The 54,939-nt window shown below is 69.3% G+C and carries 54 protein-coding genes and 6 tRNA genes (2 of these 60 running past the window's edge); 44 read left to right on the forward strand and 16 right to left on the reverse strand.

Annotated elements, in window-relative coordinates:
- The 4 genes from pepN to ACX12L_RS01055 form a co-directional block, all read right to left on the reverse strand.
- Positions 1-332, reverse strand: partial view of an aminopeptidase N gene (pepN, locus tag ACX12L_RS01040; RefSeq protein ID WP_459260903.1) — the start only. It extends 2,377 nt beyond the left edge of the window; the window shows 332 of its 2,709 coding nt (coding positions 1-332); the start codon lies at positions 330-332; its stop codon lies off the left edge, out of view.
- 9 nt (positions 333-341) lie between these two features.
- A protein-coding gene (gene prfB, locus ACX12L_RS01045; protein WP_459260904.1) for a peptide chain release factor 2 occupies positions 342-1,446 on the reverse strand; the annotation gives its coding sequence in 2 pieces (ribosomal slippage) (positions 342-1,364 and positions 1,366-1,446; 1,104 coding nt in all).
- A 77-nt stretch (positions 1,447-1,523) separates the two neighbouring features.
- Positions 1,524-2,528: a diaminopimelate dehydrogenase gene (locus tag ACX12L_RS01050; protein ID WP_459260905.1), complete on the reverse strand. Its 1,005-nt coding sequence runs from the start codon at positions 2,526-2,528 to the stop codon at positions 1,524-1,526.
- A gap of 122 nt (positions 2,529-2,650) precedes the next feature.
- The gene (locus ACX12L_RS01055; RefSeq protein ID WP_459260906.1) at positions 2,651-3,583 is read right to left on the reverse strand and encodes an alpha/beta fold hydrolase; all 933 of its coding nucleotides are present in this window, start codon (positions 3,581-3,583) and stop codon (positions 2,651-2,653) included.
- Between the two features lie 119 nt (positions 3,584-3,702).
- Between ACX12L_RS01055 and ACX12L_RS01060 the strand changes: the two genes are divergently transcribed.
- The 6 genes from ACX12L_RS01060 to plsY all read left to right on the forward strand — a co-directional run bounded on the left by ACX12L_RS01060 (position 3,703) and on the right by plsY (position 10,266).
- Positions 3,703-5,031: an ABC transporter substrate-binding protein gene (locus ACX12L_RS01060; RefSeq protein ID WP_459260907.1), complete on the forward strand. Its 1,329-nt coding sequence runs from the start codon at positions 3,703-3,705 to the stop codon at positions 5,029-5,031.
- A gap of 62 nt (positions 5,032-5,093) precedes the next feature.
- On the forward strand, positions 5,094-6,824 hold the full coding sequence (locus ACX12L_RS01065) for an ABC transporter permease (RefSeq protein WP_459260909.1): 1,731 nt from the start codon (positions 5,094-5,096) through the stop codon (positions 6,822-6,824).
- Between the two features lie 3 nt (positions 6,825-6,827).
- Entirely contained in the window at positions 6,828-7,907 is a 1,080-nt protein-coding gene (locus tag ACX12L_RS01070; RefSeq protein WP_459260910.1) for an ABC transporter ATP-binding protein, read from the forward strand.
- Positions 7,908-7,975: 68 nt separating this feature from the next.
- Entirely contained in the window at positions 7,976-9,037 is a 1,062-nt protein-coding gene (locus tag ACX12L_RS01075) for an aldo/keto reductase (protein WP_459260911.1), read from the forward strand.
- Between the two features lie 64 nt (positions 9,038-9,101).
- Positions 9,102-9,602, forward strand: coding sequence for a Cys-tRNA(Pro) deacylase (ybaK, locus tag ACX12L_RS01080; RefSeq protein ID WP_459260912.1), 501 nt, complete (start codon positions 9,102-9,104; stop codon positions 9,600-9,602).
- Positions 9,603-9,633: 31 nt separating this feature from the next.
- Positions 9,634-10,266 carry a glycerol-3-phosphate 1-O-acyltransferase PlsY gene (plsY, locus tag ACX12L_RS01085; protein ID WP_459260913.1) on the forward strand — a complete coding sequence of 211 codons (633 nt, stop codon included), beginning with the start codon at positions 9,634-9,636 and terminating at the stop codon, positions 10,264-10,266.
- Between the two features lie 2 nt (positions 10,267-10,268).
- Here plsY and ACX12L_RS01090 read toward each other — a convergent pair whose 3' ends face one another.
- From ACX12L_RS01090 to ACX12L_RS01100, 3 genes are read right to left on the reverse strand one after another with little or no spacing between them, the layout of a single operon-like run.
- Complete coding sequence (locus ACX12L_RS01090) at positions 10,269-11,264, reverse strand: HD-GYP domain-containing protein (protein WP_459260914.1); 996 nt, start codon at positions 11,262-11,264, stop codon at positions 10,269-10,271.
- 20 nt (positions 11,265-11,284) lie between these two features.
- A complete protein-coding gene (locus ACX12L_RS01095) occupies positions 11,285-11,932 on the reverse strand; it encodes a retropepsin-like aspartic protease family protein (protein ID WP_459260915.1) in 648 nt (215 codons plus the stop codon).
- Between the two features lie 10 nt (positions 11,933-11,942).
- Positions 11,943-12,428 carry a YajQ family cyclic di-GMP-binding protein gene (locus ACX12L_RS01100; protein WP_459260916.1) on the reverse strand — a complete coding sequence of 162 codons (486 nt, stop codon included), beginning with the start codon at positions 12,426-12,428 and terminating at the stop codon, positions 11,943-11,945.
- Between the two features lie 66 nt (positions 12,429-12,494).
- Here ACX12L_RS01100 and murB point away from each other — a divergent pair, with 66 nt between their 5' ends.
- The 10 genes from murB (at position 12,495) to ACX12L_RS01150 (ending at position 22,958) form a co-directional block, all read left to right on the forward strand.
- Positions 12,495-13,583, forward strand: coding sequence for a UDP-N-acetylmuramate dehydrogenase (gene murB / locus ACX12L_RS01105; RefSeq protein WP_103044683.1), 1,089 nt, complete (start codon positions 12,495-12,497; stop codon positions 13,581-13,583).
- Positions 13,584-14,037: 454 nt separating this feature from the next.
- The gene (locus tag ACX12L_RS01110; protein WP_459260917.1) at positions 14,038-15,045 is read left to right on the forward strand and encodes a thiamine pyrophosphate-dependent dehydrogenase E1 component subunit alpha; all 1,008 of its coding nucleotides are present in this window, start codon (positions 14,038-14,040) and stop codon (positions 15,043-15,045) included.
- Between the two features lie 25 nt (positions 15,046-15,070).
- Positions 15,071-16,108 carry an alpha-ketoacid dehydrogenase subunit beta gene (locus ACX12L_RS01115; RefSeq protein WP_459260918.1) on the forward strand — a complete coding sequence of 346 codons (1,038 nt, stop codon included), beginning with the start codon at positions 15,071-15,073 and terminating at the stop codon, positions 16,106-16,108.
- Positions 16,105-16,350 (forward strand): biotin/lipoyl-containing protein, encoded by a 246-nt coding sequence (locus ACX12L_RS01120; RefSeq protein WP_013519166.1) that lies wholly within the window; start codon positions 16,105-16,107, stop codon positions 16,348-16,350. Before ACX12L_RS01115 ends, ACX12L_RS01120 begins: the two co-directional genes overlap by 4 nt.
- The gene (locus ACX12L_RS01125; RefSeq protein ID WP_459260919.1) at positions 16,347-17,060 is read left to right on the forward strand and encodes a 2-oxo acid dehydrogenase subunit E2; all 714 of its coding nucleotides are present in this window, start codon (positions 16,347-16,349) and stop codon (positions 17,058-17,060) included. The genes ACX12L_RS01120 and ACX12L_RS01125 overlap by 4 nt, the downstream gene beginning before the upstream one ends.
- Positions 17,057-17,770: a lipoyl protein ligase domain-containing protein gene (locus ACX12L_RS01130; protein WP_103044678.1), complete on the forward strand. Its 714-nt coding sequence runs from the start codon at positions 17,057-17,059 to the stop codon at positions 17,768-17,770. The genes ACX12L_RS01125 and ACX12L_RS01130 overlap by 4 nt, the downstream gene beginning before the upstream one ends.
- 56 nt (positions 17,771-17,826) lie before the next feature.
- The gene (locus ACX12L_RS01135) at positions 17,827-18,408 is read left to right on the forward strand and encodes a gluconate 2-dehydrogenase subunit 3 family protein (protein ID WP_459260920.1); all 582 of its coding nucleotides are present in this window, start codon (positions 17,827-17,829) and stop codon (positions 18,406-18,408) included.
- Between the two features lie 31 nt (positions 18,409-18,439).
- Complete coding sequence (locus ACX12L_RS01140; RefSeq protein ID WP_459260921.1) at positions 18,440-20,020, forward strand: GMC family oxidoreductase; 1,581 nt, start codon at positions 18,440-18,442, stop codon at positions 20,018-20,020.
- Positions 20,021-20,033: 13 nt separating this feature from the next.
- On the forward strand, positions 20,034-20,909 hold the full coding sequence (locus ACX12L_RS01145) for an alpha/beta fold hydrolase (protein WP_459260922.1): 876 nt from the start codon (positions 20,034-20,036) through the stop codon (positions 20,907-20,909).
- 111 nt (positions 20,910-21,020) lie between these two features.
- The gene (locus ACX12L_RS01150; RefSeq protein ID WP_459260923.1) at positions 21,021-22,958 is read left to right on the forward strand and encodes a sigma-54-dependent Fis family transcriptional regulator; all 1,938 of its coding nucleotides are present in this window, start codon (positions 21,021-21,023) and stop codon (positions 22,956-22,958) included.
- A 199-nt stretch (positions 22,959-23,157) separates the two neighbouring features.
- On the opposite strand, the gene ACX12L_RS01155 is transcribed toward ACX12L_RS01150, so the two are convergent.
- From ACX12L_RS01155 to ACX12L_RS01165, 3 genes are all read right to left on the reverse strand, one after another.
- On the reverse strand, positions 23,158-23,523 hold the full coding sequence (locus tag ACX12L_RS01155; RefSeq protein WP_103044673.1) for an SPW repeat domain-containing protein: 366 nt from the start codon (positions 23,521-23,523) through the stop codon (positions 23,158-23,160).
- Between the two features lie 80 nt (positions 23,524-23,603).
- Positions 23,604-24,425 (reverse strand): IclR family transcriptional regulator domain-containing protein, encoded by an 822-nt coding sequence (locus ACX12L_RS01160; RefSeq protein ID WP_103044672.1) that lies wholly within the window; start codon positions 24,423-24,425, stop codon positions 23,604-23,606.
- Positions 24,426-24,514: 89 nt separating this feature from the next.
- Positions 24,515-26,629 carry an acetate--CoA ligase family protein gene (locus ACX12L_RS01165; RefSeq protein WP_459260924.1) on the reverse strand — a complete coding sequence of 705 codons (2,115 nt, stop codon included), beginning with the start codon at positions 26,627-26,629 and terminating at the stop codon, positions 24,515-24,517.
- Positions 26,630-26,775: 146 nt separating this feature from the next.
- On the opposite strand from ACX12L_RS01165, the gene ACX12L_RS01170 reads away from it, so the two are divergent.
- The 16 genes from ACX12L_RS01170 (at position 26,776) to queC (ending at position 42,447) form a co-directional block, all read left to right on the forward strand.
- Entirely contained in the window at positions 26,776-27,924 is a 1,149-nt protein-coding gene (locus ACX12L_RS01170; RefSeq protein ID WP_103044670.1) for an acyl-CoA dehydrogenase family protein, read from the forward strand.
- Positions 27,925-27,930: 6 nt separating this feature from the next.
- Positions 27,931-29,082, forward strand: a complete 1,152-nt coding sequence (locus ACX12L_RS01175) for a thiolase C-terminal domain-containing protein (protein WP_103044669.1) — start codon at positions 27,931-27,933, stop codon at positions 29,080-29,082.
- Between the two features lies 1 nt (position 29,083).
- The gene (locus ACX12L_RS01180) at positions 29,084-29,503 is read left to right on the forward strand and encodes a Zn-ribbon domain-containing OB-fold protein (protein WP_459260925.1); all 420 of its coding nucleotides are present in this window, start codon (positions 29,084-29,086) and stop codon (positions 29,501-29,503) included.
- Positions 29,500-29,907 (forward strand): hypothetical protein, encoded by a 408-nt coding sequence (locus tag ACX12L_RS01185; protein ID WP_103044667.1) that lies wholly within the window; start codon positions 29,500-29,502, stop codon positions 29,905-29,907. The genes ACX12L_RS01180 and ACX12L_RS01185 overlap by 4 nt, the downstream gene beginning before the upstream one ends.
- Positions 29,908-29,923: 16 nt before the next feature.
- The gene (locus ACX12L_RS01190; protein WP_103044666.1) at positions 29,924-30,331 is read left to right on the forward strand and encodes a MaoC/PaaZ C-terminal domain-containing protein; all 408 of its coding nucleotides are present in this window, start codon (positions 29,924-29,926) and stop codon (positions 30,329-30,331) included.
- Positions 30,332-30,392: 61 nt separating this feature from the next.
- Positions 30,393-31,382: a thiamine pyrophosphate-dependent dehydrogenase E1 component subunit alpha gene (locus ACX12L_RS01195; protein ID WP_459260926.1), complete on the forward strand. Its 990-nt coding sequence runs from the start codon at positions 30,393-30,395 to the stop codon at positions 31,380-31,382.
- Entirely contained in the window at positions 31,379-32,359 is a 981-nt protein-coding gene (locus ACX12L_RS01200; RefSeq protein WP_103044664.1) for a pyruvate dehydrogenase complex E1 component subunit beta, read from the forward strand. Before ACX12L_RS01195 ends, ACX12L_RS01200 begins: the two co-directional genes overlap by 4 nt.
- Positions 32,360-32,384: 25 nt before the next feature.
- Positions 32,385-33,176: an enoyl-CoA hydratase/isomerase family protein gene (locus ACX12L_RS01205; RefSeq protein WP_459260927.1), complete on the forward strand. Its 792-nt coding sequence runs from the start codon at positions 32,385-32,387 to the stop codon at positions 33,174-33,176.
- A 3-nt stretch (positions 33,177-33,179) separates the two neighbouring features.
- Positions 33,180-34,352, forward strand: coding sequence for a dihydrolipoamide acetyltransferase family protein (locus ACX12L_RS01210; protein WP_459260928.1), 1,173 nt, complete (start codon positions 33,180-33,182; stop codon positions 34,350-34,352).
- Positions 34,352-35,755 carry a dihydrolipoyl dehydrogenase gene (gene lpdA / locus ACX12L_RS01215; RefSeq protein ID WP_103044661.1) on the forward strand — a complete coding sequence of 468 codons (1,404 nt, stop codon included), beginning with the start codon at positions 34,352-34,354 and terminating at the stop codon, positions 35,753-35,755. The genes ACX12L_RS01210 and lpdA overlap by 1 nt, the downstream gene beginning before the upstream one ends.
- A gap of 93 nt (positions 35,756-35,848) precedes the next feature.
- A complete protein-coding gene (locus ACX12L_RS01220) occupies positions 35,849-36,826 on the forward strand; it encodes a tripartite tricarboxylate transporter substrate-binding protein (protein ID WP_103044660.1) in 978 nt (325 codons plus the stop codon).
- Positions 36,827-36,889: 63 nt separating this feature from the next.
- Positions 36,890-38,062, forward strand: coding sequence for an acyl-CoA dehydrogenase family protein (locus ACX12L_RS01225; RefSeq protein ID WP_103044659.1), 1,173 nt, complete (start codon positions 36,890-36,892; stop codon positions 38,060-38,062).
- Between the two features lie 185 nt (positions 38,063-38,247).
- Positions 38,248-39,816, forward strand: coding sequence for an AMP-binding protein (locus ACX12L_RS01230; RefSeq protein WP_459260929.1), 1,569 nt, complete (start codon positions 38,248-38,250; stop codon positions 39,814-39,816).
- A gap of 2 nt (positions 39,817-39,818) precedes the next feature.
- Positions 39,819-40,805, forward strand: coding sequence for a tripartite tricarboxylate transporter substrate-binding protein (locus ACX12L_RS01235; RefSeq protein WP_103044657.1), 987 nt, complete (start codon positions 39,819-39,821; stop codon positions 40,803-40,805).
- A gap of 272 nt (positions 40,806-41,077) precedes the next feature.
- Positions 41,078-41,743: a 7-cyano-7-deazaguanine/7-aminomethyl-7-deazaguanine transporter gene (locus ACX12L_RS01240; protein WP_103044656.1), complete on the forward strand. Its 666-nt coding sequence runs from the start codon at positions 41,078-41,080 to the stop codon at positions 41,741-41,743.
- Positions 41,740-42,447: a 7-cyano-7-deazaguanine synthase QueC gene (gene queC, locus ACX12L_RS01245; protein ID WP_459260930.1), complete on the forward strand. Its 708-nt coding sequence runs from the start codon at positions 41,740-41,742 to the stop codon at positions 42,445-42,447. The genes ACX12L_RS01240 and queC overlap by 4 nt, the downstream gene beginning before the upstream one ends.
- A gap of 63 nt (positions 42,448-42,510) precedes the next feature.
- Here the strand turns inward: queC and argG are convergent, their stop codons facing one another.
- The 4 genes from argG to ACX12L_RS01265 form a co-directional block, all read right to left on the reverse strand.
- On the reverse strand, positions 42,511-43,854 hold the full coding sequence (argG, locus tag ACX12L_RS01250) for an argininosuccinate synthase (RefSeq protein WP_459260931.1): 1,344 nt from the start codon (positions 43,852-43,854) through the stop codon (positions 42,511-42,513).
- Between the two features lie 27 nt (positions 43,855-43,881).
- Entirely contained in the window at positions 43,882-44,199 is a 318-nt protein-coding gene (gene ppnP / locus ACX12L_RS01255) for a pyrimidine/purine nucleoside phosphorylase (protein ID WP_059401047.1), read from the reverse strand.
- A gap of 60 nt (positions 44,200-44,259) precedes the next feature.
- Entirely contained in the window at positions 44,260-44,931 is a 672-nt protein-coding gene (locus tag ACX12L_RS01260; RefSeq protein ID WP_459260932.1) for a glycine zipper 2TM domain-containing protein, read from the reverse strand.
- 123 nt (positions 44,932-45,054) lie between these two features.
- Positions 45,055-45,441 (reverse strand): ArsC family reductase, encoded by a 387-nt coding sequence (locus tag ACX12L_RS01265; protein ID WP_459260933.1) that lies wholly within the window; start codon positions 45,439-45,441, stop codon positions 45,055-45,057.
- Positions 45,442-45,489: 48 nt separating this feature from the next.
- On the opposite strand from ACX12L_RS01265, the gene folC reads away from it, so the two are divergent.
- The 12 genes from folC (at position 45,490) to ACX12L_RS01325 (ending at position 53,136) form a co-directional block, all read left to right on the forward strand.
- Positions 45,490-46,812 (forward strand): bifunctional tetrahydrofolate synthase/dihydrofolate synthase, encoded by a 1,323-nt coding sequence (folC, locus tag ACX12L_RS01270; protein WP_459260934.1) that lies wholly within the window; start codon positions 45,490-45,492, stop codon positions 46,810-46,812.
- Positions 46,813-46,821: 9 nt separating this feature from the next.
- Positions 46,822-47,652, forward strand: a complete 831-nt coding sequence (locus ACX12L_RS01275) for an SPOR domain-containing protein (protein ID WP_459260935.1) — start codon at positions 46,822-46,824, stop codon at positions 47,650-47,652.
- A gap of 13 nt (positions 47,653-47,665) precedes the next feature.
- Complete coding sequence (locus tag ACX12L_RS01280; RefSeq protein WP_459260937.1) at positions 47,666-48,154, forward strand: CvpA family protein; 489 nt, start codon at positions 47,666-47,668, stop codon at positions 48,152-48,154.
- Between the two features lie 63 nt (positions 48,155-48,217).
- A complete protein-coding gene (gene purF / locus ACX12L_RS01285) occupies positions 48,218-49,726 on the forward strand; it encodes an amidophosphoribosyltransferase (protein WP_459260938.1) in 1,509 nt (502 codons plus the stop codon).
- A gap of 128 nt (positions 49,727-49,854) precedes the next feature.
- Entirely contained in the window at positions 49,855-51,069 is a 1,215-nt protein-coding gene (locus tag ACX12L_RS01290) for an O-succinylhomoserine sulfhydrylase (RefSeq protein WP_459260939.1), read from the forward strand.
- Positions 51,066-52,469, forward strand: coding sequence for a glutamate--tRNA ligase (gltX, locus tag ACX12L_RS01295; RefSeq protein WP_459260940.1), 1,404 nt, complete (start codon positions 51,066-51,068; stop codon positions 52,467-52,469). Before ACX12L_RS01290 ends, gltX begins: the two co-directional genes overlap by 4 nt.
- Positions 52,470-52,535: 66 nt before the next feature.
- Positions 52,536-52,611: transfer RNA gene (locus ACX12L_RS01300), tRNA-Ala, on the forward strand.
- A 20-nt stretch (positions 52,612-52,631) separates the two neighbouring features.
- Positions 52,632-52,707, forward strand: a tRNA-Glu gene (locus tag ACX12L_RS01305).
- Between the two features lie 47 nt (positions 52,708-52,754).
- Positions 52,755-52,831: transfer RNA gene (locus ACX12L_RS01310), tRNA-Asp, on the forward strand.
- Between the two features lie 6 nt (positions 52,832-52,837).
- Positions 52,838-52,913, forward strand: a tRNA-Ala gene (locus ACX12L_RS01315).
- Between the two features lie 23 nt (positions 52,914-52,936).
- Positions 52,937-53,012 (forward strand) — tRNA-Glu (locus ACX12L_RS01320).
- Between the two features lie 47 nt (positions 53,013-53,059).
- A tRNA-Asp gene (locus ACX12L_RS01325) sits at positions 53,060-53,136 on the forward strand.
- A 113-nt stretch (positions 53,137-53,249) separates the two neighbouring features.
- Here the strand turns inward: ACX12L_RS01325 and msrA are convergent.
- Together msrA and ACX12L_RS01335 are read right to left on the reverse strand one after the other, a co-directional pair.
- Complete coding sequence (gene msrA, locus ACX12L_RS01330; RefSeq protein WP_459260941.1) at positions 53,250-53,984, reverse strand: peptide-methionine (S)-S-oxide reductase MsrA; 735 nt, start codon at positions 53,982-53,984, stop codon at positions 53,250-53,252.
- Positions 53,985-54,013: 29 nt separating this feature from the next.
- Positions 54,014-54,939, reverse strand: the 3' portion of a protein-coding gene (locus tag ACX12L_RS01335; RefSeq protein WP_459260942.1) for a cytochrome c biogenesis protein DipZ. Its footprint extends 892 nt past the window's final position; only the last 926 of its 1,818 coding nucleotides appear in the window; the start codon falls outside the window, past its right edge — the gene reads right to left on this strand; the stop codon is at positions 54,014-54,016.

Here is a 54,939-nt window from a genome sequence, read left to right on the forward strand (position 1 = left end):
GACAGCTGGGTGTTCTTGGCGGGGGCGCAGGTGGTGAAGATCTCGAGCTCGAAGGGGTCGCTGCCCTCGGGCAGGTTCTCCAGCACCAGCTTGTCGCCCTCGATCTTGAAGGAGCTGCCGGCGCCGTTGACCATGACGCGCGCCAGGTTCAGCTCCTCGCCATCCAGGCGCAGCGGCTGGGGCGCCACGTCGGGGTTGCGGCGCAGGCGCATCCTGTTCAAGACGCGGGTCTTGGCCGGATCGAGGTCGAACGTCAGCTCGACGCTGTCGATCCAGTACGCAGGCGGCGCGTAGTCCAGGCGCTGGATGGCCATGGCTTGTCCTTCTTTCATCACGTATCCTTATATGCCCTGCTTGAGCGAGGCTTCGATAAACACGTCCAGGTCACCGTCCAGCACCTTCTGCGTGGCCGAGACTTCGACATTGGTGCGAAGGTCCTTGATGCGGCTGTTGTCCAGCACGTAGGAGCGGATCTGGTGGCCCCAGCCCACGTCGGTCTTGGTGTCCTCGAGCTTCTGCTGCTCCACCATGCGCTTTTGCATCTCGTGCTCGTAGAGCTTGGAGCGCAGGCGCTGCCAGGCGACGTCGCGGTTGCTGTGCTGGCTGCGGCCGTCCTGGCACTGCACCACGATGCCCGTGGGCATGTGCGTCAGGCGCACGGCCGAGTCGGTCTTGTTGATGTGCTGGCCGCCCGCGCCGCTGGCGCGGTAGGTGTCGGTGCGCACGTCGGCGGGGTTGATGTCGATCTCGATCGAGTCGTCCACCTCGGGGTAGACGAACAGGCTGGCGAACGAGGTGTGGCGCCCGCCCGAGCTGTCGAACGGGCTCTTGCGCACCAGGCGGTGCACGCCGGTCTCGGTGCGCAGCAGGCCGTAGGCGTACTCGCCCTCGATGTGGATGGTGGCGCTCTTGATGCCGGCCACGTCGCCCGGCGTCTCCTCGTCGACCGTGGCCTTGAAGCCCTTCCTCTCGGCGTACTTGAGGTACTGGCGCAGCAGCATGCCGGCCCAGTCGCAGGCCTCGGTGCCGCCCGCGCCGGCCTGGATGTCGACGTAGCAGTTCAGCGGGTCGGCCTCCTTGCTGAACATGCGGCGGAATTCGAGCTCCTCGATCAGCGGCAGCAGCTTGGCGGTCTCTTTCTCGATCGTGAGCAGGCCGGCCTCGTCGCCTTCCTCGCGGCTCATCTCGTAGAGCTCGGCGTTGTCGGCCAGCTCGGCGGTCAGCTTCTGCAGCGTGAGCACCACGCCGTCGAGCATCTTCTTTTCCTTGCCGAGTTCCTGGGCCTTCTTGGGGTCGTTCCAGCAGGCCGGATCTTCCAGCGATGCGTTTACCGTGCGCAGGCGCTCGTACTTGGCATCGTAGTCAAAGATACCTCCGTAGCTCTTGCGTCCGGTTGGCCAGGTCTTCGAGGGTGGTGCCGATCTGGTTGATGTGTTCTGCTTCCATGGTGCGGGTCGTCCTGTTTCTTACGGAATAACCCACGATTTTCTCATGGTGCGCGCATCGGGGCGCGGCAGCCGCGATTACAGCAGCTGCGCGCGCAGCTCGGCCGCGCTCCTGGGCGACAGCAGGCCCGGCGCCACGTCGAAAACGGTCTTGCAGCCCCATTGCCCCGTCTGCTGCATGCGGTGCACGGCGCGCGCGTAGGCCACGAGCACGCTGGAGGTGAACTCGGGGTTGCTGTCGAGCTGCAGGCGGTATTCGATGACCTGCCTGCTGGCCTGCGAGGTGTTGCCGCTGCGGATCACGAAGCCGCCGTGCGGCATGGCGCCGTGCTCGCGCGCCAGCTCCTCGGCGCCGATGAAGTGCACCGTGGTGTCGTACTCGTCGAAGTAGTGCGGCATGGTCACGATGGCCTGGCGCACGGCCTGGGCGTCGGCGCCGGCCTCCAGCACCACGAAGCACTCGCGCCGGTGCTTCTCGCGCGTGCTGAGCGCCGGGCGCACGCCGCTGCGCACCTGGGCCACGGCCTCGTCCACGGGGATGGTGTACTGCACGCCGCCGGCCACGCCGGGAACGCGGCGCACGGCATCGGAATGCCCCTGGCTCAGGCCCTTGCCCCAGAAGGTGTAGGTGGCGCCGTCGGGCAGCAGGGCCTCGCCCATCACGCGGTTGATGGAGAACATGCCCGGGTCCCAGCCCGCCGAGATCAGCGCCGTGGTCCTGCCGGCCTGCGCGGCGGCATCCACGCTGGCGAAATGCTCGGGGATGCGCGCATGGGTGTCGAAGCTGTCCACCAGGCTGAAGTGCGCGGCCAGCTCGGGGCTCTGGCGCGGCAGGTCGTCCTTGGAGCCGCCGCACAGGACCAGCACGTCGATGCCGCCCTTGTGGCCGGGCAGGCTGTCCATGCCGTGCACCGGCACGCCCGCGCCCATGGGCGCGATCTGCGCCGGGTCGCGGCGCGTGTAGATGCCGGCGACCACCATGTCGGGGTTCCTGGCGACCGCCGCCTCCACGCCGCGCCCCAGGTTGCCGTAGCCCACGATGCCGATGCGGATGGGGGTGCGGGCGTTGTTGTCGAGACTCATGTGTTGCTTGCCTTTCTGATTCAAAACTTATAGCTCCCTGCGCTTGCTGCATAAGCGTCAGGGCATGATTTGGCTGATGAAACGGTGGTGCGCCGGGGCGCGGGCCGGGCGGTGGGCAATTGTCAGCCAGCGGGCGTGGGCGCGGCCACGAAGTCCTCGATCAGCCGCGCCACCTGCGCGGGCTGGTCGTGGTGCAGCATGTGGCCGGCGTCGTGCACCACGGCCGTGCGCTGGTCGCGCACATGGGCCAGGCGCCGGTGGTAGTCCTGCAGGGTGTAGCGCTCCCCCCAGCGGCCCAGGCTGCCGCCGCTGGCATGCACCGAGAGCACGGGGGCGGTGATGGCTTCGTACAGGGCCAGGGCCTCGTCCACGCGGTAGAGCTGCGGGTTCACGATCTTGTGCGCGGCGTCGCCCATGATGTGCCAGCGCCCGTGCGCATCCTCGTGGGCCCAGTGGCGGGCCAGCCAGGCGGCCTTGCCGGCGTCCAGGCGCGGGTTGGTCTTCATCAGGCGCCGGGCCACGCCGTCGGCGCTGTCGTAGGCGTTGAGCGCCATCTCGCCGCGCCCGAACTGCCGGATCTCGTCCATCCACTGCGCATAGCGGCCGGGCGCCTGCGCGGGCTGCGTGGCCGGCATGCCGAAGCCCTCCAGGTTCACCAGGCGGCGGATGCGCGCGGGCCGCGCGCCCGCATACATCATGGCCACGTTGCCGCCCATGCTGTGGCCCACCAGGTCCACCGGTGCGCCGCCGGCGTAGTGGTCCAGCAGCTGGTCCAGGTCGGCCAGGTAGTCCGCGAACGGGTAGCCGTCGCAGGGCCCGGGCAGGCGCGAATGGCCGAAGCCGCGCCAGTCGGGGGCGATGATCAGGCGCCCCGCGGCAAAGGCCGCGCCGAAGGCATCGACCACGAACTGGTAGGAGGCGCCCACGTCCATCCAGCCGTGCAGCAGCACCAGGGGCGGCTGGCCGGGCAGGGCATCGCCCCACAGGCGCACGTGGTAGCGCAGCGTGCGGATGGGGACGGACTCGGTACGGGCATGGCGCAGGGCTTGGTACATGGGCCGATTATTTCCGTTTCGGCCGCATGCCGCCGGCGCCAGCGCAAACCATGATTGGCAGCCGCGCCGCGAGGGCCTTACAGTGCCGGGCATACCAATGACACACAGAGGAGACAGCAATGCAGCGCAGCATTCTTGCCATGGCCCTGGCCGCCGCAGGCCTGTGGGGCGCGGCCCAGACCGCGGCGGCCGGCACCGTCACGGTGATCACGTCCTTCCCGAAAGAGCTGACCACCGCCTACCAGAAGGCCTTCGAGGCCGCCAACCCCGGCATCAAGATCGAGATACTGAACAAGAACACCACGGCCTCGGTGGCCTACATCCGCGAGCTGCCCGAGGGCCAGCGCCCCGACGTCATGTGGGCCAGCGCGCCCGATGCGTTCGAGGTGCTGGCCAGCTACAAGCTGCTGCAGGGCGCGCCCGAGGTCGTGAACAAGAGCGCGCCGGCGAAGATCGGCAACTACCCGCTCAACGACCCCAAGGGCATGTACTACGGCCAGGCGCTGGCTGGCTACGGCATTTCGTGGAACACGCGCTACCTGAAGGCGCACAAGCTGCCCGTGCCCAGGGAATGGAGCGACCTGGTGCGGCCCGAGTACTTCGGCCACATCGCGATCTCGTCGCCCTCGCGCTCGGGCACGACGCAGCTCACGGTGGAGACCATCCTGCAGGGCGAGGGCTGGGACAAGGGCTGGACGCAGCTGCTGCAGATCATGGGCAACGCCGCCGCCGTGACCGACCGCAGCTTCGCCGTGCCGGATGGCGTGAACAACGGCCAGTACGGCATAGGCATCGTGATCGACTTCCTGGCGCTGGCGGGCAAGTACTCGGGCTATCCGGTGGACTTCACCTACCCGAGCATGACGGCCGTGGTGCCGGCCAACATCGCCCTGATCGCCGGCGCCAAGAACGCCGACGAGGCCAAGAAGTTCATGGCCTACACCATGTCGGTGCCCGGCCAGCAGCTGCTGTTCGACCCCAAGATCGGGCGCCTGCCCATCCTGCCCTATTCGATGCTCAAGCCCCCGGCCGGCTACCCCGTGCCGCAGGACATCGCCAAGCGCGCCAAGGTGCAGTTCAACACCGAGCTGTCGGGCCAGCGCTACCCCGTGGTGATCAGCCTGTTCGACCAGATGGTGACCTTCCGCCTCAAGGAGCTGCAGGCCGCCACCAAGGCCATCCATGAGGCCACTGCAGCCCTCAAGGCCCGGCCCAACGCGCGCGGCAGCGAGCTGCTGGCGCAGGCGCGCAGCCTGGCCTACACCTCGCTCGTGGGCGCGGACAACGTGAAGAACCCCGAGTTCCTGGAGCTGTTCCGCAAGAGCCGGCGCGACGTGGCCGTGTCCAAGCAGCTCACGGGCATGGAGCAGATGTGGTCCGAGAAGGCGCGCGCCAACTACGAGCGCGCGCGCCAGCTGGCCGACGAGGCGCGCGGCCTGGCCAAGTAGACCCACCCTGTCCAGACCACCACGCCCGCCCCGCATGGGCGGCGGGCGCGACCGGAGCCTGCATGCCCGCAACCACCCTCCAGCCCGTCGCCCGCGCGCGATCGCCCCGCGCCCTGGCCGGCCCTGGGCCCTGGATCGCCTTCGGCCTGATCCTGGCCTTCCTGCTGTGCTTCCTGGTGCTGCCCGTGGGCACGGTGATCTACACCGCCTTCGTCACCGAGACCGGCGCGCCCACCCTCGGCCACTTCGGCAACTTCTTCGGCCAGCTGGTCTTTCGCGAGTCCTTCTTCAACAGCCTGTGGGTGGCGCTGGCCAGCACGTTCTTCGCCAGCGTGATCGCCGTGCCGCTCGCGTACCTGACGGTGCGCTTCGAGTTCCGCGGCGCGCTGCTGATCCAGACCCTGGGCGTTCTGCCGCTCATCATGCCGCCCTTCGTGGGCGCGGTGGCGCTGCAGCTCATCTTCGGGCGCAGCGGCTCGGTGAACCTGCTGCTGGACGACTGGCTGGGCTTCACCGTGCCGCTCATGGACGGCCTCGTGGGCGTGACCTTCGTCGAGAGCATCCACTACTTCCCGTTCATCCTGCTCAACCTCGTCGCGGCCATGCGCAACATCGACGGGGCCATGGAGGAGTCGGCCCTGAACCTGGGCGCGCGGGGCCTGCGGCTGTTTCGCCGCGTGATCTTTCCGCTGGCCATGCCGGGCTACCTGGCGGGCGCCGCGCTGGTGTTCGTGAAGGTGTTCGACGACCTGGGCACGCCGCTGGTCATGGGCGTGACCAACATGCTCGCGCCCCAGGCCTATCTGCGCATCACCTCGGTGGGCGTGGACGACCCGCTGGGCTACGTGATCAGCGTGATCATGATCGGCTTCTCCATCCTGGCGCTGTGGCTCGCCGCGCGCGTGATGAAGGGGCGCGACTACGCCACGCTGCAAAAGGGCGGCAACGCGCTGCAAAAGCGCCGCCTGGGCCGGTGGGAATCGCTGCTGGCCTACGGCTGGATCCTGCTGGTGCTGGCCGTGGTGCTGGCGCCGCACGCGGGCATCCTGCTGATGTCGTTCGCCAAGGTGTGGAGCTTCTCGGTGCTGCCCGACGCCTACACGCTGGAGCACTACGCCACCGTGTTCAGCGACGCGGGCGGCATGATCGGCAACACGCTGCTGTACTGCGTGCTGGCCGCGGGGCTGGACGTGGTGATAGGCACGGCCATCGCCTACCTGATCCTGCGGACGCAGCTGCCCGCGCGCCAGTGGCTGGACTGGCTGGCGTCGGCCGCGCTGGCGATTCCAGGGCTGGTGCTGGCCATCGGCTACCTGCGCCTGTTCAAGGGCGTCACGCTGCCGGGCAGCGACCGGCTGGTGGTGCAGACCTGGGTGCTGATCATGCTGGCCTACGCCGTGCGGCGCCTGCCGTACGCGCTGCGCTCGTGCATGGCGGCGCTGCAGCAGGTGCACGTGTCGCTCGAAGAGGCGGCGCAGAGCCTGGGCGCCTCGCGCCTGTCCACCATACGGCGCGTGATGGTGCCGCTGATGGCCGGCGGCATCCTGGCGGGCTTCGTCACCAGCTTCATCACCGCGGCCGTGGAGCTGTCGGCCACGCTGGTGCTGGTGTCCACCGAAAGCCAGGCGCCCATGAGCCTGGGCATCTACCTGTACATGCAGAGCATCGCCGGGCGCGGGCCGGGCGCGGCCCTGGGCGTGCTGGCCGTGGCCGTCGTCGGCCTGGGCACGTATTTCTCGCACCGCTTCGTGGAGCGCTCGCGCGCCGCGGTGCAACCATCATCCAGGGCATAGCGCATGAACCAAGCCTCCCTCGAATGCCGCCACATCAGCCTGAGCTATGGCGCCACGCCCGTGCTGCGTGACATCGACCTGAGGATCGAGCCGGGCGAGTTCTTCGCGCTGCTCGGCCCCTCGGGTTCGGGCAAGTCCACGCTGCTGCGCCTGATCGCGGGCTTCAACCAGCACCAGAGCGGCGAGCTGCTCGTGGATAGCCAGGACATCAGCGCAGTGCCGCCGCACCTGCGCAACATCGGCATGGTGTTCCAGAACTACGCGCTGTGGCCGCACATGACGGTGTGGGACAACGTGGCCTTCGGCCTGGTGGAGCGGCGCGAAAGCCGCGACGCCATGCGCCGCAAGGTGGGCGCGGTGCTCGACCTCGTCGGGCTGGCGCAGTACGCCCGGCGCCGCCCGGCGCAGCTGTCGGGCGGCCAGCAGCAGCGCGTGGCGCTGGCGCGCACCATCGTCATCGAACCCAAGCTGCTGCTGCTCGACGAGCCGCTGTCCAACCTGGACAGGCAGCTGCGCGTGCAGATGCGCGAGGAGCTCAAGAACCTGCAGCGCACGCTGGGCCTGACCACCGTCTTCGTCACCCACGACCAGGAAGAGGCCATGACCACGGCGGACCGCATGGCGGTGCTGGATAAGGGCATCCTGCAGCAGGTGGGCACGGCCGCGGGGCTGTACGACTATCCGCAGAACCGCTTCGTGGCCGGCTTCGTGGGCACGGCCAACCTGCTGGAGGGCGAGGTCACGGCGGTCTCGGCCGATACGCTGACCTTCCACGCCCGGGGCCTGGGGCCGCTCGCGCTGGCGCGGCCCGCAGAGCCGCCGGCCATCGGCCCGGCGGCGCTGGCCTTCCGCCCGCACCAGGTCAGCATCCGCCCGCGTGCAGAGCAGGGCGACGGCGCGCGCGTGTGGCTCGACGGCCAAGTGGAGAGCGCCGAGTTCCTGGGCGAGTTCTCGCGCTACCGCGTGCGCGTGGGCGAGGTGGCGCTGACCAGCGACCAGCCGCACTACGCGGGCCGCGGCATGTTCGCGCCCGGCGCGCAGGTGCGCCTGGGGCTGGACCCCGCGCAGCTGCGCTACCTCTAAACGGGCTCCTGCACGGATGGGTGCGAATCCGTACACTGCGGCGCTGGTTTCCGAAGAAGAGAAAGCGCATGAACACCCTTCCCCTCGGCCGCAGCGACCTGCGCGTCACCCCCATCTGCCTGGGCACCATGACCTTCGGCGAGCAGGTGGACGAGCCCCACGCACACGCCATCCTCGACCGCGCCGTGGAGCGCGGCGTGAACTTCATCGACACGGCCGAGATGTACGCCGTGCCCGCGCGCGAGGCGACCTGCGGCGCCACCGAAGCCATCATCGGCCGCTGGCTTGGCAAACGCCCCGGCATGCGCGGGCGCGTCGTGCTGGCCACCAAGGTGGCCGGGCCCTCGCGCGGCATGCCGTGGATCCGCGCAGGCTTGGGGATGACGGCGGCCGACATCGTGGCCTCGTGCGAGGGCAGCCTGCGGCGCCTGCAGACCGACGTGATCGACCTCTACCAGATCCACTGGCCCGAGCGGCACGTGCCCGCGTTCGGCAACCTGTACTACGACCCGGCCAAGGAGGTGAGCGCCACGCCGATCCAGGAGCAGCTGGAGGCGCTCGCGGGCCTGGTGCATGCGGGCAAGGTGCGCCACGTCGGCCTCTCGAACGAGACGCCCTACGGCGTGCACGAGTTCGTGCGCCTGGCCGAGCAGCACGGCCTGCCGCGCGTGGCGTCGGTGCAGAACCCGTACTGCCTGCTCAACCGCAGCTGGGAGAACGCGATGGACGAGAGCTGCCATCGCCTGGGCGTGTCGCTGCTCGCCTATTCGCCGCTGGGCTTCGGGCTGCTCACGGGCAAGTTCGACCGGCACGCGCCCACCGACCCCGGCGCGCCGCAGGATGCGCGCATCGCGCGCTACGAATCGGTGCGCAGGCAGCGCTGGGGCCGCCCCGAGGCGCTGGCCGGCGCGCGGCGCTACAACCAGCTCGCGCGCGAGCACGGCCTCACGCCCACGCAGCTGGCGCTGGCGTTCTGCTACCGCTCCTGGCGCGTGGCCAGCACCATCATCGGCGTGACCTCGCTCGCGCAGCTCGACGAAGACCTGGACGCCTGGGGCACGCAGCTCTCGCCCGAGCTGCTCGCCGCGATCGACGCGATCCGCTGGGAGCTGCGCGACCCCGCGCAGTGATTTGAAAGAAAAACGGCTCCAGCGCTTGCCAGCCAAGCGCTGGAAGCTATATTTTTGAAAGCATATGGCGAAGAAGGACAAGACCGCGCACGTGAGCGAGACGCCCGCCACGCAGCTGCTGCGCGCGCACAAGGTGGCGTTCACCGAGCACCCCTACGACTACGTGGAGCATGGCGGCTCCGCGGAGTCGGCGCGCCAGCTGGGGCTTCATGAACACATGGTGGTCAAGACCCTGGTGATGCAGGACCAGGACGCCAGGCCGCTCATCGTGCTCATGCACGGCGACCGCAAGGTATCGACCAAGAACCTCGCGCGCCAGATCGGCGCCAAGAGCGTGGAGCCGTGCAGGCCCGAGGTGGCCAACCGCCACAGCGGCTACCTCGTGGGCGGCACCTCGCCGTTCGGCACGCGGCGCGAGATGCCGGTGTTCATCGAGGAAAGCATCCTGCAGCTGCCGCGCATCGCCATCAACGGCGGGCGGCGCGGCTTCCTGGTGCAGCTCGACCCGCAGGTGTGCGTGCAGCTGCTGGGCGCGCGGCCCGTGCGGTGCGCGCTGGCAGAATAGCCGTCCCTGCCACCTCGCACTTCGATCCGCCGTGAGCTCCGTCCTTCTGTCCCTCGCCGCCACCGTGGCCGCCTACCTGCTCGGTTCCCTGTCGTTCGCCGTCATCGTGAGCCGCGTCATGGGGCTCTCGGACCCGCGCACCTACGGCAGCAAGAACCCCGGCGCCACCAACGTGCTGCGTTCCGGGTCGAAGGCGGCCGCGGCCGTCACGCTGCTGTTCGACGCGGCCAAGGGCTGGCTGCCCGTGGCGCTGGTGCGCTGGTTCGGCGCGCCCTACGGGCTGGAGGAGGGCACGATGGCCCTGGTGGGCCTGGCGGCCTTCCTGGGCCACCTGTGGCCGGTGTTCTTCCGCTTCCAGGGCGGCAAGGGCGTGGCCACGGCGCTGGGCGTGCTGCTGGGCATCAGCGGCTGGCTGGGCCTGGCCACGCTGCTGACCTGGGTCATCATCGCGTTCTTCTTCCGCTACTCGTCGCTGGCATCGCTGGTGGCGGCGGTGTTCGCGCCGTTCTTCTACGTGCTGGGCGGCGGCATGGCCTGGTACATGGATGCGCGCGTGGGCGTGGCCATCGCCGTCATGGCGGGCCTGCTGGCCTGGCGCCACAAGGCCAACATCCAGCGCCTGATCCAGGGCAAGGAGTCGCGCCTGGGTTCCAAGAAAGCCTGAAATCAGCCCGTGATGGTGTTGGTGCGGTGTGCCGCGTACAGGCCCAGGCGCACCATCACGCGGTGGGGCAGCTGCACCGTGACGGCCGAGCGGGCCAGCGCCGACTGTATGCGCGGCTGCCCGCGCACCGTGTGGTAGAGCGTGGGCGAGGACTGCGGCTCGCCCCTGGCGTCGGCCACGCCGGCCACGAGCGGGAAGTTGGCGCGCTCGCTGCGGCGCAGCACGATGGCCGTCTCGGCGTTGTCCAGGCGCACGAAGGTGCCCGGCGGGCACAGGCCCACGGTGCGCACCAGGGTCAGGCCGACCTCGTCGCGCAGCTCGCGGTCATGGCCCACGATGGCGCGCACCGAATCGGTGGCGCTGCGGCCCGCGCGCGATTTGCGCGGGCTGATCATGGCGGCGTAGCGGTCTATGGTGCCCAGGATGCGGGCGAGCCGCTCGGGAGCATCCAGGTCCGCGAGCTGCGAGGCCTCGGGCTGGGGCGCGTGGTGCTGCGCCACCACCTCCAGCCACAGGTCGTCGGCGATGCGCAGGTCCTCCAGCAGCTCCACGCCGGCCTGCGGATGGCGGGCCACGGCCTGCTGCTGCGCGGGGGTGAGCTCCTCGCGCTGCAGGGCCAGCGTGTCCTGCAGGGCCGTCATGCCGATGTTCATGGTGAAGGCCGCGCGCACCAGGCTGTTGCGCTGATGCGCGGGCAGCCTGAATTCGGGCGCCAGGATGTGGCACAGCGTGGCGCACACCAGCGCGTGCGACGCGCTGTAGCCCACCGTGGAGGTGGCGGCGAGCTGGAACATCAGGTACAGCGCCGCGTCGATGTCGTGCGCCACCAGGTCCTGCAGCCAGAGGTCGCACTGGCGCAGCTTGGAGGGAAAGTCCTGCACGCTGTGCGGCCGCGCCAGCAGCACGGACAGCGCGGATTCGAGGTCGGACCACTGGCCCAGCAGGTCCTCGTACTCGCTGTCCGCGGCTTCGGGGGGGCTGGCTTGTGAGGGGGCCATGGGCGGGAGCGGATTTCGTGTCAGCGGCGCTTGTGCAGCACCATCTCGTCGCCGTTGCGGCTCATCTGGAACTCGCGCAGGAAGCTGTTGCCCAGCAGCACGTAGGGCATGGGCTGGGGGGTGACGATGGCGTCCACGCCGCGCAGCTCCACGTCGCCCACGCGCACCGAGTCGAGCCGCAGGCGCCAGCCCTGGGCCACGCCGTTGGCGGTGTTCATCATCACGCTCTGGCCCTCCTGCTCGAACTTCAGGCCCATGCGCTGCGCGTCCGGGCGGCCTATGGCCACCGTGGAGGCGCCCGTGTCCACCATGTACTGCATCACGCGGCCGTTGATCATGCCGCTGCTCACGAAATGCCCGCGCGCATCGGCCTTGAGCACGACGCGCTGGCCCGTGCCGCTGCCGCCCACGCTCACCGGCGCCTCGCCCAGCCGCACGGTGCGCCGGCCGCCGGCGCTGTCCAGCACGGCCTCGTCACGGCCCACGGAGACCACGCGCACGCCCCTGTGGGACTCGCCCGGCGCCACGCCGCGCGGCGCGCTGCCGTCCACCACCAGCAGGGCCTTGCCGCCCAGGATGCCGGCCAGCGCCACGTTCTGCGCATGCACGGGCATGGAGGCGGCCAGCGCCAGCGCGGCGCTCAGGCAGGGCAGCAGGGCGCGCTTCATCCGCGCCTGCTCAGTCGCGGAAGTTGTCGAAGGTCAGCGGCAGGTCGGCCATGTCCTTGCGGATCAGCGCCATGGCGGCCTGCAGGTCGTCGCGCTTGGCGCCGGTGACGCGCACCTTCTCCTCCTGGATGGCAGCCTGCAGCTTGAGCTTGCTGTCCTTGACGAGCCGCTGGATCTTCTTGGCCTGCTCGCTGTCGATGCCGCTCCTGACCTTCACCACCTGTTTGAGCTTGTCGCCGCCGATCTTCTGGGGCTTTTGCACGTCCAGGAAGCGCACGTCCACGCTGCGCTTGGTGAGCTTGCCGCGCAGGATGTCCTCGACCTGCTGCAGCTGGAACTCGGCGTCGCCGAACAGCGTGATCTCCTTGTCCTTGAGCTCGATGGCGGCGGACGTGCCCTTGAAATCGAAGCGCGTGCCGATCTCCTTGGCGGTGTTCTCCACGGCGTTTTTCACTTCGACGAAGTTGGCTTCACAGACGGTATCAAAAGAAGGCATGGCATCACTCTCGGCTGGCCGGTACACACACGCGCCCGCCCGGAGGCGGGTGCGACAATCCGGGCAATGTTAGTCGAGAAAAACGTCCCCCTGCAGAGTTGCAACACCTTCGGCATCGTGGCGCGCGCGCACACGCTGGTGCGCGTGCGCACGCCGCAGGACGTGCATGACCTGCTGGCCGACCATCGCCTGGCGCGCCAGCCGCTGTTCGTGCTCGGGGGGGGCAGCAACATCGTGTTCACGGGGGATGCGAGGTCCGTCGTGCTGAAGATGGAAATCAAGGGCCGGCGCCTGCTGGAAGAAACCGACCAGGCCTGGATCGTCGAGGCCGGCGCCGGCGAGGTCTGGCACGACACCGTGGCCTGGACCCTGGCCCAGGGCTGGCCGGGCCTGGAGAACCTGGCGCTGATCCCCGGCACCGTGGGCGCGGCGCCGGTGCAGAACATAGGCGCCTATGGCGTGGAGCTGCAGGACCGTTTCCATTCGCTCGTCGCCATCGACCTGGCCACGGGCCGGCCCTTCACCCTGGACGCCGCGCAATGCGCCTTCGGCTACCGCGACTCGGTGTTCAAGCACGCCGCGCCGCTGGCCGAGCACGAGGGCGGCGGCCTGCCCGGCCACTGGGGCAGGGGCATGGGGCTGGCGGGCCGGGCGGTCATCACCCACGTGCGCTTCCTGCTGCCCAAGGCGTGGAAGCCCGAACTGGGCTACCTGGACCTGGAGCGCCGCCGCGCCGAGGCCGGCGTGGCGCAGCCTACGGCGCGGCAGATCTTCGACTGGGTGTGCGAGATCCGCCGCGCCAAGCTGCCCGACCCGGCCGTGATCGGCAACGCCGGCAGCTTCTTCAAGAACCCCACGGTCACGCCCGAGCAGTGCCAGGACATCATCGCGCGCGACCCCAAGATCGTGCACTACCCCATGCCCGACGGCAGCATCAAGCTGGCCGCCGGCTGGCTGATAGACGCCTGCGGCTGGAAGGGCAAAACCGTGGGCAAGGCCGGCGTGTACGACAAGCAGGCCCTGGTGCTGGTGAACCGCGGCACGCGGGACGACAGCGTCACCGGCGGCGAGGTGATGACGCTGGCCAAGGCGATACAGACCAGCGTCTACGAACGCTTCGGCATCCGGCTGGAGCCGGAGCCGGTGGTGGTGTGAGCCGTTTTGCTAATGTTTTGATAGCTTGTAGCGCTTGCTGGGTAAGCGCTTGAGGCATTAAATGCTGTAAGAACCAGTTGCTTGAGAGGAACTGGCCAGGAAAGGGAACGTAGCCAATACGTTCCCTTTTTTGCTTTGAGCGGCCCGTCCCGCCAGAGGTCGACAACTGTCGCTGCATGGGCATGCCGATGCGACAGATGTCGCATCCGGTTGCTGCATCTGTCGCATGCCCCGCGGCGCGGCAGCCCCGGCCTGCGGGCCGCGCGGGGGGCTGCGCCTCTGGAATCCGGCCTTGCATGCCGGTATTTCCTGGGACTTACCCGTATTCGCTGGCGTCCGAGCGCCGGCTGGCACACCGCTTGCGCTGGGAGAGGCATGGGCGCGGTCGCGCTCATCCATGGCCCGGCCGGTTCATCCGGCGGGCCGGTACCCAACGACAGACGGAGACATCGCCATGAATCCAAGCAACGAGCGCAAGCTGTGGATGTACGAGAAGATGATCGAGATCCGGGAATACGAAGAGACCATGGCCCGGGTCTACATGGAAGGCAAGCTGCCGCCGCATATCCAGAAAGGGCTGGCCTTCGACATCGGCTCCGGCCCCGTGCCGGGCGAGATGCACCTGGCTGCCGGGCAGGAGCCCGTGGCGGTGGGCGTGTGCGCCCATCTGCATGACGAGGACACCGTGGTCGGCTCGCACCGCCCGCACCACTTCGCCATCGCCAAGGGCGTGCCGCTCAATCCCATGACGGCCGAGATGTTCGGCAAGGACACGGGCCTGGGCCGCGGCAAGGGCGGACACATGCACCTGTTCGACCCGGCGCACAAGTTCAGCTGCAGCGGCATCATCGGCGCCAGCATGCCGCCGGCCTGCGGGGCGGCGCTGGCCGCGAAGAAGCGCGGCAAGGACTGGGTGGCCGTGGCCTTCTTCGGCGAGGGCGCGACCAACCAGGGCGCCTTCCACGAGTCGATGAACCTCGCGGCGCTGTGGAAGCTGCCGGTGCTCTTCGTCTGCGAGGACAACAAGTACGCGATCTCGGTGGAGAAGAGCGAGTCCACCTCGGTGGCCTGGAACGCCGACCGCGCCGCCGCCTACGGCATGCCCGGCGTGCTGGTGGACCGCAACGATGCGCTCGCCGTCTACGGGGCGGCCGGCGTGGCCGTCGAGCGTGCGCGCCGCGGCGAGGGGCCGACGCTGATCGAGGTCAAGACCGACCGCTACCTGGGCCACTTCCAGGGCGACCCGGAGACCTACCGCCCCAAGGGCGAGGCGGCCGAGTTGCGCAAGAACGACCCCATACCGCGCCTCGCCGAGCACCTGCGCCGCGCCGGCCTGCTCGACGACGCGGCCGACCAGGCGCTGCGCCAGCGCGTCAGCGCCCGCATCGCCGAGGCCTATGAGTACGGCCGCAGCAGCCCGTACCCCAAGCCCGAGGACGCGCTGCTGCACGTCTTCTGCTAACGCCCCCAGAACTTCGGAGACCAGCATGACAACCCGCAAATTGACCATGGCCCAGGCCGTGTCGGAAGCCATCGGCCAGGAAATCGAACGCAACCCCGACGTATTCGTGATGGGCGAGGACATCGGCAAGTACGGCGGCATCTTCGGCGCCACCGGCGGCCTGCTGGCCAGGCACGGCAAGGACCGCATCATGGACACGCCGATCTCGGAGACTGCCTTCATCGGCACGGCCATAGGCGCGGCGGCCGAGGGCATGCGGCCCATCGCCGAGCTGATGTTCGTGGACTTCTTCGGCGTGTGCATGGACATGATCTACAACCACATGGCCAAGAACATCTACATGGCCGGCGGCAACATCAAGCTGCCCATGGTGCTGATGTCGGCCATAGGCGGCGGCTACAACGACGCGGCCCAGCACTCGCAGTGCCTGTACGCGACCTTCGCCCACATGCCGGGCATGAAGGTGGTGGTGCCGTCCAACGCCTGCGACGCCAAGGGCCTGATGACCCAGGCCATCCGCGACGACAACCCCGTGGTCTTCCTGTACCACAAGGGCATCATGGGCCTGCCGTGGATGTCGTACTTCGAGGGCAGCACCAACGAGGTGCCCGAGGAGCAGTACGCCATCCCCTTCGGCCAGGCCAAGGTGGTGCGCGAGGGCGGCGACCTGACCATCGTCACGCTGAGCCAGATGGTGCAGAAGTCGCTGCTGGCCGCCGAACAGCTGGCGCAGGCCGGCATCCAGGCCGAGGTGATTGACCTGCGCACCATCGTGCCGCTGGACCGCGAGGCGGTGCTCAGGTCGGTGCGCAAGACCGGCCGCCTGCTGGTGGCCGACGAGGACTACCTGAGCTTCGGCCTGTCGGGCGAGATCGCCGCGCTGGTGGCCGAGAACCTCGACAGCGTGCGCCTCAAGGCCCCGGTCAGGCGCCTGGCCGTGCCCGATGTGCCCATTCCCTACAGCCGCCCGCTGGAGCAGTTCGTCATTCCCCAGGTCGATGCCATCGTCGCCGCCGCGCGGCAGCTGGCGGCCGCGCCGCAGCTCGAAGGAGCACCCGCATGAGCACCGACATCATCCTTTCGCAAGACGCCTGGCAGGACGTGGAGCCCGGCACCGAGGCCCTGGTCGAGGACTGGCTGGTGAAGGTGGGCGACAGCGTCAAGGCCGGCCAGCCGGTGGCCAGCGTGGTGGTGGTCAAGTCCAGCCACGAGGTGCTGGCGCCCGCCGACGGCGTGATCGAGGCCATCCTCGTTCCGGCCGAAGGCACCTTCAAGCCCGGCCAGAGCCTGGGCACGCTGGCATGAGCGCCGCCGTGGCAGAGGCGGGCACCGGCAGCGCCAGCATTGCGCTCAAGGGCCTGCGCGGAGCCATCGCGCGCAACATGGCCCTGGGCTGGCAGGCGCCGCGCGTGGCCATGGGCGTCGATGCCGATGTCTCGGCCTGCCAGGCCTGGCTACGTGCGCAGCCCGTGGGGGAGGGCGATGCGAAGCCCACCATCACCGCCTGCGTGCTGCGCGCCACGGCGCTGGCGCTGGCAGCGCACCCGCGCATGAACGCGCTGCTCAAGGACAACGTGGTCGAGTGCCAGAGCGCCGTGCACCTGGGCCTGGCCGTGGCGCTGGACGAGGGGCTGATGGTGCCGGTGATCCGCGATGCCGAAACCAAGCCGGTGGCGCAGCTCGCCCAGGAAACGCGCGCGCTGGCGGCCGGCACCCGCGCCGGCCAGCTGCCGCCCAAGGCCTACCAGGGGGCGACCTTCACGGTCACCAACCTGGGCATGACGGGCATCGACTGGTTCACGCCGGTGCTGAACCCGCCGCAGGTGGGGATCCTGGGCGTGAGCAGCGTGCGCGAACGCGCCGTGGTGCGGGACGGGCAACTGCGCGCGGCCGCAATGACGACGCTGACCCTGGTGTTCGACCACCGGGCCATCGACGGCTATCCGGCCGCGCAGTTCCTGCGGGCCGTGAAGACCTATCTCGAAGCTCCCGATTCGCTGTCGGGCAGGCCATGACCGCACCGCTCCCATCGTTGACGCCGCCCGAGGCCGTGCGCGAACAGCTGTGGAATGAGCAGCAGCTCGCGCAGCCGGTGACGGTGCCGTGCTTTCGCCTCTGGCGCTACCGGGAGCCGGTCGTCGTGCTCGGCTGCTCGCAGCGGCGGCTGCTGGCACAGGCAGGCAGCCAGGTGCAAGTGCTGCTGCGCCAGTCCGGCGGCGGCGCGGTGCTGACCGGGCCGTGGATGCTGGGCCTGTCGGTGGCGCTGCCGCCGGACCATCCGCTGGCCCGCCAGGGCCTGGTGGCCAGCTACCGCTGGCTGGGCGAGGCCATCGCCCGGGTGCTGCAGCAGGGCGGCGTGGACGCACAGGCGCTGGCGCCCGAGGCACTGCGCGCCATGCAGCCCGCGCAGCGCATGGCGGTGGACTGGGCCTGCTTTGGCGGCCTGTCCCCCTGGGAGGTGCTGGCCCGGGGCCGCAAGATCGCCGGCCTGGCCCAGGTGCGCCGTGCCAGCGGCGTGCTTTTGGTTGGCGGCGTGCTGTTGCAGCCGTCGCCGTGGCGGCTGATGTGCGATGCCCTGGGTCGCGACGGGGCCGATGCCCGGACCCTGGCGGCCACCACCGTCAGCGCCGCCGAACTGGCCGTGCACTTCGATGGGCAGGCATGCGCGCAGCGGTTGGAGCTTGCGCTGCAGGCCGCGCTGGAACAGGAGGCCTGCCCCATGTGAGCCGCTGAACGCCCCGACTGAGATTTCACAACCCATAAAGCGACGGAGACACGACGATGAAAAACCTGAACGACAACCTTGCCCCCGGCACCATGCGGGTGCTGGACAAACGGCCCACGCTGCAGCGCCGCGGCTTTCTGCGCGGCGGCGGCCTCGGGGCCATCGGCATCGCGGTCATTCCCGCGGCCGGCATCGCGGCCGGCAAGGATGTGGCGGCCCGGCAGAGCTTTCGCCACCTGGGCGCCGCCACCGGCAAGACCCTGGTGCGCATGGCGCGCGACCTTTACCCGCATGACAGGCTGGCCGACGGCTTCTACCTCGATGCCGTGGCGCCGTATGACGCCGCGGCCATGAAGGACAAGGGCGTGAGGACGCTGCTGGGCGAGGGCGTGCAGGACCTGGACCGGCGCGCCCGGCAGCGCCATGGCACGCCCTATGCCGAGGTGAAGACCGAGGACGAGCGCGTGGCGCTGCTCAAGGACATCGAGAGCACGCCGTTCTTCAAGAAGGTGCAGGGCGATCTGGTCACCGGCCTCTACAACAACAAGAAGCTGTGGCCGCTGTTCGGCTACGAGGGCTCGTCGTGGCAGAAGGGCGGCTACCTGCACCGCGGCTTTGACGACATCAACTGGCTGTGACGGCCCAGGCAGTGGCGAAGGAGACATTCATATGGCAGACCAAACCCGGTTTTCCCTCCATGACGACAGCGTCGTCGTGATCGTCGGCTCGGGTGCCGGCGGCGGCACGCTGGCCAACGAGCTGGCCCAGCGCGGCGTCAAGTGCGTACTGCTGGAGGCAGGCAAGCACTACACGCCCGATGACTTCGAGAACGACGAATGGGCGATGTTCAACAAGATCTCGTGGCTGGACAAGCGCATCTCGGCCGGCGGCTGGCACCACACCCAGACCTACCCGAACCTGCCGGCCTGGATCGTCAAGGGCGTGGGCGGCTCCACGGTGCACTGGTCCGGCGTGGCCCTGCGCTTCCAGGAGCACGACTTCCACACCCGGACGACCTACGGCGCCATCGAAGGGGCCAATGTGCTCGACTGGCCGATCACCCTGGCCGAGCTGGAGCCGTACTACGAGCTGGCGGAGAAGAAGATGGGCGTGGCGGGCACCAAGGCCAGCGGCCTGCCGCCGATGCCGCCCAACAACCACTACAAGGTGATCGAGGCCGGTGCCAGGAAGGTGGGCTACAAGAACATCGTGCGGCCGGCAGCCTCGAATTCCCAGCCCTATGACGGCCGCCCGGGCTGCCAGCAGATCGGCTTTTGCATGCAGGGCTGCAAGATCGGCGCCAAGTGGTCCACGCTCTACACCGAGGTGCCGCGCGCGCAGGCCACCGGCCATGTCGAGCTGCGGCCCGAGTCCATGGTGCTGCAGATCCAGCACGACAGGCAGGGCCGCGCCAACGGCGTGCTCTATGTGGACGGCAAGGGCCGCAGGCAGCTGCAGAAGGCGCGCGTGGTCTGCGTGGCGGGCAACTCCATCGAATCGCCGCGGCTGCTGCTGAATTCGGCCTCGAACCTGTTCCCGAACGGCCTGGCCAACTCCTCGGGCCAGGTGGGCAGGAACTACATGAACCACGCCACGGCGGCGGCGGTGTCCATCCACAAGGGGCCCGTCTACATGTACCGCGGCTTCGACATCGCGGCCGTGGTGGCCGACGAGGTGCCGCTGGACACCAGGCGCGGCTTCGTCGGCGGCTACTACCTCGAAGGCCTGGCCCTGCACCTGCCGTATACGGCGGCGTTCATGAAGCCCGGCGGCTGGGGGCGCGACTTCGCCTCGGCCCTGGAGATGTACGACCACATGAGCTGCGTCTGGGTCTGCGGCGAGGACCTGGCGCGCGAGCAGAACTCCATCACGCTGCACCCCACGGAGAAGGACCAGTACGGCCTGCCCGTGCCCATCGTGACCAAGACCTACCACGCCAACGACGACAGGATCACCGCCCACGGCCTGGTGCAGTGGCGCAAACTGTCCGAAGCCGTGGGCGCCACGCGCGTGATCGACATGCCGGCCTATCCGGCCAGCCACAACATGGGCACCAACCGCATGAGCGCCAGGGCCGGCGACGGCGTGGTCAACCGATGGGGCCAGGCGCACGACGTGAAGAACCTGTTCATCTCGGACGGCAGCCAGTTCACCTCCAGCTCGGCGGCCAACCCCACGCTGACCATCGTGGCGCTGGCGATCCGGCAGGCGGAGCACATCGCAGGGGCCATGCAGCGGCGCGAGCTGTGAAAGAGGGAAGGGCGTGAAGCTGTCCTGCCGCGACTACCCCGGCGGCGGAGACGCCGGGGCGCCGCTGGTGCTGCTGCACGGCCTGTTCGGCAGCGCCGCGCAGTGGCACCACATCGCGGCGCCGCTGTCGGCACACTCGCGCGTGCTGGCGGTGGACCTGCGCAACCACGGCCTGTCGCCGCATGCCGATGCCATGGGCTACCAGGAAATGGCGGAGGACCTGCGCGAGCTGCTCGATGCCCAGGGCATCGCGCGGGCCCGCGTCGCCGGCCACAGCATGGGCGGCAAGGTGGCCATGGCCTTTGCGCTGCTGCACCCGCGGCGCACCGAGGCGCTGGCCGTGCTCGACATGGCGCCGGCAACCTACCACGACCATTTCTCGGCGCTGGTCTGCGCCGCGTTGCGGCTGGACCTGGCGGCGGCCCGTTCGCGGAAGGACGCCGACCGGCAGCTCGAACGCTTCGTGCCTTCGGCCCGGCTGCGGGCCATGCTGTTGCAGAACCTGGCCTGGCGGGACGGGCATCTGGCCTGGCGCATCCACTGGCTGGGCATAGGCGGCTCCATGCCGCAGCTGCTGGGCTTTGCGCCCGGGCTGCTGCGGTCGTCGAGTGCCGTGGAGGCCCTGTTCGTGCGCGGCGGGACTTCGGACTATGTGTTGCCGCGGCATGAAAACACGATACGAAGGCTGTTTCCGCGCTCGCGCATCGTGGAACTGGCGGATGCCGGCCACTGGCTGCATGCGGACCGGCCCGCCGCGCTGGTGCAGCTGCTGGCCGAGTGGATGGAAGGGCCGGCAACGGGCGTGCCGACTGCCTGCCTTGTCTCTTCAAGCCCCGGACCGGCACAGGCGGCCTCAGGGTCGATGTTGGAGCCCCGTGCGGGCGCCTGAGGACTATCATGCGCAAGTGTGAAACGGGTGCCGCGGCCAGCCAGCGGCAGGCGTCTCACCCCATGCAGGTCCGACCTCGGCCGATGAGCGCGAGGCGAATGGAGACAGACGATGCCATGGAACACCTCGAAGCCTTCTGACGGCGCCCCGGCCGATGTCGCGCTGATCGAGCGCTCGTGGCTGCGCTCTTTCGAGCTGCACCGGCTGGACCCGGGGCGCGGCGAACCTCCGCGCGTGCTGACCACCTCCGCGCTCAAGGACCATCGCGAGCCCATGGCGTGTTTCATGCGCATCGCCCGCGGCGGCATGGAGGCGCTGTTCGGCCAGATTCGCGACGCGGGCTATGTGGTGCTGCTGGCCGACACGCTGGGCGTGGCGGTGGATTTCATCGGCAACCCCCTGTTCGATCAGGACTGGCGGCGCGCCGGGCTGTGGCTGGGCAGCTGCTGGACCGAGGAGAAGGAGGGCACCTGCGCGGTGGCGCTGGCGAACCTGGAGCAGCGGGCCATCACCGTGCACCATGCGGAACATTTCCGCGCGCCCAACAAGACGCTGACCTGCAGCGCCGTGCCCATCTTCGCGCCCGACGGGCGGCCGCTGGCGGTGCTCGACGCTTCGGCGATGGAGTCGCCCGACGACCGGCGCAGCCAGCACCTGGTGCTGCAGATGGTGCAGTCCGCGGCCCGCATGGTCGAGGATGCGAACTTCCTGCACGAGTTCGAGCACCACCATGTGCTCAAGCTCGCGCGGCGGCGCGATTTTCTCGAAGTCTCGGCCGACGGCATGGTCGTGCTCGACGAGGCGGGCCGGATCGTGGCCATCAGCCAGTCGCTGCGCGAGCAGGGCGCGCTGGTCGCGGCCCTGGGCCGCAGCGTCGAAGAGGTGTTCGACCACCGTTTCGAGCAGGTGGCCGACGCGGCGCGGCAGGGCGGCTATCCGCTGGCGATGCGCCACCTGCCGACCGGAACGCAGTGCTTTGCGCTCGTGCGGCCACCGCGCCGGCGGCCGTCCGCGGCACCGGCGCAGGCATCGCCCTCCATGGCGGGCGCGGATGCGCTGCAGGCCATTGCCGGCCACGACCCGCAGATGCAGACCAATGCGCGGCAGGCGCTGCGCGTGCTCGACAAGGGGCTGGCGATCCTGCTGCATGGCGAATCCGGCTCGGGCAAGGAGGCCTTTGCCAAGGCCATGCACGAGGCCAGCGCGCGCCGGGCCCGGCCCTTCGTGGCGGTCAACTGCGCGGCGATTCCCGAAACCCTGATCGAGAGCGAGCTGTTCGGCTACCGCGAGGGCGCGTTCACCGGCGCCCGGGCCAAGGGCGCGCGCGGCAAGATCGCCCAGGCCCATGGCGGCACGCTGTTCCTCGACGAGATCGGCGACATGCCGCAGGCCATGCAGACGAGGCTGCTGCGCGTGCTGGCCGAGCGCGAGGTGACGCCGCTGGGCTCGGAGCAGCCCGTCGCCGTCGACGTGCAGCTGATCTGCGCCACGCACCGCGACCTGCGCGGGATGGTGGCCCAGGGGCAGTTCCGGCTGGACTTGTACTACCGCCTCAACAGCGTCACGCTGGAACTGCCCGCGCTGCGCGACCGCGCCGACAAGGGCGCGCTCATCGAAAGCCTGCTGCGCGAGGACGGCCAGCAGCTCTACGGCCGCGCCGTGGCCATCACCGAGGCCGCGCGCCTGCTGTTGCTGCGCCACGACTGGCCGGGCAATATCCGGCAGCTGAAGAACGTGCTGCGCACGGCGATGGCGCTGAGCGGCGGCGAGGCCGTGGGCCCCGAACATCTGCCGGCCGAAGTCCATGGCGGCCAGCCGCCTGTGCTGCCGCCCGAGCGCATGCTGTCGCTGGGCGGGGTGGAGGCGCAGGCCTGTGCGAAGAGCGGTGCCGATGAGGAGCCGGGCAAGCGCGCCTCGCTGCTGCAGGCGCTGCAGGCTCACCAGTGGAATGTGACCGAGACCGCGCGCAGCTTGGGGCTATGCCGCGCCACGGTGTATCGGCACATGCAGAAGTGGGAGATCGTCAGCCCCAACCGACTGGGGCACTGAGGTGCGGCGCCTGCGCGGAAGCCATCTATTTTGATAGCTGCTTGCGCGTGCCGTGTATGGATTCACGGCATGAAAGCATTTGAAACCAATGGCTGGCGAGCGCTGGCAGCTATAAAAAAGAAGGCCCGCCGGCAGCCAATGCCACTCGGCGATCAACCGACCGGCATTGGCCCGCAGGCGGTTTGTGCCGTGCCCGGCGTCAATGGGCTGCGCCGTGACGCATCCACGCGCTGTAGTCCTTGTCGGTGGCCAGCACCCACAGGGCCAGAACCAGGATCACGATGCCCGAGGCCACGGCGTTGCGCATCGCGTCCATGTGCATGCTGAAGCCCAGGGCCCAGGGCGAGACGACCATCCACAGGCCGAGCGCGCCCTCGGTCCATTCCTCCCACGCGCGCGGGACGAAGATGGCTCCCAGCGACGCGGCGATCAGCGCCAGGCCGATGGCGATGCCGTTGGCCATGGGGGCCATCTGGTCCTGATACCCCAGCACCCAGGGCGACAGGGCCAACCAGGCGCCCAACAATGCGTTGAGCGGGTCCTGCCAATGCTTGACTTGTTTCATGGCTGTACCTCCTGCCTCGGCACAGGTCCGCCGCGGCAACTGGTTGGATTCCAGGCCGGAGCGCCTGGTTCCCAGGCCGTTCAGCGGAGGGGCGGGAGGGGCCGCGTGTCGCTTTCCCACAGCTTCTGCACGGCCCCCCCGGAGATCGCGAGCGTCGCCTCGCGGCAGCGTTCCCGCAGGTCTTCGCACAGCGCCTGCAGCGATCTCTGCGAGAACTGGGTGCCGAAGCCGACGGCGCTCACGGCCATCAGCGGCCGCCGCTGGAAGTCCAGGATCGGGGAGGACACGGTGATCACGCCCTTGACGTAGTTGCCGTGGTCCACGGCGTAGCCATGCTGGCGGACCTCCTCGACTTCGCGCATGTAGGTGTCGAAGCTGGGGCCGTCTTCCCAGCGCAGTTCGCTGACCTTGCGGCGTATTTCCGTCATGGACAGGTTGGAGTGGGCCGCCATGCAGCGCCCCAGGGCCGCGATGTACATGGGCAGGCGCTGGCCGATGCTCATGTGGACGCGCAGCGCCGAGCTGCTTTCCGCCAAGTCCACCAGCACGACCCGGTCGTCGTGCGCGAGCTGCCACAACGTGGTGGTGATGTTGTGGCGCTCGGCGAGCTCCTGCAGATGGGGGCGCATCATCCGCACGTAGGAGGCTTTTTCCAGGGAACCCCTGGCCAGCTCCACCAGGCCCAGGCCCAGGCTGTAGGTCTTGGTGGATTCGTCGAACGTCACCAGCCGCTCATGCACCAGGGTCTTGAGCAGATTGAAGCAGGTGCTGGCATTGAGGCCCAGGTCCTTGGCGATGCGCGTGACCCCCAAGGGGGTGGAGGAGCTGGCGAGGTAACGCAGGACCCTAAGGCCGGAACTCAGTGCCCCCACCAGTTTGTCGGGGGGTGGTGTATCAGTCATGTGAGAGAAAGCGTGAAAACGGCGCGGTACGGCGAAGTATGCGATACGAGCCGCGTTCAGCTGGCACGGGACCCTGGTGCGTGGCTTGGTCAGCCGGGAGCCAGGGGCGTGACCAGGGCATCCAGGGCCCACGCCTGGTCGCCCTTGACGGCCAGCGGATTGATCTCCAGCTCGCGCAGCGGCTGCTCCATGAACCATCCGCACAGGCCGGCGATGCTGCGAGCCAATGCCGCGACATCCACCCCCGGCCTGCCCCGGAAGCCCTGCAGCAGCTTGAAGCAGCGCAGGCGGCCCAGCATCTGCGCGATGTCCTCGACGGTCGCCGGCAGCAGCAGGCTGGCCACGTCGGGGTCCAGCTCGGCTTCGACGCCGCCGCGCGCCAGGGTCAGCACCGGGCCGAAGCGCGGGTCGCGGCGCAGGCCCAGCAGCAGCTCATGGTCGAAGGGCAGCATCTGCTCCGCCAGGACGCCCTGGATCGGGATGCCCAGCCCGGCACCCACCTGGTACAGGCGTTCCACGGCCTCCTGCAGCGCCCGGTCGTCCTGGATGCGCAGCAGCACGCCGCCGGCATCGCTCTTGTGCAGCAGCTGCGGCGACTGGAGCTTGGCCACGACGGGGTAGGGCAGGCCCGCCGCGGGGCGCGGGCCGCCGGCCTGGAGCAGCCAGCCCTTGGGGATGTGCACGCTCTTTTGCCCGGCAAGCAGCTGCTTGCCGTCCCATTCCGACAGCGTCGGCAGGGACTGGCCGTTGTCCGCCGCCACGGGCGCAGCGGGGGCTTCGGCACGCTGGACGATGCGTGCGCGGTCGCGCTGCATCTGCAGGCAGCGGGCCATGGCCTGCATGGCCTGCGGGATGTCCAGGAACACCGGGATGCCGGCAGCTTCCAGCGCCTGGATGCTGCTCTCCATGGCCCCCACCCAGATCACGGCGATGGGGCAGTGCACCTGGGCGCGCGCCTGCGAAAGCGCCTGCACGAAGGCGTCGGCGATGCTGTGCATCATGCCGATGAACAGCACGATGCCGTGGGTCTTCCGGTCGGCCGCAAGGCACTGCATGGCGCGGCTGATCATGGGCGTGTCCTGCAGCACGTTGCCGGTGATGTCCAGCGGGTTGCCGGGGTGCACGAAGCTGGGCAGCACCGGCACCAGGGCCTGCGTCACCTCGGGCCTGAGCCGGGGCAGCTCCAGCCCCAGCGGCTCGCAGGCATCCGCGATCAGCACGCCCGCGCCGCCCGAGACGGTCATCACCGCCAGGCGCGGGCCCCGCGGCGCCGCGTCGTGCAGCAGCAGCCGGGCGGCATCCATCATCTCGGTGAGGCTGCGCACGCGCAGCGCCCCGTGCTGGTGCAGGCAGACGTCGTACAGGGCGTCGTCGCCCGCGAGCGCGCCGGTGTGGGAGGCCGCCGCCGCGGCCCCGGCGCTGGAACTGCCGGCCTTGATGGCAATCACCGGCTTGCCGGCGCGCGCGGCCCGCTCCAGCGCGGCCCGGAAGGCGCCGATGCGCCGGATGTCCTCGATGTACAGGCCGATCACGCGCGTGTCCGGGTCGGAGACCAGGAAGTCGATGGCTTCCGCCGCGTCCACGTCGCACTCGTTCCCGGTGGTGATCCACTGGCTGAAGCCAATGCCGCTGCGCAGGATGATGTCCATCCAATACGCCCCCAGGGCACCGCTCTGGCTGACGAACGAGAAGCCGCCGGGCTGCAGCGCATGGCTCTCCAGCGCCGTGGTGAACGTGGCCAGCAGGCCGCAGCGGCTGTTGGCCACGCCGAGGCAGTTGGGGCCGACGATGGCGACGTCGTGCTGCCTGGCCAGCTCCGTCAGGCGCGCCTGCAGGGCGCGGCCCGCTTCGTCCAGTTCGGCGAAGCCCGACGAGAACACCACGAAGGCCTTGACGCCGGCGGCGATGCCCTCGCGCACCGCGCCTTCCACGTGGGCCGCCGCGGTGCCGATGATCGCCAGGTCCACGGGGCGGCCGATGGCCGCGACGCTCGGATAGCAGCGCAGGCCCTGCACTTCGGTGCGCCCGGGATTCACCGGGTAGATGGCGCCGCCATAGCCGCGCGCGCGCATGTAGGCAATCGGCCTGCCGGAGATCCTGGCCGGGTCGGCACTGGCTCCGATGACGGCCACGCTGCGCGCGTTGAGCAGCGCTTCAAGGCGATGGGGGGCGCGCTCCGAGGCGCTTCTTCCTGGTGCTTGCATCTGGCATCCTGTTCTCTATTGAGAATAAAAAAATAACAAAAGAATTAAACAAGGATATTTCTTCCAAAAAACCAGGGTAAATACCTATATTTTGAGAATTGTTGTTTGTATAAATTCTCGATACAGAATATTTTTACGAAAATCATATGAGCCTGAACTTCTCCTTTTCCGCCGAGCACGAGGCGGTGCGCGACACGGTGCGCCGTCTGTGCCGTGAAGAACTGGCTCCGCTGGTCGAGGCGGCCGAAGAAAGCGAACACTTTCCGAAACAGGTGTTCAAGCGCTGGGGCGAGCTGGGCTTGCTGGGCGTGCGCTACCCCGCGGCCGATGGCGGCAGCGACATGGACAAGGTCAGCGACTGCATCGTGCGCGAGGAGCTGAGCTACATGAGCCAGGCCTTCGCCACCAGCTGGTCGGCGCAGACGCACCTGTCGATCTGGCCCATCTGGAAGATCGGCACCGAAAGCCAGAAGGAGCGCTTCTTCAGGCCGGCGCTGGCGGGCGACAGGATTGCCGGCTTCGCGCTCAGCGAGCCCGATGGCGGCTCCAACATCCGCGCCATGAAGACCAGGGCCGAGAAAGTGCCTGGCGGCTGGAAGCTCGGCGGCAGCAAGCTCTACATCACCAACGCGCCCATCGCCGACTTCCTGATGGTGGCAGCGCGCACGTCGCCGCAGCTCAAGCCCGATGCCATCAGTCTGTTCATCGTCGAGCTGCCGCACAAGGGCTTCGACATCCACAAGCTGCGCAAGGAAGGCATCCGCGGCTCCGAGACCGCGCTGATCCACATCGAGGATGCCTTCGTGCCCGACGATTGCCTGGTCGGGGAGCGCACGGGCACCTACCCGCTGCTGCTGGAGTGCCTGAGCGAGAACCGCGTCGGCGTGGCCGCCAACGCGCTGGGCATGGCCCGCGCCGCGTTCGATGCGGCGAAGGCTTTCGCCGACGACCGCATCGTGGCCGGCAAGCGCATCGGCGACTACCAGGCCGTGGCCCACAGGCTGGCCGACATGGCCGCCGACATCGAGGCCGCGCGCTGGATGGTGTACTACGGCGCCTGGCTGGTCGACCAGGGCCGGCTGGACGCGGCCACCGCCGCCAAGGTGAAGCTGATCGCCACCGAAACCGCCCTGAAGGTGAGCGAGCAGGCCATCCGCATCCATGGCGGCGCCGGCATCATGCGCGAGTACCCGGTGGGCCGCATCCACCGCGATGCCTTTGTCTACGTGATCGGCGAAGGCACCAGCGACATCCAGCGCAACATCATCGCGCGCGACCTGGGCTTCAAGCCCTGAGCAGCCATGACGATGGATGCATTCATCACGGGGGCCTGCGACACGGCCGTCGGCGAGCTGCCGGGCAGCAGCTGCATGGGGCTGCACGCCGAGGCGGCGATGGGCGCGGTGGCCGATGCGGGCCTCCAGCTCTCCGACATCGATGGCGTGCTGTGCGCGTACTCCTTCACCGAGCCGCACCTGATGCTGGCCTCGGTGTTCTGCGAATACCTGGGCATACACCCCGGCACCTGCCTGGCCATCCAGGCCGGCGGCGCCAGCGCCTGCATCATGGTGATGCAGGCGGCGGCGCTGGTCGCCAGCGGCCAGTGCCGCCACGTGCTGGTGGTGGCGGGCGACAACCGGCTCACCGGCATGTCGCGCGACGGTGCCGTGGCGGCCTTGTCCGAAGTGGGCCACCCGCAGTTCGAGCGCCCGTTCGGCATCAGCGTGCCGGCCTCCTATGCGCTGGTGGCCAGGCACTACATGCACCAATATGGCGTGACGTCCGAACAGCTGGCGGCGATTGCCGTCGAGCACCGCCGCCATGCGGGCCGGCATCCCAAGGCCCACAAGCGCGAGCCCATCACGGTGGAGCAGGTGCTGAACTCCCGCATGATCGCCGACCCGCTGCACATGCTGGACTGCTGCCTGATCTCCGATGGCGGCGCGGCGCTCGTCGTCAGCAGCCGCGCCGCGGCCCGCGACACGCGTGGCAAGGCGGTCGAGATCCTGGGCGCCGGACAGGGCCACACGCATGAGCACATCGTGGCCGCCCCCAGCCTGGTGGACTTTGGCTGCAAGGCTTCGTCCGCCACGGCCTTCGCCCGCGCCGGCGTGACGGCCGGCGACATCGACGTGGCGCAGATCTACGACTCCTTCACCATCACCCTGGCGGTGGAGCTGGAGTCCATAGGCTTCTTCGAGCGCGGCCAGGCCGGCATCGCGGCCGCGGCGGGCGAGCTGGGCCTGGGCGGCAGGCTGCCCTGCAACACCCATGGGGGCCTGATGTCGTATGCGCACTCGGGCGCCGCCGGCGGCATGTTCCATGCGGTGGAGGCCGTGCACCAGCTGCGCGGCAGGGCCGAAGCCCGCCAGGTGCCGCACGCCAGGCTGGCCTTCGTGCATGGCGACGGCGGCATCCTGTCCGCCCACTGTTCCCTGGTGCTGGGAGTTTGACATGACGATGACCAGCTACCCCTTGCCCCGCCCCAATGCGCAGACCCGGGCTTACTGGGACGGCGCGGCCGCCGGCGCCTTGCGCTACCAGTGCTGCGCCGGCTGCGGCCACGTGCAGCGCATTCCCCGCAGCCTCTGCGAACGATGCCAGAGCAGCCGGCTGGACTGGAAGGATTCCCGTTGCACCGGCACGCTCCTGACGTTCACCACCGTGCACCGTGCCCCGCTGCCCGCCTTCAAGGACATGGTGCCCTACGTGATCGCCATCGTGGACATGGATGAGGGCTTTCGCGTCATGGCCAATGCGCTGCCGCATTGCCGCGGCGGCCTGGCGATCGGCGCCCGCGTGCGCATCGGCTTCCAGGACGTGCATGGCATGGCCCTGCCCGTGGTCGAAGCCGTCGTGGAGGCCGCAGCATGAGCGCCGCCCCCATCCTGTTCGAGGACTTCCAGCCCGGCGCCCTGATGGGCGAGCGCGTCGAGGTCTACGACGCGCAGCAGGCCCGGCGCTGGCAGGCCATCTTCGGCCACCAGCCCGGGGACGGCGCCAATGACGCGGCGGAGAGCGCCAGCATGGCCGTGGTCAACATGATGCGCGCCTACCTGCACGCGGTCACGCCGCGCCCGCCAGGCAACGTGCACGCCCGGCAGCAGCTGCGCATGCGCGGCCTGCCGCAGTGCGGCGAGGCCATCCGCGTGACCGTGCATTGCGCGCACAAGGAGATGCGCCGCGAGCGCCGCTACGTTGACCTGCGGGTGCACGGCACGGGCCAGGGGGGGCGCCCCCTGTTCGATGGCGTGATCAGCCTGATCTGGGCGGCATGAACCAGGAGCACCGGCCATGAACACCGCCACCGCACTGCAGACCGCCAGCCTGGCCGTCACCGAAGAGATCGTCTGGTCCTATGCCGAGCTGACAGACGACTTCAACCCCATCCACGTCGACGCGCAATTCGCCGCCACGACCCCGATGGGCCGCCCCATCGCGCACGGCACCCTGTCGCTGTGCCTCGTCTGGCAATGCCTGCAGCGCAATTTCGGCGCCCAGGCCCTGGCCGACCTGGACCTGCAGGTGCGCTTCATCAAACCCGTCCACATCGGCGACGTGGTCACGGCCGGCGGCCAACCCAGCGAGGCCGCGCCGGGCCATTACGACATCTGGGTGCGCGGCCAGGACGGCAGCGACCGCATCGTCGGCACCGTCGCCCTGGGCGCCGGCAGCCCTGCCGCACGAGGAGACATGGCATGAGCCCCCGCCCGGCCGTTCCGAAGGGGGCTCGCACCGCAGTGCGAAGCACGGAGGTTACCCAATGAGTACCAGTAAGCACCGAGGGGTGGCCGCGCCCCAGCGCCTGCAGGCGCTTTATCGAACCATGAGCCTGATCCGCCACGTGGAAATGGCCTTGACGCGCCTGTTCGCCAACGGCGAAGTGCCGGGCTTCATCCACCTGAGCATCGGCCAGGAAGCCGTGGCCGCCGGCGTCGCCAGCGCATTGCGGCCGCAGGATTCGCTCGCCACCACCCACCGGGGGCACGGCCACGTGCTGGCCCGCGGCATGGACGTGAACGGCTTCATGAAGGAAATCATGGGCCGCGAAGGCGGCCTGTGCAAGGGCCGCGGGGGCTCCATGCACGTGGCGGACCTGGGCCTGGGCATCCTGGGTGCCAATGGCATCGTGGGTGCCGGCATCCCGATCGCCCTGGGCAGCGCGCTGGCGCACCAGGCGCGCAAGACCGGCGGCGTGGCCGTGGCTTTCTTCGGCGACGGCGCCATGGCCGAGGGCGTGCTGCACGAGACGCTGAACATGGCTGCGTTGTGGAAATGCCCGCTGCTGCTCGTGTGCGAGAACAACGGCTGGTCCGAGTTCTCCCCCACGGCGCGCCAGTTCGCCGCCCGGCTGGAAAAACTGGCCGCCGCATTCGGCGTCGGCTATGCCGGCGTGGATGGCAACGACGTGCTGGCCGTGGCCGACGCGGCCGAGCAGGCAGGCGCCCGGCTGCGCGCGGGCAACGGTCCCTTCGTGCTCGAGTGCATGACCACCCGCGTGCGTGGCCACTTCGAGGGCGACGCGCAAAAGTACCGCGATGCCGGCGAGCTGGAGGCGGTGCACGCGCACGACCCCCTGGCCGCCGCAGGCGCCCGGCTGCAGGCCATGGGCGTGGACACCGTCGGCATCGACCAGGCGGTCGCCGCGCAGGTCGATGCCGCGGTGGAGGCCGCGCGCGCCGACGCGCTGCCCACGCTGGAGCGCGCCATCCAGGACGTCTACACCCAGACCGTGCAGGAGGTTGCCCAATGACCATCGCCACTGAAATGCGTTATGTGAACGCGGTCGCCCAGGCCCTGCGCGACAGCATGGAGCAGGACCCCTCCGTGGTGGTGATGGGCGAGGACGTGGCCCATGCCGGCGGCGCGTTCAAGGCCACGCGGGGGCTGCTCGACGCCTTTGGCGCCGAGCGCGTCATCGACACGCCGATTTCCGAATCGGCCATCGCCTCGGCGGCCGTGGGCATGGCCCTGACCGGGCTGAAGCCGGTGGTGGAAATCATGTTCATGGACTTCATCACCCTGTCCATGGACGCGCTGGTGAACCAGGCCGCCAAGGCCCGCTACATGTTCGGCGGCCAGGGCTCCGTGCCCATGGTCCTGCGCACGCCCCATGGCGGCGGCCTCTCCGCAGGCCCCCAGCATTCGCAGTGCCTGGAGGCATGGCTGGCCCACGTCCCGGGCCTGAAGGTGGTGTGCCCGGCGACGCCGCAGGACGCCTACAGCCTGCTGCGCGCCGCCATCGCCGACCCCGATCCGGTGATGTTCATCGAGCACAAGGGCATGTACGCAAGCAAGGGGCCGGTGGATACCGCGCAGGGCGCCCGCATCGGCCAGGCACGGATTGCCCGCGCGGGCCGCGACGCGACGCTGGTGACCTATGGCGCCACCGTTTCCACATGCCTGCAGGCTGCCGAGCAACTGGCCAAGGATGGTGTGGAGGTGGAGGTGATCGATCTGCGCAGCATCCAGCCCTGGGACAAGGCCGCCGTTCTGGAATCGCTGTCGCGCACCCACCGCGCCGTGGTGGTGCACGAGGCGGTGCAGTCCTTCGGCGTGGGCGCGGAGATCGTGGCCACCATCGCCGACGAAGGCTTCGACGAGCTGGACGCGCCCGTGCTGCGCGTGGCGGCGCCGTTCATGCCCGCGCCATTCGCCAGCTCGCTGGAAAAAGGCTACGTGGTCACCGCGGAGCGTGTGATCGACGCCGTGCGCAAGACGCTGGCCTGAGAAGAAAGACCGAAGGAGACCCCGAATGTCCGAAGAACTGAACCCTATCCTGTGCGAGCGCCAGGGCGCCGTGGGCGTGCTGACCATCAATCGTCCGAAAACCCTCAATGCCCTGGACACCCCCACGCTGCTGGCGCTGGAAGCCGCGCTCACCGAGCTGGAGCGCGACGACGGCGTGCGCGTGATCCTGATCACCGGCGCCGGCGACAAGGCCTTCGTGGCCGGGGGCGACATCGCCGACCTGAACAGCCGCCAGGGCCTGCGTCACTACGAGGAATTCGCCGAGGTGATCCACCGCGTGTTCCGCCGCTTCGAGGTGTCGGACAAGCCCACCATCGGCGCCATTAACGGCTGGGCCCTGGGCGGGGGCACCGAGCTGCTGCTGACGCTGGACATCCGCCTGGTGGCCGAAGAGGCCAGGCTGGGCCTGCCCGAGATCACCCTGGGCCTGTTCCCGGGCGCCGGCGGCTCGCAGCGCCTCATCCGCCAGGTGCCGCTTTGCCGCGCCAAGGAGCTCATGTTCACCGGCGCCCAGATCACCGCCGCGCAGGCCGTCGAGCTCGGCCTGTGCAACCGCGCCGTGCCGCGCGCGCAACTGATGCAGGAGGCCATGGCCCTGGCCAGCCAGATCGCCCAGAAGTCGCCGCTCACGCTCAAGCTGCTCAAGCGCGCCGTGCGCGACGGCGCCGAGATGCCGCTGGGCGCGGCGCTGGCGCACGAGCAGGCCATGATCGGCCTGGTGCTCGACAGCCGCGACGCCCACGAAGGCTGCAGCGCCTTCCTGGAAAAGCGCCCGGCCCAGTTCACCGGGGCGTGAGCCATGCGCCGCGAACTTCTGGTGCCCAAGCTCGGATTGACCATGTCCGAGGGCGTCCTGGTCGAATGGATGGTCCAGCCCGGCGAAGCCTTCAAGGCGGGCCAGGGGCTGTTCGTCATCGAGTCGGAGAAGGCCGCCAATGAGATCGGCGCCGAAGCCGACGGCGTGCTGCTGGAGGCCACCGCCCAGGCCGGACAGACCCTACCGTGCGGCACGGTGATCGGCTACTGGGACGACGGCCAGGCCGGCGAAGCCGCGCCGGCTGCCGCCGTCCGCGCGCAGCCCGCGGCCGTGCCTGCCGGCGCTGCGGGCGGCGCGCGCATTCCCGTCACCCCGCTGGCCCGCCGCCTGGCGGCCCGGCAGGGCGTGGACCTGGCCGCGGTCGCGGGTTCCGGCCCGCGCGGCCGCATCCGCGCCAGGGACGTGCTCGCCAAGGCGCAGGCCGGGCCGGAGCCCGCGCCGGCTGCGGTGGCGCCGGCGAGTGCCGCGCAGGGCACGCTGCGCGCGCCGACCCCGCTGGAACAGACCGTGGCGCAGCGCCTGACGGCGGCCAAGCAGCAGGTGCCGCACTTCTACCTGTCGGTGGAGGCCGAGATGAGCGCCGTGCTGGCCTTGCGCGCCCAGATCAATGCCGCGCAGTCGCACCGCAGGCTGACCCTGAACCACTTCGTGCTGGCCGCCGTGGGCCAGGCGCTGCAGGCCATGCCGGAAGTCAACCGTGTGTGGACGGACGAGGGCATCCTGAGCCTGGCGCATTCCGACGTGGGCATGGCCGTGGACACCGGCAAGGGCCTGCTGGTGCCCGTGCTGCGCGACGTGGGCCGGCAGTCGCTGGGCGGCATCGCGCAGCAGGCGGGCGAGCTGATCGCCCGCGCCCAGGCCGGCCGCCTGAGCGCCGCCGAGATGCAGGGCGGGGCGATCACCGTCTCCAACGCCGGCATGCACGACGTGACCTACATGGCCTCCATCATCAACCCGGGCCAGTCGATGATCCTGGGCGTGGGCAGCATCCGCGAGGTGTTCCGCCCCGGCGCGAACGGCCAGCCCGAGATCCGCCGCGAGATGGGCATGGTGCTGTCCGCCGACCACCGCGTGCTCGACGGCGTCACCGGCCTGAGGTTCCTCAAGCAGGTGGTGCAGGCCCTGTCGCAACCCATGGGACTGCTGGTGACGTGATGGCTGCGCAGACACAGGACTTCGACGTTGTCGTCATCGGCGGCGGCCCCGGCGGCTACGTGGCCGCGCTGCGTGCCGCGCAATTGGGCCTGCGCACCGCGCTGGTGGAGCGCGAGAGCCTGGGCGGCATCTGCCTGAACTGGGGCTGCATTCCCACCAAGGCGCTGCTGCATGCGGCCGACACCCTGCGCCGGATCCGCCACGCCGGGGCCCTGGGCATCACCGTGTCCGCGCCCGAGGTGGACTTCGGCAAGCTGGTGGCGCGCTCGCGCCAGGTCTCGCAGCGGCTCAACCGTGGCGTGGCCCACCTGCTCGGGAAAGCCGGCGTCGGCGTGTTCATGGGCACGGCCAGCATCCCGGCCGCGGGGCAGGTGCGGGTCGCCGGCGCCCAGGGCCGGCCGCAGCTGCTGCGGGCGGCCCGCACCATCGTCGCCACCGGCGCGCGGGCGCGCGAGCTGCCCATGCTGCCGTTCGACGGCGACCGCGTGTGGAGCTACCGCGACGCGCTGTCCGCGCGGTCGCTGCCCCGCTCGCTGGCGGTGGTGGGGGCCGGGGCCATCGGCATGGAGTTCGCCAGCTTCTATGCCGCGCTGGGCACCGAGGTGACCGTGGTCGAGGCCGCGCCGCGCGTGCTGCCGGCCAGCGACGAGGAGGTGAGCGCCTTTGTGCAGCAGGCCATGGCCAGGGACGGTGTGCGCTTCCTGGTCGGCGCCCGTTTGCAGCAGGGGCAGGTGCGGGCGGACGGCGTGCACCTGACGGTGGAGCAGGGCGGGGCGGCGCAGCAGCTGCAGGCCGAGCGCGTGCTGGTGGCGGTGGGCCTGGCCGGCAATGTCGATGGCCTGGGGCTGGAGCGGACACGCGTCGCCGTGGAGCAAGGCCTGATCCGGGTTGCAGACTGGGGCGCGACGGCCGAGCCCGGCATCCATGCCATCGGCGACGTCACCGGCGCCCCCATGCTGGCGCACAAGGCGAGCCATGAGGCCATCGCCTGCGTGGAGCACATCGCCGGCCTGCGCCAGGGGGCGCAGCACCGCGCACCCATCCCGGCCTGCGTGTACGGCCATCCGCAAAGCGCCGGCGTGGGCCTGACCGAGGCGCAGGCGCGCCAGCGCGGCGGGGAGGTGCGCGTGGGCAGGTTCCCGCTGGAGGGCAACGGCAAGGCCATCGCCATCGACGAGGCCGCCGGCTTCGTCAAGACCGTGTTCGATGCCGCCACCGGAGAACTGCTGGGCGCCCACCTTGTGGGCCCGGAGGCGACCGAGCTGGTGCACGGCTACACGCTGGCGGCGACGCTGGAAACCACGGAAGCCGAACTGATGGAGACCGTGTTCCCGCATCCCACCTTGAGCGAGGCCATGCACGAAGCCGTGCTGGCGGCCTATGGAAGGGCCTTGCACATCTGAGTCTGAGCAGGGACGGAGTTTTTTTCAGGGAAAGCGCACGACTAGAGGTGCCATCGCACCCGGTGCCGCATCACATCGAAGCAGGAGACAAGCATGAGCACTTTTTTCAGCAAGAGCATGGGCGTGGTGGCCGCCGCCGTCGCGCTGTGGGCCGCACCGGCGCACGCCCAGGACATTCCCGCGTCCAAGCAGATGCGCATCATCGTGCCGTACTCGGCCGGCGGCACGTCCGACATCCTGGGGCGCAAGCTGGCCCAGCAGCTCGGTGAACGCCTGGGGCGCCAGGTGATCGTGGACAACAAGGCCGGCGCCGGCGGCGCCATCGGCACCGAGGCCACGGTGCGCGCGGATGCCGACGGCAGCACCCTGTTGCTGCACAGCGGCGCCATCGCCACCGAACCGGCCATCAAGGCCAGGCTGCCCTACGACGTCACGCGCGACCTGGCGGCCGTGACCACCGTGGTGCGCGGCCCGTTCGCGCTGCTGGTGAGCAACGACCTGCCCGTGAAGAACGTGGGCGAGCTGGTGGCCTATGCCAAGGCCAACCCCGGCAAGGTGAACTTCGGGACGCCGGGCATGGGGACGTCGGTCCATTTCGCCTCCGAGTACTTCAAGGCGGCCGCCAAGGCGCCGCTCACCCATGTGCCCTACAAGGGCGCGAGCGCCGCGCTGACGGCCCTGATGGGCAACGAGGTGCAGATGGTCATCGACCCGCTGTCCACCGCCAGGAAGTATGCCGAGGCCGGAAAGATGAAGGCCCTGGCCCTGACCACGGCCCGGCGCTCCGACCTGTGGCCCGGCATGCCGACCGTGGCCGAGGCGGGGGTGCCGGGCTTCGACGCCGCCGTCTGGTACGGCCTGTACGTGCCGGCCAAGACCCCGGCCGCCACGGTGGAGCGCCTGAACAAAGAGGTGGTCGCCATCCTGGAATCGCCCGAGATGCGCAAGTGGCTGAGCAGCGAGGGGCTGGAGCCCGTCGGCGACACCCCCGCCCAGTCCCAGCAGTTCCTGGTGCAGGACATCGCGCACTGGAAGGCGCTGGCCAAGAGCGCCGGCATCCAGCCCGAGTAAATCCCGCCCGGCGCGATCACCGCGCCAGCGCCCGGGCACCTACCGAAGAGAGAGACAAGCACCATGGACTTCCGACTCAACGACGAACAGCGCATGATGATCGAAACCGCCCGCCAGATCGGCGAGCGCTTCGGCCTGGAATACTGGCGCAGGCACGACGCCGACAAGGCCTTCCCCAAGACGTACTGGAAGGCCGTGTGCGAGGCCGGCCTGGCCGGCGTCGCCCTGCCCGAGGAGCATGGCGGCAGCGGCCTGGGCATGATGGAGATGACGCTGATCGTCGAAGCCCTGTCGGCCACCGGCGGCGGCTCCACCGTGGGCCAGTTGTTCATGATCAACCCGATCTTCGGCGGCGTGTCGATCTCGCGCTTCGGCAACGAGAAAATGAAGCGGGAGCTGCTGCCCAGGATCATCAGCGGCGAGATGAACTTCTGCATGGCGCTGACCGAGCCCGACGCCGGCACCAACACGCTGGAGATCAAGACCTTCGCCAGCGCCGACGGGGACGGCTGGCGCCTGAACGGCCGCAAGATCTGGATCACCGGCGTGGAGTCGGCCGACAAGATGCTCGTGATTGCCCGCACCAAGAAGCTGCAGGACGCCGAGTCCCGCACCGACGGCCTGAGCATGTTCATGATCGACGTGCGGCGCGCAGGCCTGACCCACACCCCCATCGACAAGCTGGGCACCTGCACGCTGGATTCGAGCAGCGTGTTCTTCGACGACGTGCGCGTGGAGCCCGACGAGCTCATCGGCACCTTGCACAAGGGCTGGCGCGAACTGCTCGACGTGCTCAACACCGAGCGCATGGTGACCACGGCGGGCCTGGTCGGAACGGGCGAACTGGCCATCAAGCTGGCCGTGGACTATGCCAACGACCGCAAGGTGTTCGGCGAGCGCCCCATCAGCGCCTACCAGGGCCTGCAGTTTCCGCTGGCGCAGTGCCATGTGGAGGTGCAGTCCGCGCGCCTACTGAACTACAAGGCCGCGACCAACTTCGACATGGGCCTGCCCTACAGCAACGAGGCGAACGCGGCCAAGCTGATCGCCGCCCAGGCCGTGGCCCGCGCCACCGAGCGCGCCATGCAGACCATGGGCGGCATGGGCTATGCCAAGGAGTTCCATGTGGAGCGCCTGTGGCGCGACTGCCGCCTGTTCCGCTTCGCGCCGGTTTCCGAAGAGATGCTGCTGAACTACGTGGCCAACCACGAGCTGAAGATGCCCAGGGGCTACTGACGTGAAACAACCCCCTGTGGCGCTGCGCGCCTTCCCCCTTCTCTCGCATCACTGCGCGATGCGGGAGGGGGGACGCCGCCCGTGCGGCGGGGCGGCCCTTGCACGGCGGCCCTGGCTTGGGGTGCGCCAGTTTCATGCGATGCGGGTAGCGCGCAACGCTATGGATAACTGAGAAGGAAATTCCCATGGTTTCAGTGACTTCCAGCGTCGCCTGGTGGGCGCGCACGCAGCCCGAGCGCCTGGCCCTCGTGTATGGCGGGCAGCGCCTGACGTACGCGCACCTGCAGCAGCGGGTGGCGCATGCCACCGCGATGCTGCAGGCGCAAGGCGTGGCGGCTGGCGACGTGGTCGCCTTGCTGATGAAGAACAGCGCCGCGTTCCTGGAGCTGTCGCTGGCCGTCGCCCATGTGGGGGCCGTGCTGCTGCCCGTGAACTACCGGCTGGGGGCGGAGGAGGTCGGCTACATCGCCAGCCATGCGGGCGTGAAGCTGCTGTTCGTGGACGAAGAGCTGCAGGCGAGCGTGCCGGCCGGCCTGGCCGCGGTGCCGGTGGACGCCGCCGCGCAGGGCGACAGCCGCCTGCTGTACCCGCAGGCCGTGCCGCAGGCGAGCGCGCCCCACGCCGCGACCCCCGGCACGCTGTACCGCCTGATGTACACCAGCGGCACGACCGATCGCCCCAAGGGGGTGATGCATACCTATGGCAACATGGCCTGGAAGTGCCTGGACCACATCACGGCGCTCGGCATCGGCCGCGACGACAGGCTGCTGGTGGTCGGGCCGCTGTACCACGTGGGCGCCTACGACCTGCCGGGTGTGGCCCTGTGGCTGGCCGGCGGCGCGCTGGTGCTGGAGCGCGATTTCGATGCCGAGCGGGCGTTGGCCCTGATCGAGCGCGAGCAGGTCACGGGGGCCTGGATGGCTCCGGTCATGCTCAACCGCTGCCTGTCCAGCCCGGCGCGCTCGGCGCATGCGTTCGACAGCCTGAAGTGGGTCATCGGCGGCGGTGAGCGCACGCCGGAGGAGCGCATCCGCGAGTTCTCCGGCGTTTTCCGCCGGGCCCGCTACATCGACGCCTACGGCCTGACCGAATCGTGCTCGGGCGACACCCTGATGGAGGCCGGGCGCGAGCTCGAAAAGATCGGCTCCACCGGGCGCGCCCTGGCCCATGTCCAGCTGGCCATCATGGACGACGCCGGGCAGCAGCTGCCGCCGGGCAGCGAAGGCGAGATCTGCCTGCGCGGCCCCAAGGTGACGCGTGGCTATTGGCGCGACGAAGCCAAGACCCGGGCGAGCTTTTTTGGCGACTGGTTCCGCACCGGCGACGTCGGGTACCTGGACGCGGAAGGCTTCCTGTATCTCACCGACCGCAAGAAGGACATGATCATCAGCGGCGGCGAGAACATCGCCTCGTCCGAGGTCGAGCGCGTGCTGCACCAGCTGCCGCAGGTGGCCGAGGCCGCCGTGATCGGCGTGCCCGACGCGCGCTGGGGCGAGCGTGTCGCGGCCGTGGTGGTGCTCCGCCCCGGCACAGGCCTGACGCTGGACGAACTGCGCGCGCACTGCGCCGGCCGGCTGGGCGGATTCAAAACGCCTAAGCAGCTGGAGCTGCGCGAGGCGTTGCCGCGCAACCCGTCGGGCAAGGTGCTCAAGCGCGTGCTGCGCGACGAGCTGGCGCGCCAGCCGGGTGCCACGGCCAGTTCTGCGCCCGCAGGCCTGGCGGGCGGAATTTCCAATGAAGACGTGAGGAGATAACCATGGGTCATCGTGCGTTGCGCGGCCGTCGCGCCGGCATTTCTCTTTTCGCGGGCGCGGCCATGGCGGCGCTGCTGTGCGGCGCCGCGTGGGCCGGCGAGTGGCCGGCCAAGCCGGTCAAGGTGCTGGTGCCGTATGCGGCCGGTGGGCCCGTGGATACCGTCACGCGCATGCTGATGGAGATCACCGCCAAGTCGCTGGGCCAGGCGGTTGTCGTCGAGAACAAGCCTGGCGCCAATACCACGGTGTCCACCGCCGCGCTGGCGCGTTCCGCGCCCGACGGCTACACCTTCGGCGTGGTGCCGGCCGCGTACACCACCAACCAGGTGCTGGCCAAGAACCTGCCCTACAAGGCCACCGACCTGGCGGCTGTGAGCCACATGGTGAACATTCCCCTGTTCCTGTTCGCCAGCCCTGCCACGCCGGCGAACAGCGTGGCGGAGTTCGTGGCCTGGGCACGCGGCAAGCAGCCCAGCTACGCCTCCACCGGGCCCGGGTCCACGGGCCATTTGCTGGGGGCCATGTTCTCCCTGTCCGCCGACCTCAAGGCCGTGCATGTCGGCTATACCGGCAGCGCCAAGGCCATGCCCGACCTGATGGCCGGCTTGGTGGACTACTTCTTCGATCCCGCCAGCGGTGGCATGCCCCACGTCAAGGCCGGCAAGCTCAAGGTGCTGGCCGTCAGCCTGCCCCGGCGCTGCGACTGCGCCCCGGACGTGCCGACCATGGCCGAATCCGGCTTCCCGGACATCGTGCAGAGCTCCTGGATCGGCCTGATGGCGCCGGCGGGGACGCCCAGGGAGGTGGTGGAGCGCATGTCCGCCGAGGTCGCCAAGGCGGTGCGCAGCCCGGAGCTGCATGCGCGCCTGCAGGGCATGGGCTTTGGCCCCGTGGGCAGCACGCCCGCGCAATTCCAGGCGCTCATCGAAAGCGACATCTCGGTGTACGGCGCGATTTCGCGCAAGGCCCACATCACGCTCGAAAATTGAGCCTGCGCGGGCGCCGTTCAGAGGCGCATGGCAAACGCGCCTACAATCGCGCCCCGGCAATACCGCCAACATGGGTTCCCTCGCCCCCATCGAGGAACCTCTGCAACACCTGTAGCGCCGCACGCATCTGCGGACTCGGGCGGTCTGCTTCGTTGCAAGTCCTCGCGGTGGCTCCGGCCACCGCTGCGGCCTGCGCCTCGCATCCCATCCCGATCCGCAGCGCGTGCTTTCCGCTCCAGGCATTACAGAGGTTCCATTCAAAAAGGACTGCCATGACATCGCTTCAGGCACCGCCGTCGCGCGTGCCCCTTTACCTCTCCCTGCTGGTGGCGCTTCACATCGCCATCGTCATCGCCAGCAACTACCTGGTGCAGCTGCCCATCACCCTGCTGGGCTTTCACAGCACCTGGGGGGCGTTCAGCTTCCCGTTCATCTTCCTGGCCACCGACCTCACGGTGCGGCTGATCGGCAAGGCGCCGGCGCGCCGCGTCATCACCCGCGCCATGCTGCCGGCGCTGCTGGCGTCGTATGTGGTGGGCGTGCTGTTCCATGAGGGGCGCTTCAACGGCTGGGATGCCCTGGGCGAATTCAACACCTTCGTGTTCCGCATCGCCTTCGCCAGCTTCGCGGCCTACGTGCTCGGGCAGCTGCTGGACATCCAGGTGTTCGACCGCATCCGCCAGCAAAGCCGCGCGTGGTGGCTGGCGCCCGCGGCGGCCTCGGTGTTCGGGCAGGCGCTGGACACGGCGGCGTTCTTCTCCATCGCCTTCTGGCGCAGCCCCAACGCCTTCATGGCCGCGCACTGGGTGGAGATCGCCTGGGTGGACTACGTCATCAAGCTGGCCGTGAGCCTGCTGCTGTTCGTTCCCGCCTACGGCGTGGCGCTGGCGGCCATCGTGCGCGCCATGCGCACGCCGCCCGCGCCTGCGGCCGCATGAGCCGGCGCGCCCTGGTGCTGCTGTCCGGCGGCCAGGATTCGGCCACCTGCCTGGCCTGGGCGCTGGCGCGCTATCCGTACGTGGAGACGCTCGGCTTCGACTACGGCCAGCGCCACCGCGTGGAGCTGGACTGCCGCGCGCGGCTGCGCGAGGGGATGCGGGCCATGCCGTGGCCGGGACAGCTCGGCGACGACCATCTGCTGAACGTCGACGTGCTGGCGCAGCTGGGCGGCAGCGCCATGACCGAGGACGTGGCCATCGCCCTGCAGGCCGACGGCCTGCCCAACACCTTCGTGCCGGGACGCAACCTGCTGTTCTTCACGCTGGCCGCGGCGCTGGCCTACCGGCGCGGGCTGGACGTGCTGGTGGGCGGCATGTCGCAGACCGACTACTCGGGCTATCCCGACTGCCGCGACAACACGCTCAAGGCCCTGCAGGTGGCGCTGAGCCTGGGGATCGACCGGCCGCTGACGCTGGAGACGCCGCTCATGTGGCTCGACAAGGCCGCCACCTGGGCGCTGGCCCACGAACTGGGCGGCAGCGCATTGGTCGAGCTGGTCCGGCGCGATTCCCACACCTGCTACCTGGGCCAGCGCGAGCGCCTGCACCCCTGGGGCTACGGCTGCGGCGCATGCCCGGCGTGCGAATTGCGCGCCAGGGGATGGGAGCAGTGGACGGAAAAAAACCGCCCTGCTTGCGCATAGGGCGGTTATCTTTTTGATAGCTGCAAGCACTTGACTGGCAAGCGCTAGAGGCTGATTTGATGCTTACTTCTTGGCGCTGCCGTCTTCGAGCTGCGCCAGCGCCGCATTGCCGCCCAGCGACAGCAGGCCGGCACGCGCGTACACGCCCAGCTTGCCGCGCGTGTCGGAGATGTCCAGGTTGCGCATGGTGAGCTGGCCGATGCGGTCCAGCGGGCTGAACGGCGCGTCTTCCACCTTCTCCATCGACAGGCGCTCGGGCGCGTAGGTCAGGTTGGGACTTTCGGTGTTCAGCAGCGAGTAGTCGTTGCCGCGGCGCAGCTCCAGCGTCACGGTGCCGGTCACGGCGCGCGCCACCCAGCGCTGGGCGGTCTCGCGCAGCATGATGGCCTGGGGGTCGAACCAGCGGCCCTGGTACAGCAGGCGGCCCAGCTTCAGGCCGTTCAGGCGGTACTGCTCGATGGTGTCCTCGTTGTGGATGCCGGTCACCAGGCGCTCGTAGGCGATATGCAGCAGCGCCATGCCCGGGGCCTCGTAGATGCCGCGGCTCTTGGCCTCGATGATGCGGTTCTCGATCTGGTCGCTCATGCCCAGGCCGTGGCGGCCGCCGATGCGGTTGGCCTCCAGGAACAGCTCCACCGGGTCGTCGATTTCCTTGCCGTTGATGGCCACCGGCTGGCCCTCGTTGAAGGTCACGCTGACTTCTTCGGCGGGCACGTCCACCTCGGGCTTCCAGAACGCCACGCCCATGATGGGGTTGACGATGCGGATGCCGCTGCTGAGGTATTCCAGGTCCTTGGCCTCGTGCGTGGCGCCCAGCATGTTGCTGTCGGTGCTGTACGCCTTCTCGGCGCTCATCTTGTAGCCGAAGCCCTCCTTGGTCATGAAGGCCGACATTTCGGCGCGCCCGCCCAGCTCGTCGATGAACTGCTGGTCCAGCCAGGGCTTGTAGATGCGCAGGGACGGGTTGGTGAGCAGGCCGTAGCGGTAGAAGCGCTCGATGTCGTTGCCCTTGAAGGTGGAGCCGTCGCCCCAGATGTGCACGTCGTCCTCCTTCATCGCGGCCACGAGCATGGTGCCCGTGACGGCGCGGCCCAGCGGCGTGGTGTTGAAGTAGGCGATGCCGCCGGTGCTGATGTGGAACGCCCCGGCCTGGATGGCGGCGATGCCCTCGTGCGCGAGCTGCGTGCGGCAGTCCACCAGGCGAGCTGCCTCGGCGCCGTACTCCATGGCCTTGCGCGGGATGGCGTCGTAGTCGTCCTCGTCGGGCTGGCCCAGGTTGGCGGTGTAGGCGTAGGGAATCGCGCCCTTGTTCTTCATCCAGCGCAGCGCGGCGCTGGTGTCGAGGCCGCCCGAGAAGGCGATGCCGACCTTCTGGCCGACGGGGAGGGATTGCAGGATGGTTGCCATGGGAAGTCGTGTGTTGAGGTTTTTGCGTCAGCCGTAGTGGCAGATGTAGTGGAAGGCATCGGCCACGCGGATGTCGAAGCTGGAGTTGGCCGGGATGCTGAACTTGTCGCCCGGGCCGGCCGCGAGCCAGGCATCGCTGCCCGCCAGCCGGTATTCGCACGATCCGGCCACGCACTCCATGATCTCGGGCGCGCCGGTGCCGAACGTGAGCGTGGCCGGCAGCACCACGCCGACCGATTTCTGCGTGCCGTCGGGGTAGGTGATGCCGTGGCTCACGCATTTGCCGTCAAAGTACACGTTGGCCCGGGTGGCGACGCTGACGCCGGCGATCTTCTCGGTGGTCATGGGTAGGAGCGGGAGATGGGACAAACCATCGATTTTAGGGCCTGCGGCCCGCCGCGGGCGTCAGTAGCGGCCGTAGTAGTGCGGCGGGCGATGGGGGTAGCCGTAGGGGGCGCGGTACTCGATCACCGTGGGGGGCGGCTCCACCACGTAGGCGGGCGGGCCGGGCGGGGTCGAGACCACCACGCCGGGCTGGGCGTAGCCGCCATAGCCGGGTGCGTAGCCGGACGGAGGGTCGGACGGGTAGTCCGGCGGGTAGCCGGGCACGCCCGGCACGGCCGGCTGCACGCTCAGCGGGATCCACTGGCCCGGGTCGCTTTGCGTGCGCGTGGTGTAGCGCCGGCCCGCGTATTCGTAGACCACGTCGTAGCCCACCACGCGGTTGTCGTAGTAGGTCTCGGTGGTGCAGCGCTGCACGTTCTGGTAGCCGGGACGGCCGCTCTCCACCTGGTTGCCCAGCACCGCGCCGCCGATCACGCCCAGCGCCGTGGCCGCCGCGCGGCCGCTGCCGCCGCCGATGGCGTTGCCCGCCGCGCCGCCGGCGATGGCCCCCAGCACGGCGCCCGCGCCCGTGGTGGGGCGGGCGCCGCCGTAGATGGTTTCATTGCCGCACACCTGGCGCGGCACCGCCACCTGCTGGGTGACGGGGGTGGCCGAGAACACGCGGCCCTGTTCCTGGGCCTGGGCGGCCAGGGCCGCCGTGGCCAGTGCGGTGAGGATGATGGTCTTGTTCATGATGGGCTCGAAGCTCCTTTGGGCAGGCATACAACGCGCCAGCCCGCCAGGAAGTTTCGGCGCGGCGCGTCAACGTCCCGGGGCTGGCCCGTAAAACTGCGTAAAGACGTTCTCAAGGCAGGCTCAGGCGTTGGAGCCGCCGCCCGCCAACTCGTTCCACTGGTCCGCCTGGAAGCCCACCGTCACGCGGCCCGTGGGGGCGCCGCTCCACTCGACCACGGGGCGCTTGATGACCGAGGGCTGCTCGGCCATCAGCGCGGCGGCGCTGGCGGCATCGTGCACGCGGCCCTGCACGGCGGGGTCGAGCTTGCGCCAGGTCGTGCCCTGGCGGTTGAGCAGCCTGTCCCAGCCCACGGCGGCCATCCAGGCCGGCAGGCGTTCGGCGGGCACGCCCTGCTTCTTGAAGTCGTGGAACCGGTAGGCCAGGCCTCGCTCCTGGAGCCAGGCGCGCGCCTTCTTGACGGTGTCGCAGTTGGGGATGCCGTAGACGATGATCGTGGGGGTACTCATGGGCGCGGATCATCGCGCATGCGCGGCTCGGCGACAATTCGGCCCGCTATGCACACCATTCCCCCGACACTGGAAAGCTGGCTCGCCCACTGCGAGCGACTGCACGCCAAGAACATCGACATGGGCCTGGCGCGCGTGGGCGAGGTGGCGCGCCGGCTGGCGCTGCGCTTCGACTGCCCCGTGATCACCGTGGCCGGCACCAACGGCAAGGGCTCGACCTGCGCCATGATCGAGGCCGTGGCCATGCAGGCGGGCTACCGCACGGGCGTCTACGGCTCGCCGCACCTGGTGCGCTTCGAGGAGCGCTGCCGCATCCGCGGCGAGACGGTGGCCGCCGACTCCCTGGTGCCCCACTTCGAGGCCGTGGAGCGCGCCAGGACGCAGGGCGACGAGGTCTCGCTGACCTACTTCGAGTTCACCACGCTGGCCATCCTGCGGCTCATGAGCATGTCGCTGCTCGACGTGGCGATCCTGGAGGTGGGGCTGGGCGGGCGGCTCGACGCCACCAACGTCATCGACGCGGACTGCGCCGTCATCACCAGCGTGGACATCGACCACGTGGAATTCCTCGGGCCGGACCGCGAGGCCATCGGCCGCGAGAAGGCCGGCATCATGCGCACCGGGCGCCCCGTGGTGGTGAGCGACCCCGTGCCGCCGCAGAGCGTGATCGACCACGCGCGCGAGATCGGCGCCGACCTGTGGCGCTTCGGCCATGACTTCAACTATTCCGGCGACAAGCAGCAATGGGCCTGGGCGGGGCGCAGCCGCCGCTACGCGGGCCTGGCCTACCCGGCGCTGCGCGGGGCCAACCAGCTGATCAACGCCGCGGGCGCGCTCGCGGCGCTGGAGGCGCTGCGCGCGCGCCTGCCCATCACCGCGCAGGCCGTGCGCCTGGGCCTGGCCCGGGTGGAGCTGCCCGGGCGCTTCCAGATCGTGCCGGGCCAGCCCACGCTGGTGCTGGACGTGGCGCACAACCCGCACGCGGTGGCGGCGCTCACGGCCAACCTGGACGCCATGGGCTACTTCCCCACCACGCACGCCGTCTTCGGCGCCATGGCCGACAAGGACCTGGCGCCCATGCTGGCCAAGGTGGGGCCGCTCATCGACCGCTGGTATTTCACCGACCTGCCCACGCCGCGCGCCGAGAGCGCCGCGGCGCTGCAGCAGAAATGGAACGCGCTGCAGATGGTGGCGGGCGGGCGCCGGCCGGTGGCCACGAGCCTGCACGCCAGCCCCGAGGAGGCGCTGCGCGCGGCCGTGGAGGCCGCCGACCCGGCTGATAGAATCGTGGTCTTTGGCTCGTTCTACACGGTGGGCGGCGTGCTCAAAGACGGAGTGCCCCGCCTGCAGGCCAAGCATCTGGGCGCATAAAAGCACTCCATGGCATTTTTCAAGTTTCGTTGGCCCGGCAGGCAGGAGCCGCAGGGCGACAGCAGCAAGCCCGCCCGGCGTTCGCGCGCCGCCGCCCAGGCCGAGAGCATCGAGGACATGCGGCGGCGCGCGCGGCACCGGCTGATCGGCGCCGCCGTGCTCGTGCTGGCCGGCGTGGTGGGCTTCCCCATGCTGTTCGACACCCAGCCGCGGCCGGTTGCCGTGAACATGGCCATCGACATCCCCGACCGCAACAAGGTGGCCCCGCTGGTGGTGCCGCACAAGGGCGGGGAAGCGCCCGCGCCCGCCGCCGAGCCGCCCGCGGCCGGGCTGGATACGGGCGAAGAGGTCGTCGCATCCCGTCCGCGCGGCGAGCCGGCGCCAGCGCCGGTGCAGCGCGCCCAGGCCGAGCCCAGGCACGAGCCCGCGCCCGAGCCGCGCACCGAACCCAAGCCGGCGCCCAAGGCAGAGCACAAGGCCGAGCCCAAGCCGGAGCCGAAACCCGAACCGAAAACCGAGCCCAAGACCGCGCGCCAGGAAGACGCGGCGCGCGCGCGCGCCCTGCTCGAAGGGCGTGCGCAGCCGCCGGCCGCGGCGGCCGCCGCAGAGCAGGGCCGCTTCATCGTGCAGGTGGGCGCGTTCGCCGATGCGGACAAGGCGCGCGAGGTGCGTGAGCGGCTCGAACGCTCGGGGCTCAAGACCTATACCCAGGTGGTGGACACCAAGGACGGCAAGCGCACGCGCGTGCGCCTGGGGCCGTTCGACAGCCGCGCCGAGGCCGACAAGGCGGCCGGGCGCGTCAAGGGCGCGGGCCTGTCCGCATCCGTGCTGAGCCTGTAACGACGAATTGCGCATGGCGGCGCTGGACTGGATATTCCTGGCGGTGCTGGCCGCGTCGCTGCTGCTCGGCGCGTGGCGCGGCCTGGTGTTCGAGCTGCTGTCGCTGGCTGGCTGGGTGGTGGCATTCTTCGCGGCGCAGTGGTTCGCGGGCGACGTGGGCGCGTGGCTGCCCATGGGGCAGTCGGATGTCGCCTGGCGCCATGTCGCGGGCTTCGCGCTGGTGTTCGTGGGCGCGGTGTTCGCCTGCGGCCTGGTGGCCTGGCTGCTCAAGAAGCTGGTCGAGGCCGTGGGGCTGCGGCCCGCGGACCGGGCGCTGGGGGCGCTGTTCGGCGTGCTGCGCGGCCTGGTGCTGCTGCTGGCCGTGGTGCTGGTGGCGGGCTGGCTGCAGGTGCAGGAGGCGCCGTGGTGGAAGGAATCCCAGGCCGCCCCCATGTTGCAGGGGGCGCTCAAGGGATTGAGGCCCGTGCTGCCCGAGGAACTGGGGCGGCACCTGCCTTCGTGACGGCGGGCGCAGAGAATTGTTGTCGGCGGGAAGTCTCCCGCCCTTGTGAATGGAACGCGAACTATGTGTGGAATCGTCGGCGTGGTCAGCACCGCCCCTGTCAATCAGCTGATCTATGACGCCTTGCTGCTGCTGCAGCACCGGGGGCAGGACGCCGCGGGCATCGTCACCCAGCAGGGGCGCAAGTTCTTCATGCACAAGGCCAAGGGCATGGTGCGCGACGTGTTCCGCACGCGCAACATGCGCGCGCTGCCGGGCGCGGTGGGCCTGGGCCAGGTGCGCTATCCCACGGCGGGCAATGCGTCGAGCGAGGAGGAGGCGCAGCCGTTCTACGTGAACGCGCCGTTCGGCATCGTCATGGTGCACAACGGCAACCTGACCAACGCCAAGCAGCTGCGCCGCGAGCTCGCCGAGACCGACCACCGCCACACCAACACCGAGAGCGACTCCGAGGTGCTGCTCAACGTGCTGGCGCACGAGCTGGCGCGCGCCAGCAGCGGCTCGCCCCTGAGGGACGAGGACGTGTTCGCGGCGGTGCGCGCCGTGCACCGGCGCATCAAGGGCTCGTATGCCGTGATCGCGCTGATCGCGGGCTACGGGCTGCTCGCCTTCCGCGACCCGTTCGGCATCCGCCCCCTGTGCATGGGCAAGGGCGCGGACGGCACGGTGATGCTGGCCAGCGAATCCGTGGCGCTGGAGGGCACGCTGCACCAGCTGGAGCGCGACGTGGCGCCCGGCGAGGCCGTGTACGTGCGCCTGGACGGGCGGGTGCTGACGCAGCAGTGCGCCGAGAATCCGCACCTGAACCCCTGCGTGTTCGAGTACGTGTACCTGGCGCGGCCGGATTCGGTGCTCGACGGCATCTCGGTCTACCAGGCGCGCCTGAACATGGGCGAGACGCTGGCCAAGCGCGTGATCTCCACCGTGCCGCCCAGCGAGATCGATGCCATCATCCCCATCCCCGAGTCGAGCCGCCCCAGCGCCATGCAGCTGGCGCAGCTGCTGGGCATCCCGTACCGCGAGGGCTTCGTCAAGAACCGCTACGTGGGCCGCACCTTCATCATGCCGGGGCAGGGCACGCGCAAGAAGTCGGTGCGCCAGAAGCTCAACGCGATCGCCAGCGAATTCAAGGGCCGGCGCGTGCTGCTGGTGGACGACTCCATCGTGCGCGGCACCACCTCCAAGGAGATCGTGCAGATGGCGCGCGACGCGGGCGCCGTCAAGGTGTACCTGGCATCGGCCGCGCCGCCGGTGCGTCACCCCAACGTCTACGGCATCGACATGCCCACGCGCACCGAGCTGGTGGCGCACAACCGCACGGTGGAGGAAATCCGCCAGGTGATCGGCGCCGACGCGCTGATCTACCAGGACGTGGACGCCATGAAGCAGGCCGTGGGCAAGATCAACCCGCGCGTGGAGGGCTTCGAGGCCTCGTGCTTCGACGGCCTCTACATCACGGGCGACATCTCCGACGAGGACGTGACCGCGCTCAACGAAGGGCGCGAGCGCGGCGGCGACGAGGAGCCCGAGGACACCTCGCGCCTGTCCCTGCCCAACGCAGAGGCGCTGTGAGCGCAGCCGGATTCATCAAAAAAATGAGCGCCTGCCGCTTGCCACTTCTAGTTTTCAGTATCGAAAGATACTGAAAACCCCACGGATCAGGCGCAAACAGCTCCTGTTTTTAAACAAGGACCGTCATCGTGACCGATAAAACCCTGCCCGCCGGCCTGCATCCGGACACCCTCGCCGTGCGCGAGGCCGTGGAGCGCAGCCAGTGGGGCGAGCACAGCGAAGCCCTGTACCTGACCAGCAGCTTCGTGCAGAGCGACTGCGCCAGCGCCGCGCGGCGCTTCGCCAACGAGGAAGCGGGCTACACCTACAGCCGCACCAGCAACCCCACGGTCACCAGCTTCGAGCGGCGCCTGGCCGCCATGGAGGGCACGGAATGCGCCGTGGCCACCGCCACCGGCATGTCGGCCATCCTGCTCGTGGCGCTCACGGCGCTCAAGGCGGGCGACCACGTGATCTGCTCGCAGTCCATGTTCGGCTCCACCATCAAGCTCCTGGGCACCGAAATGGCGCGCTTCGGCGTGGAGACCAGCTTCGTCTCCCAGACCGACGTGCAGGCCTGGAAGGCGGCGATGCGCCCCAACACGCGCCTTCTGTTCGCCGAGACGCCCACCAACCCGCTCACCGACCTGTGCGACATCGCCGCGCTGGCCGAGCTGGCCCATGCCCGCGGCGCGCTGCTCGCGGTGGACAACAGCTTCGCCTCGCCCGTGCTGCAGCAGCCCGTGCGCTTCGGCGCCGACATCGTCGTGCACTCGGGCACCAAGCTGCTCGACGGCCAGGGCCGCGTCATGGCCGGCGCCGTGTGCGGCACGGTGGCGCTGGTCGACAAGGTCATGGGCACCTTCCTGCGCAGCGGCGGGCTGAACCTGGCGCCCTTCAACGCCTGGGTGGTGCTCAAGGGGCTGGAGACGCTGGGCCTGCGCGTCAAGGCCGAAAGCGCCGCGGCGCTGGAGCTGGCCACCTGGCTGGAGGCGCACCCCAAGGTCGCGCGCGTCTACTACCCCGGACTGAAGAGCCACCCCCAGCACGAGCTCGCCATGCGCCAGCAGAACGGCATGGGCGGCACGGTGCTGGCGTTCGACGTGGCGGGGCAGGGCGCGGAGCAACTGCGCGCCAACGCCTTCCACGTGGTCGACAGCACGCGCGTGTGCTCCATCACCGCCAACCTGGGCGACGTCAAGACCACCATCACCCACCCGGCCAGCACCTCGCACGGGCGGCTCACCGAGGAACAGCGCCAGGCCGCCGGCATAGGCCAGGGGCTGATCCGCATCTCCGTCGGCCTGGAGCACCTGGGCGACATCCAGAACGACCTGGCCCGCGGGCTGGACACCCTGCCATGACGAGCACCAAAGTACGCACCCGGTTCGCCCCCTCGCCCACGGGCTTCATCCACCTGGGCAACATCCGCTCGGCGCTCTACCCCTGGGCCTTCGCGCGCGCCAACGGCGGCGACTTCATCCTGCGCATCGAGGACACCGACCTGGAGCGCTCCACGCAGGCCTCGGTGGACGTCATCCTCGAAGGCATGGCCTGGCTGCAGCTGGACCACGACGAAGGCCCGTACTACCAGATGCAGCGCATGGACCGCTACAAGGAAGTGCTGGCCCAACTGCAGGCCGCCGGCCACGTCTACCCCTGCTACATGAGCGTGCAGGAGCTCGACGCCCTGCGCGAGCGCCAGATGGCCGCCAAGGAAAAGCCCCGCTACGACGGCACCTGGCGCCCCGAGCCCGGCAAGGTGCTGCCGCCCGTGCCCGAGGGCGTCAGGCCCGTGCTGCGCTTCAAGACGCCGAAGGACGGCGTCGTCGGCTGGGACGACAAGTGCAAGGGCCGCATCGAGTTCCAGAACAGCGAGCTCGACGACCTCGTCATCGCCCGCCCCGACGGCACGCCCACCTACAACTTCTGCGTCTGCGTGGACGACATGGACATGCGGATCACCCACGTGATCCGCGGCGACGACCACGTCAACAACACGCCGCGCCAGATCCACATCTTCGAGGCGCTGGGTGCGCAGGAGCCCGTCTTCGCCCACCTTCCCACGGTCCTGAACGAGCAGGGCGAGAAGATGAGCAAGAGGAACGGCGCCAAGGCCGTCACCCAGTACCGCGACGAGGGCTACCTGCCCGACGCCATGGTCAACTACCTCGCGCGCCTGGGCTGGAGCCACGGCGACGACGAAATCTTCTCGCGCGCGCAGTTCCTCGCGTGGTTCGACCTGGACCACCTGGGCAGGAGCGCCGGCCAGTTCGACGAGGCCAAGCTGCGCTGGGTCAACGCCCAGCACCTCAAGGCCATGGACGACGCGCAGCTCGCCGGCATGGTCGAGCCCTTCGCCGCGAAGGCCGGCGTGGCCGCGAGCCAGCTCGACGAGCGCCTGCCGCGCATCTGCGCCCTGTTCAAGGACCGCTGCGAAACCCTGGTCGACCTGGCACGCTGGATCGCCGTGTTCTATGCCGATACCGTGGAGTGCAACGCCGACGACTACGCCAGGCTCGTGACCGAGGCCGCGCAGCCGCTGCTCGATGCCTTTGCCGCCGCGCTGCAGACCGTGGAGTGGAACAAGGAGGCCATCGCCGCCGCCATCAAGGACGTGCTGAAGGCGCAGGGCGCCAAGATGCCGCAGCTGGCCATGCCCGTGCGCGTGCTCACCATGGGCACGGCCCATACGCCGTCGGTCGATGCGGTGCTCGAACTGCTCGGGCGCGAAAAAATCCTGGCGCGTTTGAAAAGCCGCTGAAAACCTGTCTATAATTTGAGGCTCAGGTGATGACGGCGGTTAAGAAAATTAAACGCCGAAATCAACGGGGGTATAGCTCAGCTGGGAGAGCGCTTGCATGGCATGCAAGAGGTCAGCGGTTCGATCCCGCTTACCTCCACCACCTGAAACAATCTAGGTTTTGACCCTATCGTCTAGAGGCCTAGGACATCACCCTTTCACGGTGAGTACCGGGGTTCGAATCCCCGTAGGGTCGCCAAGTTTTGTGGCACTTGGTTCCGCAAGGAACGAAAGTCACACCGACGCGGAGTGGTAGTTCAGTCGGTTAGAATACCGGCCTGTCACGCCGGGGGTCGCGGGTTCGAGTCCCGTCCACTCCGCCATACCTTGGGGGTATAGCTCAGCTGGGAGAGCGCTTGCATGGCATGCAAGAGGTCAGCGGTTCGATCCCGCTTACCTCCACCAGGATTGTCGAATTTCTAGGTTTTGACCCTATCGTCTAGAGGCCTAGGACATCACCCTTTCACGGTGAGTACCGGGGTTCGAATCCCCGTAGGGTCGCCAAGTTTTGTGGCACTTGGTTCCGCAAGGAACGAAAGTCACACCGACGCGGAGTGGTAGTTCAGTCGGTTAGAATACCGGCCTGTCACGCCGGGGGTCGCGGGTTCGAGTCCCGTCCACTCCGCCAAAACAAGTCTTCTGGATCATTATTGATTAAGAAGAGTCAAGAGCCACCTTCGGGTGGCTCTTTGCTTTTGGGCCCTCGTCGCGTGCCCCGGTCGGCTTCCTGTCGTGTCCGCGCTACTTCTGCCGTCTCGGCCTGACCAGCACGGGATCGTCGCGATAGCTGTCTGGGAACAGCCGCTGGAGGTTCTCCACCTTGGGTAGGTCGTTGATGACGATGTAGGGGTTGCGCGGGTTTTCGGTCATGTAGTCCTGGTGATAGTTCTCGGCCGGGAAGAAGCTGGGCTTGTCCTCCAGCCGCGTCACGATGGGCTTGCCGAACGACTTCGAGGCGTCGAGCTGAGCGATATAGGCCTGCGCGATCTTCAACTGGTCCGGGCCGGCCGCGAAGATGGCCGAGCGGTACTGCGTGCCCGCATCGGGGCCCTGGCGGTTGAGCTGGGTCGGGTCATGCGCCACTGAAAAGAAGATCTGCAGCAGCCGGCCGTAGCTGACCTGCGCCGGGTCGTAGGTGATTTCCACCGATTCCGCATGGCCCGTTCCGCCGCTGCTCACGGCGGCGTAAGAGGCCTGGGCCGCCGTTCCGCCGCTGTAGCCCGAGACGGCGCGCTGTACGCCCTTGACGTGCTGGAACACGCCCTGCACGCCCCAGAAACAGCCGCCCGCGAAGACGGCCTTTTGCAGCCCCTGGCCGGTGGCGGGGAGATCCAGCGCGGGCGGCGGGATGCGCACGGCCAGCTCGGCGGCCTGCAGCGTGGTGGCCTGCCAGAGCAGGCAGCCGCCCAGCAGCACGGCGCTGCCGGCCATGAGCCGAAGAAGGCCGCGGCGGCGGAATGCGGAATCTGTGATCATGATGGCTCTCCTGTCGAAATCGCGTCTGCTCAGCCGAAGGTGAAGGCATAAGCCGAGACGCCGGGGTCCTTGAACTCGATGCTGAAAGTGCGCTCGGCGATGTCTCCGTCCTGGCGGATCAACTGGTACAGGCGCTGGCCGGTCACGGTGCCGCTGCCATCCGCTGCGACATCCATGCCGTGGGCCTTGCCGGGTACCTTGCCGTCGATCAGCACCCTGAAGCGCACGGGCTTCCCGGCCGGCCCCGGGCCCAGCACCAGGTGCAGATCGCGGGCATGGAAGCGGTAGGTGATGCGGCCCGATGCACCGTCCAGCGTGGCGCTTTCCGACCCCACCTTCCATTGGCCCGTCAGTCCCCAGGCATTGAGCGGCAGGCGCCCGGGCGTGGCATAGACCGTGGCTTGGTCGTGAACAGCGGCCGGCGTGGCGGCGAAGTGCTCCGCACGCTCATAGCCCAGGTAGGTCTCGGGCGAGTGCACCGAAGCCATGTCGCCAGCCTGCTGCACGCCCTTGGCCTCCACCTCGATCAGGCCCTGGGCCACCTGTTCTGCGCCGGCCTCCTGCAGCAGCTGCTGGATCACGCGCTCGGACTCGGCGTAGCCGCCTTCGCCAAAGTGATGGTGGCGGATGCGCCCCTGGGCGTCGATGAAGTAGTGCGCGGGCCAGTACTGGTTGCGGAAGGCGCGCCAGACCTGGTAGCCGTTGTCCACGGCCACGGGGTATTCGATACCCAGATCCTCGATGGCTTTTTCCACATTGGACAGCTTGCGCTCGAAGGCGAACTCGGGTGCATGCACGCCCACCACGACCAGGCCCTGGTCGCGGTACTTCTCTGCCCAGGCCTTCAGGTAGGGCAGGGTGCGCAGGCAGTTGATGCAGGAATAGGTCCAGAAGTCGACCAGCACCACCTTGCCGCGCAATTGCCCGGCAGTCAGAGGGGCCGAGTTGAACCAGT

The sequence above is a fragment of the Alicycliphilus sp. T452 genome (assembly GCF_054512775.1).

Coding starts and splice junctions, on each gene's coding strand:
- folC (WP_459260934.1), top strand. CDS start 45,490: ATGCACACCATTCCCCCGACACTGGAAAGCTGGCTCGCCCACTGCGAG.
- gltX (WP_459260940.1), top strand. CDS start 51,066: ATGACGAGCACCAAAGTACGCACCCGGTTCGCCCCCTCGCCCACGGGC.
- ACX12L_RS01195 (WP_459260926.1), top strand. CDS start 30,393: ATGAGTACCAGTAAGCACCGAGGGGTGGCCGCGCCCCAGCGCCTGCAG.
- ACX12L_RS01210 (WP_459260928.1), top strand. CDS start 33,180: ATGCGCCGCGAACTTCTGGTGCCCAAGCTCGGATTGACCATGTCCGAG.
- ybaK (WP_459260912.1), top strand. CDS start 9,102: ATGGCGAAGAAGGACAAGACCGCGCACGTGAGCGAGACGCCCGCCACG.
- ACX12L_RS01155 (WP_103044673.1), bottom strand. CDS start 23,523: ATGAAACAAGTCAAGCATTGGCAGGACCCGCTCAACGCATTGTTGGGC.
- ACX12L_RS01110 (WP_459260917.1), top strand. CDS start 14,038: ATGAATCCAAGCAACGAGCGCAAGCTGTGGATGTACGAGAAGATGATC.
- ACX12L_RS01185 (WP_103044667.1), top strand. CDS start 29,500: ATGAGCGCCGCCCCCATCCTGTTCGAGGACTTCCAGCCCGGCGCCCTG.
- ACX12L_RS01240 (WP_103044656.1), top strand. CDS start 41,078: ATGACATCGCTTCAGGCACCGCCGTCGCGCGTGCCCCTTTACCTCTCC.
- ACX12L_RS01125 (WP_459260919.1), top strand. CDS start 16,347: ATGAGCGCCGCCGTGGCAGAGGCGGGCACCGGCAGCGCCAGCATTGCG.
- ACX12L_RS01100 (WP_459260916.1), bottom strand. CDS start 12,428: ATGCCTTCTTTTGATACCGTCTGTGAAGCCAACTTCGTCGAAGTGAAA.
- ACX12L_RS01230 (WP_459260929.1), top strand. CDS start 38,248: ATGGTTTCAGTGACTTCCAGCGTCGCCTGGTGGGCGCGCACGCAGCCC.
- ACX12L_RS01120 (WP_013519166.1), top strand. CDS start 16,105: ATGAGCACCGACATCATCCTTTCGCAAGACGCCTGGCAGGACGTGGAG.
- ACX12L_RS01065 (WP_459260909.1), top strand. CDS start 5,094: ATGCCCGCAACCACCCTCCAGCCCGTCGCCCGCGCGCGATCGCCCCGC.
- ACX12L_RS01135 (WP_459260920.1), top strand. CDS start 17,827: ATGAAAAACCTGAACGACAACCTTGCCCCCGGCACCATGCGGGTGCTG.
- ACX12L_RS01235 (WP_103044657.1), top strand. CDS start 39,819: ATGGGTCATCGTGCGTTGCGCGGCCGTCGCGCCGGCATTTCTCTTTTC.
- ACX12L_RS01090 (WP_459260914.1), bottom strand. CDS start 11,264: ATGGCCCCCTCACAAGCCAGCCCCCCCGAAGCCGCGGACAGCGAGTAC.
- ACX12L_RS01140 (WP_459260921.1), top strand. CDS start 18,440: ATGGCAGACCAAACCCGGTTTTCCCTCCATGACGACAGCGTCGTCGTG.
- argG (WP_459260931.1), bottom strand. CDS start 43,854: ATGGCAACCATCCTGCAATCCCTCCCCGTCGGCCAGAAGGTCGGCATC.
- ACX12L_RS01205 (WP_459260927.1), top strand. CDS start 32,385: ATGTCCGAAGAACTGAACCCTATCCTGTGCGAGCGCCAGGGCGCCGTG.
- ACX12L_RS01150 (WP_459260923.1), top strand. CDS start 21,021: ATGCCATGGAACACCTCGAAGCCTTCTGACGGCGCCCCGGCCGATGTC.
- msrA (WP_459260941.1), bottom strand. CDS start 53,984: ATGATCACAGATTCCGCATTCCGCCGCCGCGGCCTTCTTCGGCTCATG.
- ACX12L_RS01075 (WP_459260911.1), top strand. CDS start 7,976: ATGAACACCCTTCCCCTCGGCCGCAGCGACCTGCGCGTCACCCCCATC.
- ACX12L_RS01175 (WP_103044669.1), top strand. CDS start 27,931: ATGACGATGGATGCATTCATCACGGGGGCCTGCGACACGGCCGTCGGC.
- ACX12L_RS01180 (WP_459260925.1), top strand. CDS start 29,084: ATGACGATGACCAGCTACCCCTTGCCCCGCCCCAATGCGCAGACCCGG.
- ACX12L_RS01055 (WP_459260906.1), bottom strand. CDS start 3,583: ATGTACCAAGCCCTGCGCCATGCCCGTACCGAGTCCGTCCCCATCCGC.
- ACX12L_RS01225 (WP_103044659.1), top strand. CDS start 36,890: ATGGACTTCCGACTCAACGACGAACAGCGCATGATGATCGAAACCGCC.
- ACX12L_RS01050 (WP_459260905.1), bottom strand. CDS start 2,528: ATGAGTCTCGACAACAACGCCCGCACCCCCATCCGCATCGGCATCGTG.
- ACX12L_RS01275 (WP_459260935.1), top strand. CDS start 46,822: ATGGCATTTTTCAAGTTTCGTTGGCCCGGCAGGCAGGAGCCGCAGGGC.
- ACX12L_RS01190 (WP_103044666.1), top strand. CDS start 29,924: ATGAACACCGCCACCGCACTGCAGACCGCCAGCCTGGCCGTCACCGAA.
- ACX12L_RS01260 (WP_459260932.1), bottom strand. CDS start 44,931: ATGAACAAGACCATCATCCTCACCGCACTGGCCACGGCGGCCCTGGCC.
- ACX12L_RS01160 (WP_103044672.1), bottom strand. CDS start 24,425: ATGACTGATACACCACCCCCCGACAAACTGGTGGGGGCACTGAGTTCC.
- ACX12L_RS01115 (WP_459260918.1), top strand. CDS start 15,071: ATGACAACCCGCAAATTGACCATGGCCCAGGCCGTGTCGGAAGCCATC.
- ACX12L_RS01070 (WP_459260910.1), top strand. CDS start 6,828: ATGAACCAAGCCTCCCTCGAATGCCGCCACATCAGCCTGAGCTATGGC.
- ACX12L_RS01165 (WP_459260924.1), bottom strand. CDS start 26,629: ATGCAAGCACCAGGAAGAAGCGCCTCGGAGCGCGCCCCCCATCGCCTT.
- ACX12L_RS01265 (WP_459260933.1), bottom strand. CDS start 45,441: ATGAGTACCCCCACGATCATCGTCTACGGCATCCCCAACTGCGACACC.
- ACX12L_RS01170 (WP_103044670.1), top strand. CDS start 26,776: ATGAGCCTGAACTTCTCCTTTTCCGCCGAGCACGAGGCGGTGCGCGAC.
- murB (WP_103044683.1), top strand. CDS start 12,495: ATGTTAGTCGAGAAAAACGTCCCCCTGCAGAGTTGCAACACCTTCGGC.
- ACX12L_RS01200 (WP_103044664.1), top strand. CDS start 31,379: ATGACCATCGCCACTGAAATGCGTTATGTGAACGCGGTCGCCCAGGCC.
- queC (WP_459260930.1), top strand. CDS start 41,740: ATGAGCCGGCGCGCCCTGGTGCTGCTGTCCGGCGGCCAGGATTCGGCC.
- purF (WP_459260938.1), top strand. CDS start 48,218: ATGTGTGGAATCGTCGGCGTGGTCAGCACCGCCCCTGTCAATCAGCTG.
- ACX12L_RS01220 (WP_103044660.1), top strand. CDS start 35,849: ATGAGCACTTTTTTCAGCAAGAGCATGGGCGTGGTGGCCGCCGCCGTC.
- ACX12L_RS01060 (WP_459260907.1), top strand. CDS start 3,703: ATGCAGCGCAGCATTCTTGCCATGGCCCTGGCCGCCGCAGGCCTGTGG.
- ppnP (WP_059401047.1), bottom strand. CDS start 44,199: ATGACCACCGAGAAGATCGCCGGCGTCAGCGTCGCCACCCGGGCCAAC.
- ACX12L_RS01130 (WP_103044678.1), top strand. CDS start 17,057: ATGACCGCACCGCTCCCATCGTTGACGCCGCCCGAGGCCGTGCGCGAA.
- lpdA (WP_103044661.1), top strand. CDS start 34,352: ATGGCTGCGCAGACACAGGACTTCGACGTTGTCGTCATCGGCGGCGGC.
- ACX12L_RS01280 (WP_459260937.1), top strand. CDS start 47,666: ATGGCGGCGCTGGACTGGATATTCCTGGCGGTGCTGGCCGCGTCGCTG.
- ACX12L_RS01095 (WP_459260915.1), bottom strand. CDS start 11,932: ATGAAGCGCGCCCTGCTGCCCTGCCTGAGCGCCGCGCTGGCGCTGGCC.